60 protein-coding genes, 4 tRNA genes and 1 pseudogene (1 of these 65 only partly in view) are annotated in these 56712 nt (G+C 44.6%); 47 read left to right on the top strand and 18 right to left on the bottom strand.

The annotated features are described in order from the left end of the window. Positions 1-218 precede the first annotated feature (218 nt). A complete protein-coding gene (soj, locus tag ACW5MY_RS19575; protein WP_004392964.1) occupies positions 219-980 on the top strand; it encodes a sporulation initiation inhibitor protein Soj in 762 nt (253 codons plus the stop codon). Next, positions 973-1824: a ParB/RepB/Spo0J family partition protein gene (locus ACW5MY_RS19570; RefSeq protein WP_013354270.1), complete on the top strand. Its 852-nt coding sequence runs from the start codon at positions 973-975 to the stop codon at positions 1822-1824. The genes soj and ACW5MY_RS19570 overlap by 8 nt, the downstream gene beginning before the upstream one ends. A 29-nt stretch (positions 1825-1853) precedes the next feature. Here the strand turns inward: ACW5MY_RS19570 and yyaC are convergent, their stop codons facing one another. Both yyaC and ACW5MY_RS19560 read right to left on the bottom strand, forming a co-directional pair. Beyond that, a complete protein-coding gene (gene yyaC, locus ACW5MY_RS19565; RefSeq protein ID WP_013354269.1) occupies positions 1854-2468 on the bottom strand; it encodes a spore protease YyaC in 615 nt (204 codons plus the stop codon). Between the two features lie 219 nt (positions 2469-2687). After that, complete coding sequence (locus tag ACW5MY_RS19560; protein WP_013354268.1) at positions 2688-3098, bottom strand: GNAT family N-acetyltransferase; 411 nt, start codon at positions 3096-3098, stop codon at positions 2688-2690. A gap of 173 nt (positions 3099-3271) precedes the next feature. Here ACW5MY_RS19560 and ACW5MY_RS19555 point away from each other — a divergent pair, with 173 nt between their 5' ends. From ACW5MY_RS19555 to ACW5MY_RS19500, 12 genes and pseudogenes are all read left to right on the top strand, one after another. Next, complete coding sequence (locus tag ACW5MY_RS19555) at positions 3272-4276, top strand: YkvI family membrane protein (RefSeq protein ID WP_041481692.1); 1005 nt, start codon at positions 3272-3274, stop codon at positions 4274-4276. An 85-nt stretch (positions 4277-4361) separates the two neighbouring features. Then, a complete protein-coding gene (locus ACW5MY_RS19550; RefSeq protein WP_004392973.1) occupies positions 4362-4568 on the top strand; it encodes a DUF951 domain-containing protein in 207 nt (68 codons plus the stop codon). A gap of 46 nt (positions 4569-4614) precedes the next feature. Beyond that, positions 4615-6618, top strand: a complete 2004-nt coding sequence (locus ACW5MY_RS19545) for a molybdopterin-dependent oxidoreductase (protein ID WP_289394062.1) — start codon at positions 4615-4617, stop codon at positions 6616-6618. 126 nt (positions 6619-6744) lie between these two features. After that, positions 6745-7845, top strand: a complete 1101-nt coding sequence (ychF, locus tag ACW5MY_RS19540; protein WP_289394061.1) for a redox-regulated ATPase YchF — start codon at positions 6745-6747, stop codon at positions 7843-7845. 111 nt (positions 7846-7956) lie between these two features. Then, positions 7957-8244, top strand: coding sequence for a 30S ribosomal protein S6 (rpsF, locus tag ACW5MY_RS19535; RefSeq protein WP_013354264.1), 288 nt, complete (start codon positions 7957-7959; stop codon positions 8242-8244). A gap of 39 nt (positions 8245-8283) precedes the next feature. Next, positions 8284-8802: a single-stranded DNA-binding protein SsbA gene (gene ssbA / locus ACW5MY_RS19530; protein WP_013354263.1), complete on the top strand. Its 519-nt coding sequence runs from the start codon at positions 8284-8286 to the stop codon at positions 8800-8802. A gap of 43 nt (positions 8803-8845) precedes the next feature. Then, positions 8846-9085, top strand: a complete 240-nt coding sequence (gene rpsR / locus ACW5MY_RS19525; RefSeq protein ID WP_004392983.1) for a 30S ribosomal protein S18 — start codon at positions 8846-8848, stop codon at positions 9083-9085. Between the two features lie 188 nt (positions 9086-9273). Continuing rightward, positions 9274-9861, top strand: a pseudogene (locus ACW5MY_RS19520) (bifunctional transcriptional activator/DNA repair enzyme AdaA). Continuing rightward, entirely contained in the window at positions 9854-10381 is a 528-nt protein-coding gene (locus ACW5MY_RS19515; RefSeq protein WP_289394060.1) for a methylated-DNA--[protein]-cysteine S-methyltransferase, read from the top strand. Before ACW5MY_RS19520 ends, ACW5MY_RS19515 begins: the two are co-directional and overlap by 8 nt. A gap of 38 nt (positions 10382-10419) precedes the next feature. After that, on the top strand, positions 10420-11178 hold the full coding sequence (gene xth, locus ACW5MY_RS19510) for an exodeoxyribonuclease III (RefSeq protein ID WP_289394059.1): 759 nt from the start codon (positions 10420-10422) through the stop codon (positions 11176-11178). Between the two features lie 62 nt (positions 11179-11240). Beyond that, positions 11241-12179: a LacI family DNA-binding transcriptional regulator gene (locus ACW5MY_RS19505; RefSeq protein ID WP_289394058.1), complete on the top strand. Its 939-nt coding sequence runs from the start codon at positions 11241-11243 to the stop codon at positions 12177-12179. Positions 12180-12234: 55 nt separating this feature from the next. After that, positions 12235-12615 (top strand): VOC family protein, encoded by a 381-nt coding sequence (locus tag ACW5MY_RS19500; RefSeq protein ID WP_289394057.1) that lies wholly within the window; start codon positions 12235-12237, stop codon positions 12613-12615. A 32-nt stretch (positions 12616-12647) separates the two neighbouring features. Here ACW5MY_RS19500 and ACW5MY_RS19495 read toward each other — a convergent pair whose 3' ends face one another. Then, positions 12648-13979 carry an MFS transporter gene (locus tag ACW5MY_RS19495; RefSeq protein WP_289394056.1) on the bottom strand — a complete coding sequence of 444 codons (1332 nt, stop codon included), beginning with the start codon at positions 13977-13979 and terminating at the stop codon, positions 12648-12650. Between the two features lie 215 nt (positions 13980-14194). Here ACW5MY_RS19495 and ACW5MY_RS19490 point away from each other — a divergent pair, with 215 nt between their 5' ends. Then, positions 14195-15088, top strand: coding sequence for a CPBP family intramembrane glutamic endopeptidase (locus ACW5MY_RS19490; RefSeq protein ID WP_289394055.1), 894 nt, complete (start codon positions 14195-14197; stop codon positions 15086-15088). On the opposite strand, the gene ACW5MY_RS19485 is transcribed toward ACW5MY_RS19490, so the two are convergent. From ACW5MY_RS19485 to ACW5MY_RS19460, 6 genes are all read right to left on the bottom strand, one after another. Then, positions 15085-17154 carry a thioredoxin domain-containing protein gene (locus ACW5MY_RS19485; protein WP_289394054.1) on the bottom strand — a complete coding sequence of 690 codons (2070 nt, stop codon included), beginning with the start codon at positions 17152-17154 and terminating at the stop codon, positions 15085-15087. The two genes, ACW5MY_RS19490 and ACW5MY_RS19485, sit on opposite strands and share 4 nt — an antisense overlap. Positions 17155-17852: 698 nt before the next feature. Then, positions 17853-18200: a hypothetical protein gene (locus ACW5MY_RS19480; protein ID WP_462061919.1), complete on the bottom strand. Its 348-nt coding sequence runs from the start codon at positions 18198-18200 to the stop codon at positions 17853-17855. Positions 18201-18287: 87 nt separating this feature from the next. After that, positions 18288-18509 carry a hypothetical protein gene (locus ACW5MY_RS19475; protein WP_289394053.1) on the bottom strand — a complete coding sequence of 74 codons (222 nt, stop codon included), beginning with the start codon at positions 18507-18509 and terminating at the stop codon, positions 18288-18290. Positions 18510-19069: 560 nt separating this feature from the next. Next, complete coding sequence (locus tag ACW5MY_RS19470; protein WP_289394052.1) at positions 19070-19915, bottom strand: alpha/beta fold hydrolase; 846 nt, start codon at positions 19913-19915, stop codon at positions 19070-19072. A 92-nt stretch (positions 19916-20007) separates the two neighbouring features. Further along, positions 20008-20286 (bottom strand): ArsR/SmtB family transcription factor, encoded by a 279-nt coding sequence (locus ACW5MY_RS19465; protein ID WP_125123541.1) that lies wholly within the window; start codon positions 20284-20286, stop codon positions 20008-20010. Between the two features lie 261 nt (positions 20287-20547). Then, positions 20548-21021 carry a GNAT family N-acetyltransferase gene (locus ACW5MY_RS19460; protein ID WP_013354249.1) on the bottom strand — a complete coding sequence of 158 codons (474 nt, stop codon included), beginning with the start codon at positions 21019-21021 and terminating at the stop codon, positions 20548-20550. A gap of 120 nt (positions 21022-21141) precedes the next feature. On the opposite strand from ACW5MY_RS19460, the gene ACW5MY_RS19455 reads away from it, so the two are divergent. From ACW5MY_RS19455 to ACW5MY_RS19425, 7 genes are all read left to right on the top strand, one after another. Continuing rightward, positions 21142-21594, top strand: a complete 453-nt coding sequence (locus tag ACW5MY_RS19455; protein ID WP_013354248.1) for a MarR family winged helix-turn-helix transcriptional regulator — start codon at positions 21142-21144, stop codon at positions 21592-21594. Between the two features lie 176 nt (positions 21595-21770). Further along, positions 21771-22649: a YitT family protein gene (locus tag ACW5MY_RS19450; protein ID WP_013354247.1), complete on the top strand. Its 879-nt coding sequence runs from the start codon at positions 21771-21773 to the stop codon at positions 22647-22649. A 113-nt stretch (positions 22650-22762) separates the two neighbouring features. After that, positions 22763-23218: a MarR family winged helix-turn-helix transcriptional regulator gene (locus tag ACW5MY_RS19445; protein ID WP_289394473.1), complete on the top strand. Its 456-nt coding sequence runs from the start codon at positions 22763-22765 to the stop codon at positions 23216-23218. A 12-nt stretch (positions 23219-23230) separates the two neighbouring features. Next, positions 23231-23869 carry a nitroreductase family protein gene (locus tag ACW5MY_RS19440; RefSeq protein WP_013354245.1) on the top strand — a complete coding sequence of 213 codons (639 nt, stop codon included), beginning with the start codon at positions 23231-23233 and terminating at the stop codon, positions 23867-23869. Between the two features lie 30 nt (positions 23870-23899). Continuing rightward, entirely contained in the window at positions 23900-24268 is a 369-nt protein-coding gene (locus tag ACW5MY_RS19435) for a DUF1304 domain-containing protein (RefSeq protein WP_013354244.1), read from the top strand. Between the two features lie 374 nt (positions 24269-24642). Next, positions 24643-25863, top strand: a complete 1221-nt coding sequence (locus tag ACW5MY_RS19430) for an MFS transporter (protein ID WP_013354243.1) — start codon at positions 24643-24645, stop codon at positions 25861-25863. Positions 25864-25913: 50 nt separating this feature from the next. Next, positions 25914-26423 carry a DinB family protein gene (locus ACW5MY_RS19425; RefSeq protein ID WP_013354242.1) on the top strand — a complete coding sequence of 170 codons (510 nt, stop codon included), beginning with the start codon at positions 25914-25916 and terminating at the stop codon, positions 26421-26423. 69 nt (positions 26424-26492) lie between these two features. Here ACW5MY_RS19425 and ACW5MY_RS19420 read toward each other — a convergent pair whose 3' ends face one another. The 5 genes from ACW5MY_RS19420 to ACW5MY_RS19400 all read right to left on the bottom strand — a co-directional run bounded on the left by ACW5MY_RS19420 (position 26493) and on the right by ACW5MY_RS19400 (position 32634). Further along, positions 26493-27152, bottom strand: a complete 660-nt coding sequence (locus tag ACW5MY_RS19420; protein WP_013354241.1) for a GntR family transcriptional regulator — start codon at positions 27150-27152, stop codon at positions 26493-26495. 78 nt (positions 27153-27230) lie between these two features. Then, positions 27231-28775: a glycoside hydrolase family 32 protein gene (locus ACW5MY_RS19415; protein WP_014472414.1), complete on the bottom strand. Its 1545-nt coding sequence runs from the start codon at positions 28773-28775 to the stop codon at positions 27231-27233. A gap of 73 nt (positions 28776-28848) precedes the next feature. Further along, positions 28849-30267 (bottom strand): glycoside hydrolase family 68 protein, encoded by a 1419-nt coding sequence (locus ACW5MY_RS19410; protein WP_013354239.1) that lies wholly within the window; start codon positions 30265-30267, stop codon positions 28849-28851. A gap of 347 nt (positions 30268-30614) precedes the next feature. Further along, positions 30615-31523 carry a DMT family transporter gene (locus ACW5MY_RS19405; RefSeq protein WP_258565402.1) on the bottom strand — a complete coding sequence of 303 codons (909 nt, stop codon included), beginning with the start codon at positions 31521-31523 and terminating at the stop codon, positions 30615-30617. 181 nt (positions 31524-31704) lie between these two features. Then, positions 31705-32634, bottom strand: a complete 930-nt coding sequence (locus tag ACW5MY_RS19400) for a manganese-dependent inorganic pyrophosphatase (RefSeq protein ID WP_013354237.1) — start codon at positions 32632-32634, stop codon at positions 31705-31707. 206 nt (positions 32635-32840) lie between these two features. On the opposite strand from ACW5MY_RS19400, the gene ACW5MY_RS19395 reads away from it, so the two are divergent. Beyond that, positions 32841-33212, top strand: coding sequence for a winged helix-turn-helix transcriptional regulator (locus tag ACW5MY_RS19395; protein ID WP_013354236.1), 372 nt, complete (start codon positions 32841-32843; stop codon positions 33210-33212). Positions 33213-33248: 36 nt separating this feature from the next. On the opposite strand, the gene ACW5MY_RS19390 is transcribed toward ACW5MY_RS19395, so the two are convergent. Beyond that, positions 33249-33734, bottom strand: coding sequence for a spore coat protein (locus ACW5MY_RS19390; protein ID WP_014471311.1), 486 nt, complete (start codon positions 33732-33734; stop codon positions 33249-33251). A 133-nt stretch (positions 33735-33867) separates the two neighbouring features. Here ACW5MY_RS19390 and ACW5MY_RS19385 point away from each other — a divergent pair, with 133 nt between their 5' ends. The 10 genes from ACW5MY_RS19385 to ACW5MY_RS19340 all read left to right on the top strand — a co-directional run bounded on the left by ACW5MY_RS19385 (position 33868) and on the right by ACW5MY_RS19340 (position 43951). Continuing rightward, the gene (locus tag ACW5MY_RS19385) at positions 33868-34020 is read left to right on the top strand and encodes a hypothetical protein (RefSeq protein WP_004393059.1); all 153 of its coding nucleotides are present in this window, start codon (positions 33868-33870) and stop codon (positions 34018-34020) included. A 244-nt stretch (positions 34021-34264) separates the two neighbouring features. Continuing rightward, positions 34265-35200: a YybS family protein gene (locus ACW5MY_RS19380; protein WP_088613779.1), complete on the top strand. Its 936-nt coding sequence runs from the start codon at positions 34265-34267 to the stop codon at positions 35198-35200. A gap of 30 nt (positions 35201-35230) precedes the next feature. Continuing rightward, entirely contained in the window at positions 35231-37210 is a 1980-nt protein-coding gene (locus ACW5MY_RS19375) for a DHH family phosphoesterase (protein ID WP_193351155.1), read from the top strand. Then, positions 37207-37656, top strand: coding sequence for a 50S ribosomal protein L9 (gene rplI, locus ACW5MY_RS19370; RefSeq protein WP_013354231.1), 450 nt, complete (start codon positions 37207-37209; stop codon positions 37654-37656). Before ACW5MY_RS19375 ends, rplI begins: the two co-directional genes overlap by 4 nt. 140 nt (positions 37657-37796) lie before the next feature. Next, complete coding sequence (locus ACW5MY_RS19365; protein WP_013354230.1) at positions 37797-38384, top strand: serine/threonine-protein kinase; 588 nt, start codon at positions 37797-37799, stop codon at positions 38382-38384. 63 nt (positions 38385-38447) lie between these two features. Then, complete coding sequence (locus ACW5MY_RS19360; protein ID WP_041481689.1) at positions 38448-39098, top strand: PIG-L deacetylase family protein; 651 nt, start codon at positions 38448-38450, stop codon at positions 39096-39098. After that, positions 39095-40423: a glycosyltransferase family 4 protein gene (locus tag ACW5MY_RS19355; protein ID WP_061574034.1), complete on the top strand. Its 1329-nt coding sequence runs from the start codon at positions 39095-39097 to the stop codon at positions 40421-40423. Before ACW5MY_RS19360 ends, ACW5MY_RS19355 begins: the two co-directional genes overlap by 4 nt. Continuing rightward, on the top strand, positions 40420-41607 hold the full coding sequence (locus ACW5MY_RS19350; protein WP_013354227.1) for a carboxylate--amine ligase: 1188 nt from the start codon (positions 40420-40422) through the stop codon (positions 41605-41607). The genes ACW5MY_RS19355 and ACW5MY_RS19350 overlap by 4 nt, the downstream gene beginning before the upstream one ends. Then, positions 41600-42655, top strand: coding sequence for a phosphotransferase (locus ACW5MY_RS19345; RefSeq protein WP_289394050.1), 1056 nt, complete (start codon positions 41600-41602; stop codon positions 42653-42655). The genes ACW5MY_RS19350 and ACW5MY_RS19345 overlap by 8 nt, the downstream gene beginning before the upstream one ends. Before the next feature lie 33 nt (positions 42656-42688). After that, the gene (locus tag ACW5MY_RS19340; RefSeq protein ID WP_088030706.1) at positions 42689-43951 is read left to right on the top strand and encodes a glycosyltransferase family 4 protein; all 1263 of its coding nucleotides are present in this window, start codon (positions 42689-42691) and stop codon (positions 43949-43951) included. 304 nt (positions 43952-44255) lie between these two features. On the opposite strand, the gene ACW5MY_RS19335 is transcribed toward ACW5MY_RS19340, so the two are convergent. Further along, positions 44256-44399, bottom strand: coding sequence for a YycC family protein (locus ACW5MY_RS19335; protein ID WP_013354224.1), 144 nt, complete (start codon positions 44397-44399; stop codon positions 44256-44258). A 118-nt stretch (positions 44400-44517) separates the two neighbouring features. Here ACW5MY_RS19335 and ACW5MY_RS19330 point away from each other — a divergent pair, with 118 nt between their 5' ends. After that, positions 44518-44727 (top strand): hypothetical protein, encoded by a 210-nt coding sequence (locus ACW5MY_RS19330; protein WP_013354223.1) that lies wholly within the window; start codon positions 44518-44520, stop codon positions 44725-44727. A gap of 30 nt (positions 44728-44757) precedes the next feature. On the opposite strand, the gene ACW5MY_RS19325 is transcribed toward ACW5MY_RS19330, so the two are convergent. Next, on the bottom strand, positions 44758-44955 hold the full coding sequence (locus ACW5MY_RS19325; RefSeq protein WP_013354222.1) for a DUF2188 domain-containing protein: 198 nt from the start codon (positions 44953-44955) through the stop codon (positions 44758-44760). Positions 44956-45126: 171 nt separating this feature from the next. On the opposite strand from ACW5MY_RS19325, the gene dnaB reads away from it, so the two are divergent. The 13 genes from dnaB to ACW5MY_RS19260 all read left to right on the top strand — a co-directional run bounded on the left by dnaB (position 45127) and on the right by ACW5MY_RS19260 (position 56335). Next, positions 45127-46491 carry a replicative DNA helicase gene (gene dnaB / locus ACW5MY_RS19320; protein WP_014471300.1) on the top strand — a complete coding sequence of 455 codons (1365 nt, stop codon included), beginning with the start codon at positions 45127-45129 and terminating at the stop codon, positions 46489-46491. A 117-nt stretch (positions 46492-46608) separates the two neighbouring features. Further along, positions 46609-47022: a VOC family protein gene (locus ACW5MY_RS19315; protein ID WP_041481687.1), complete on the top strand. Its 414-nt coding sequence runs from the start codon at positions 46609-46611 to the stop codon at positions 47020-47022. Between the two features lie 238 nt (positions 47023-47260). After that, positions 47261-48553: an adenylosuccinate synthase gene (locus ACW5MY_RS19310; protein ID WP_013354219.1), complete on the top strand. Its 1293-nt coding sequence runs from the start codon at positions 47261-47263 to the stop codon at positions 48551-48553. Between the two features lie 202 nt (positions 48554-48755). After that, positions 48756-48831 (top strand) — tRNA-Lys (locus ACW5MY_RS19305). Between the two features lie 8 nt (positions 48832-48839). Continuing rightward, a tRNA-Glu gene (locus ACW5MY_RS19300) sits at positions 48840-48911 on the top strand. An 84-nt stretch (positions 48912-48995) separates the two neighbouring features. Beyond that, positions 48996-49072, top strand: a tRNA-Asp gene (locus ACW5MY_RS19295). A 36-nt stretch (positions 49073-49108) separates the two neighbouring features. Continuing rightward, positions 49109-49181: transfer RNA gene (locus tag ACW5MY_RS19290), tRNA-Phe, on the top strand. 337 nt (positions 49182-49518) lie between these two features. Continuing rightward, positions 49519-50226 (top strand): cell wall metabolism DNA-binding response regulator WalR, encoded by a 708-nt coding sequence (gene walR, locus ACW5MY_RS19285; protein WP_004393104.1) that lies wholly within the window; start codon positions 49519-49521, stop codon positions 50224-50226. A gap of 6 nt (positions 50227-50232) precedes the next feature. Beyond that, the gene (walK, locus tag ACW5MY_RS19280; protein ID WP_013354218.1) at positions 50233-52068 is read left to right on the top strand and encodes a cell wall metabolism sensor histidine kinase WalK; all 1836 of its coding nucleotides are present in this window, start codon (positions 50233-50235) and stop codon (positions 52066-52068) included. Next, positions 52058-53416: a two-component system activity regulator YycH gene (gene yycH / locus ACW5MY_RS19275; protein ID WP_289394049.1), complete on the top strand. Its 1359-nt coding sequence runs from the start codon at positions 52058-52060 to the stop codon at positions 53414-53416. Before walK ends, yycH begins: the two co-directional genes overlap by 11 nt. Beyond that, positions 53403-54242, top strand: coding sequence for a two-component system regulatory protein YycI (locus ACW5MY_RS19270; protein ID WP_289394048.1), 840 nt, complete (start codon positions 53403-53405; stop codon positions 54240-54242). The genes yycH and ACW5MY_RS19270 overlap by 14 nt, the downstream gene beginning before the upstream one ends. A 15-nt stretch (positions 54243-54257) precedes the next feature. After that, on the top strand, positions 54258-55052 hold the full coding sequence (locus ACW5MY_RS19265; RefSeq protein ID WP_013354215.1) for an MBL fold metallo-hydrolase: 795 nt from the start codon (positions 54258-54260) through the stop codon (positions 55050-55052). Positions 55053-55138: 86 nt separating this feature from the next. Further along, positions 55139-56335: a S1C family serine protease gene (locus ACW5MY_RS19260; protein ID WP_289394047.1), complete on the top strand. Its 1197-nt coding sequence runs from the start codon at positions 55139-55141 to the stop codon at positions 56333-56335. 372 nt (positions 56336-56707) lie between these two features. Here ACW5MY_RS19260 and ACW5MY_RS19255 read toward each other — a convergent pair whose 3' ends face one another. Beyond that, positions 56708-56712: the 3' end of a PepSY domain-containing protein gene (locus ACW5MY_RS19255; protein ID WP_013354213.1), read on the bottom strand. The gene runs 907 nt beyond the window's last position; the window shows 5 of its 912 coding nt (coding positions 908-912); the start codon falls outside the window, past its right edge; its stop codon occupies positions 56708-56710.

Below are 56712 nucleotides of genomic sequence, written 5' to 3'. Positions count from 1 at the left end.
ACATTATAAATGTAAAAATTTATATTTTTTCGTCGTATATTGTCTTTTCACAGTCAAAAAAGTCACTTTATCGGAGAACTTATAAGGGAAAGTGTCTTTTTCGTTTACATTTTTTTCACTTGCTGATAAACAAATTATGAAAAAAATAAAACGCTTTACTCTTTTTTTGATAAGATAGAAACAAGACAGTACATGTTCATGTGAAGGTAGGTGACATCGTGGGAAAAATCATAGCAATTACGAACCAAAAAGGCGGAGTCGGGAAGACAACGACTTCTGTTAATCTGGGGGCTTGCTTAGCTTACATAGGTAAAAGGGTTCTTCTTGTTGATATTGATCCGCAGGGCAACGCAACGAGCGGATTAGGGATTGAAAAAGCCGATGTGGATCATTGTGTGTACGATATTTTAGTAGATGACGCAGATGTAACAGAGATTATCAAACCGACTTCAGTAGAGAACTTAGATGTCATTCCAGCCACGATCCAGCTTGCGGGAGCGGAAATCGAATTGGTTCCGACGATTTCAAGAGAGGTCAGGCTGAAAAGAGCATTAGAATCAGTGAAACAAAATTACGATTACATGATTATTGATTGTCCTCCGTCTCTCGGGTTATTAACGATTAATGCGCTTACCGCGTCAGATTCAGTTGTTATCCCGGTTCAGTGCGAATATTACGCTCTTGAAGGATTGAGTCAATTATTAAATACAGTTCGGCTTGTGCAAAAACATTTAAATACAGACTTAATGATAGAAGGAGTGCTTCTGACGATGCTTGATGCCAGAACGAATCTCGGTATTCAAGTTATAGAAGAGGTGAAGAAATACTTTAGAGATAAAGTGTATCAAACCATTATCCCTCGCAATGTCCGTTTAAGTGAGGCGCCGAGTCATGGCAAGCCGATCATATTATACGATCCGCGTTCGAGAGGTGCGGAAGTATATTTAGATTTAGCAAAGGAAGTGGCAGCGAATGGCTAAAGGCGGGCTCGGAAAAGGGATTAATGCGTTGTTTAATCAAGTTGATTTGTCTGAAGAGACAGTGGAAGAGATTAAGATCAGTGATTTACGCCCCAATCCTTATCAGCCAAGAAAACAATTTGATGATGAGTCATTAGCTGAACTGAAGGAATCCATCATTCAGCATGGCATTCTTCAGCCCATTATCGTGAGAAAATCATTGAAGGGCTACGATATTGTAGCCGGCGAACGCCGTTATCGCGCCGCAAAACTTGCCGGTAAAGAGACAGTGCCGGCTATCGTGCGGGAGTTATCTGAATCGTTGATGCGGGAAATCGCCCTATTGGAGAACCTTCAGCGGGAAGATTTATCACCGCTTGAAGAAGCTCTTGCATATGATTCACTGCTGAAGCATTTGGATATTACGCAGGAACAGCTCGCTAAACGGCTCGGGAAAAGCAGACCTCATATTGCCAACCATTTAAGACTGCTGACGCTTCCTGAAAGCATCCAGAACCTCATTGTAGAAGGTACGTTATCCATGGGGCACGGCAGAACCCTGCTCGGTTTGAAAAATAAAAACAAGCTTGAACCGCTTGTGAAGAAAGTGGTTGAAGAACAGCTTAACGTCCGTCAGCTTGAGCAGCTCATTCAGCAATTAAACAGTAATGTTCCACGTGAAACAAAGAAAAAAGAACCTGTTCAAGATGTTGTGTTAAAAGAGCGGGAATCGTATTTGCAAAATTACTTCGGAACAACAGTCAATATTAAGAGACAAAAGAAAAAGGGGAAAATTGAGATTGAGTTTTTCTCAAATGAAGACCTTGAACGTATCCTTGAGCTTTTGTCTGAAAGAGAAGCGTAAAAACCATCTTTTAAAAAAAGATGGTTTTTTTATATACGTCTTGTCAGCTTATGAAACGGACTGAGCCGTTCCTGGCGGCCTTCTGTTTTATCTGTCAGCTGTAATCCCTCTGCTAAAACATTCGCCATGCTCATAACAAGATGGAGCCTCGTATTCTGCAAAACAAAATACTCCATAAACCCGCTGACATTGACGATTCCATTGATATGGACGTCACCGATCTCAGGAAGGTCTTTTTGAACACCAGCTCCGGGTTTCAGCGGCCCATCGCCGATTTGAAATGACCCTACGCTTTTAACGCGGCCTAAACAAGCGTCAACCGCAATAATAAACGGATTTTTATGTATATGGTGAATATCTTTCAGTTTGTCTTTCATATTTACGGCGTGAACGGGATCTGACAGTGTACCGTAAACGTGCAACCTGCCTAATTTCATGTTTTCTAACTTTGTTCCTACGAGCGGACCTAATGAATCTCCGGTCGATCGATCTGTACCGATACATACGGTGACTAACGGTCGGCCGGCTGCTTTACGTAAAGATGAAGCAAGGATCGCTTGTATTTGATTCGCGGCAGAAGAATCTGTATGAGACACATATTGTTTTGCCCGTTCTTGAGAAAAAAGCCCGCCTTTTCGATTCATAGGGTTCACTTCCTTGTCATGTCATACGAGTATTACACTGATGTTTTTGATGATGTATGGTTGTTTACAGTATATCCAGCACCGCCTTTTTTTATGCTTATGCAGTGATCAGCATACCGATTGTTTGAAAAGAGCGGGATAGAAAAAAGAACTTAGAGCTGTTGTTCTCTAAGTTCATGAAAGATATAAGACCGTGTGATCTTTTTCTGTAGGTGAATTCTATTGAGCGCAGAGTTTTTTGCCGGGTTCATTTGTTGAAGTAACTGAGAGATGGAGCTGTTCCGTGTCTTTCATCTTCTTTGCCTGGCTGATGGCTTTGGTCATTAACGCTTTTCCTGCGCCTGACCCCCGGTATTCGGGAGAAACATACATAGAACCGATAATCGCAATGTGTCTTAGTTTATACAGAGGCTGCTTGGATATCTTAATGATTCCTATCAGTCTGTCTTTTTCAAAAGCGCCAAGCATGATGGCATTGTCGGCTTCGATCCTGGCTTTGAATTTTTCGGGCAGCCATTCTTTCTCCTCATTATGGCTGACGGCGAAAGCGTCCGGGTGATCCTTTAAAGCTTCGAGTCTGATGTTGGAATAGGGCTGAGTATCACTTGCGGTTAAACGCCTGATGTACATGAGTTTGGGCTCCTTATAATAATTTCATAAAATAATTTTCTGATTAGTCAATTATTTTTATCATACCATATTTGTCCCGTTTGTATGAATGATTGCCGCTGTCACTCAATATAGTAGCAATATGCGGAGATTATCTGAAATTTTATGAGGTGATAAGGGTGTGGAGAGCCGGGATGAGGTGGATGCTGCTCATATTAAGCAGCCAGATTGGGGCCGGTTATGCAAGCGGGCAGGAAATATGGCAGTTTTTCGGTGTTGAAAGCGGACTGGCTATTATATTGTTTACAGTCATGTTCACCATTTCGGCTTATATAGTGTTGAAGATCAGCTATCGTGTTCAATCAACGCACTTTTTACCTGTGCTTGAGCATCTGATGGGGCCGGCTCTTGCCAAAATCTATGATGTACTTATTATGTTTTATTTGTTTTCAACGACGACGGTCATGATTGCCGGAGGCGGTGTGACGCTGCAAATGTACAAGCTGCCGTTTTGGATCGGTATTTCTCTTTTTTGCATCGTGACCGTCTTTTTATTCTTTTGGGATATAAAAGGAATATTATCTTTGAATAGTATTTTGATACCGATTCTTGTAGCCGGGCTTTTATATGCATTGATCTTTTTTCAGACAACCCATCATTACACGTGGACGATAGATTTGACCCGGCAATTTAATTGGCCGGCAAGTATTACCTTTACGTCATTAAACATCCTTTCTGTTGTGGCGGTTCTTTCTTCTGTCGGAAAGGATATGAAAGGGCTTGGGGAAGCGAAAATCGCCAGTATTGCAAGCGGGCTTATTTTTGGTGTGATTTCTTTTGTTTACAATGAAACGCTTGTGCAGCTTTCAGGCAGTCTCACACAATACGAGATTCCTCTCTTTGCCGTCCTTGAAGGCGCTCCTTACCCGTTATTTCTTTGTATGGCCGCGGTACTTTTTTTAGCAATCTATACGACAACCGTGACCGGTCTGTTCGGACTGTCCAGCCGCATGCTTGTATTTGTGAAATTGCCGAGATGGATGCTCGTCTTTCTTCTTTTAGCTGTGATGGTGCCTTTTACGACAATCGGCTTTTCAGATTTAATCGCCATTTTGTATCCCATTTACGGGCTATTAAGTCTTTATTTGCTGGTATGTCTTCTTCTTTACCCTATATTAGGAAGATGGAAAAAAGTATAATGCTCATTTTGAGTGCGGCCGTTGCTCTTATCCTGTCTTTTTTTGTACAATAAATAAAGCAGTCTATGAAGAGAGGTGAAGGGTCTTGGCGGATAAAGACTTTGGCCTGAATGATATTGTTGAAATGAAGAAACCGCACCCTTGCGGTGAAAACAGGTGGAAAATCATTCGGATGGGAATGGATATTCGGATCAAATGTACGGGGTGTTCCCACAGTGTCATGATTCCGAGAAGAGATTTTGAGAGAAAGCTGAAAAAAGTACTCGTCAAGCATGAGGAGCCTACATCATAAAGGCTGGCGCTCATGCTTTTTCATATAGAGGAGAGGAAGAGGCCTGATGAGCAAAGTGCATCAGTCAGCGTGCCCGCTGAATTGCTGGGACAGCTGCGGCTTTTTGGTGACAGTTGAAGATGGGAAGGTGACGAAAGTAGACGGAGACCCGAATCACCCTATTACAGAAGGGAAAATTTGCGGCCGGGGCAGAATGCTGGAGAAGAAAACGAATGCTCCGGAACGGCTTCGTTATCCTTTGAAAAAGATAGACGGCGAATTTGTCCGTATTTCCTGGGAACAGGCGTTGGATGAAATTGCTGAAAAAATGGCGGTGATTAAGGAAACGTTTGGCACTGCCGCTGTGCTGCACAGTCATGACTACGCAAATAACGGTCTTTTGAAGGCGCTCGACCAGCGTTTTTTCAATGGATACGGCGGTGTGACGGAGATTGCGGGAAGTATTTGCTGGGGTTCCGGAATTGAAGCGCAGCGCTGGGATTTCGGGCGCTCTTACGGGCATGGACCGCTTGATATTTATCACAGCAAGCATGTGATCGTATGGGGCAGAAATGTGTCCCGGACGAATATGCACCTCTATCATCATTTGCAGCAGGTGAAGAAAAAAGGGGCGACACTGACGGTCATCGACCCTATTTTTAATCCGACCGCAAAGCTTGCCGACCGGTATATATCCGTCAAACCCGGCATGGATGGCTGGCTTGCGGCCGGTGTTTTGAAAGTATTATGCCAAACCGGCAGAACGGATGCCGATTTCATTCAAAAGCATTCAGTTGGTTTTGAAGAAATAGAAAAGCTGCTGCGCGCGATTTCTTTTGATGAGATCATTGAGAAAACAGAAACGTCTTTAGAAGAGATTGAATATCTTGCTGATCTATATGCAGACGGTCCCGCTTCTACTTTTATGGGTCTTGGGATGCAGAGATATAAAAACGGCGGCGGGACGATACGCTGGATTGACGCTTTAGCGGCGGCGAGCGGAAATGTCGGTATTAAAGGCGGCGGCGCAAACTTTGGAAATGTGCAAGTCGGTGAAAGCTTTGCGAAAACCGAACTCACCCGTCCTGATCTGAAGAAAAACGCAAGAACGTTTTCGATGATGACTCAAGCCGAAGAAGCGTTGAATGCAGCCGACCCGCCGATTGAGATGATCATCGTGACGTGCGGCAATCCGCTGACACAAGTGCCGAATACAAAAAAAGTGAAGGAAGCGTTCGAAAAAACACCGGTTACAGTAGCTATTGATTCGATCATGACCGATACGGCAAAGCTCTGTGATTATGTGCTGCCGACGGCCGCTGTTTTCGAAGAGGAAGATATTTATTACTCCAGCATGTATCATCACTATGTGCAATATGGCAGAAAGCTTGTGGAACCGCAGGGGGAGGCGAATTCAGACCGATGGATTTGGACGGAGCTGGCAAAGCGTCTCGGATTCGGAGAGCTGTTTGATTATCGTACGGAAGATTTCTTGAAAATGGGGCTTTCTTCTTTGGAGGAAGAGGGGATCACCCTTGAGCGATTAAAGGAAAAAGGCCATATGCCGCTCCCGGTCAAACAGGTCCCGTGGGATGATTTCCAATTTTTAACCCCAAGCGGGAAATTTGAATTCATCTCGTCGTTGGCAGAAGAGAAAGGATACAGCGGTCTCCCTCAATTGGAAGTGCCGGAGGAGTCTGTTTATCACGACGGCGCGCTGGCCGAGAAATATCCGTATACGCTGCTGTCCATTCACCCGCAGCGCTCTAACCATTCACAGCACGTGCCGTTTATTGAAAAACTTCAGCAGATTCAGGTGGATCTGTCGCCTGATATCGCCGAGGAGCTTGCCCTTCAGGACGGAGATACGGCAGAGGTATACAATGACCGCGGGCGTCTGCGCGGCAGGGTGAAAATCATGAAGCAGGCTCACCCCAAGACGGTGAATATAGATGAAGGCATGTGGTCGGCATTCGGAGGCTCCGTCAACATGCTCACAAAGGATTCAAATTCCGATAATGGAATGGGAAGTACGCTTTTTGACTGTCTGGTAGCGGTTAAAAAAGGATAATCTAAGGAGAGAGAGTGCGGGAAATGCTTTTTTCTCAGCTTGTCTTTTCCTATGAACCTCCTTATAATTGCTCTAGGTTTACAATACGTTTATACGATGATGGTTTGATATAGAGGAGATGAAAGAATGGCTTTAACTGCTGGAATTGTCGGTTTGCCGAATGTCGGAAAATCGACGTTGTTTAATGCAATTACCCAGGCTGGTGCCGAATCAGCCAACTACCCGTTCTGTACAATTGACCCTAACGTGGGAATCGTGGAAGTGCCTGATGAACGTCTGCAAAAGCTGACTGAATTGGTAAACCCGAAAAAAACGGTGCCGACTGCGTTTGAATTCACTGATATCGCGGGGATCGTAAAAGGCGCATCTAAAGGTGAAGGACTCGGAAATAAGTTTCTTTCTCATATCCGTCAGGTAGATGCGATCTGCCACGTTGTACGCGCATTTGCTGATGACAATATTACGCACGTGTCAGGGAAAGTCGATCCGATTGATGATATTGAAACGATCAATCTTGAATTGATTCTTGCCGACATGGAGACAGTCGAAAAGCGCATCACGCGGGTAAGCAAGCTTGCGAAGCAAAAAGACAAAGAAGCGGTTTTTGAGTTTGACATTCTGTCTAAATTAAAAGAAGCTTTCGAACAAGAAAAGCCTGCCCGTTCCGTTGAATTTACGCAAGAACAGCAAAAGCTTGTGAAGCAGCTTCATTTGCTTACGTCAAAACCTGTGCTTTATGTGGCAAATGTGAGCGAGGACGAAGTGGCTGATCCTTCAGGAAATGAATACGTTGCGAAAATCCATGAGTACGCCGCGGGGGAAAATGCCGAGGTTATCGTCGTCTGTGCAAAAATCGAGTCTGAAATTGCTGAATTGGAAGGCGAAGAAAAGCAAATGTTCCTTGAAGAGCTCGGCATCGAAGAATCAGGTCTTGATCAGCTGATTAAAGCGTCATACTCTCTTCTCGGCCTTGCGACATACTTTACGGCGGGGGAACAGGAAGTGCGCGCTTGGACATTCAGAAAAGGCATGAAAGCTCCTGAGTGTGCGGGTATCATCCACACAGACTTTGAACGCGGCTTTATCCGCGCTGAAACGGTTGCTTATGAAGACCTTTTGGCAGGCGGCGGAATGTCCGGAGCGAAAGAAGCCGGAAAAGTGCGTCTGGAAGGTAAGGAATATGTAGTCCAAGACGGAGATGTCATTCATTTCCGATTTAATGTATAGGACACAGTTGTAAAGGGACAAGAGCTTTGGTATAATATAAACTTGTGAGTAATAGAATTATTGCTCCTTGCCCATTATAGGGCCGCTTAGACCAAAAGGAGGTGCAAACAGATGAAAAAGTACGAAGTTATGTACATTATCCGTCCGAACATTGACGAAGAGTCAAAGAAGGCAGTTATCGAGCGTTTCAACAACGTTTTGACTTCTAACGGAGCGGAGATCACTGGAACAAAAGATTGGGGTAAACGTCGTCTTGCTTACGAAATCAACGATTTCCGTGACGGTTTCTACCAAATCTTAAACGTTCAGTCTGACGCTGCAGCGGTTTCTGAATTCGACCGTTTAGCTAAGATCAGTGACGATATCATTCGCCACATCGTTGTTAAAGAAGAAGAATAAGCAATTTGAAATATATAATGTTAAAAGGTGGTCTTTCATATGCTTAACCGAGTTGTATTAGTCGGAAGACTAACAAAAGACCCAGAGCTTCGTTATACGCCAAGCGGTGCGGCTGTCGCCACGTTTACTCTAGCTGTGAATCGTACATTCACGAACCAGTCCGGAGAACGTGAAGCCGATTTCATTAATTGTGTCACTTGGAGAAAACAAGCCGAAAACGTTGCAAACTTTCTTAAAAAAGGAAGCCTTGCCGGCGTAGACGGCCGTCTTCAGACAAGAAATTATGAAAATCAGCAGGGACAGCGTGTCTTCGTGACAGAAGTCCAAGCTGAAAGTGTTCAATTTCTTGAGCCTAAAAACAGCGGCGGTTCTGGTTCAGGCGGATACAACGAAGGAAACAGCGGCGGAGGCCAATACTTTGGCGGAGGCCAAAATGATAATCCGTTCGGCGGAAATCAGAACAACCAGAGAAGAAATCAAGGGAACAGCTTTAATGATGATCCATTTGCCAACGACGGCAAGCCGATTGACATCTCGGATGATGATCTTCCGTTCTAATAGATTATCGCTATATTCATAACAAGAAAGGTGGGAAATGACAATGGCAGGAGGACGCAGAGGCGGTCGTGCGAAACGCCGTAAGGTTTGTTACTTCACTTCTAACGGCATTACGCACATCGATTACAAAGATGTAGATCTTCTTAGAAAGTTTGTTTCTGAGCGTGGTAAAATCTTACCTCGCCGTGTAACTGGAACAAACGCGAAATACCAACGTAAATTGACTATCGCGATCAAACGCGCACGTCAAATGGCTTTACTTCCATACGTAACTGGCGAGTAAGCCGAAAGAAAAGAGCAAGAGCCCGCGGGCTCTTGCTCTTTTTTTATATCACTCAATCCCCTTCCGAAATGTTCCACATGAAACATAGAAATGCTTCTGGGTCTTATCTTTGTTATCTTGCTCCTCTATTCAAATAAGCGTACTTATGTAATGGATTTGTTTATACTGAGAAACAGGGGGTGGCTGAGATGAAAACGGAAAGAAATATCCTGACAGATGAAAAGTGGAATGCAATCATTTACAATGATGCTTCCTATGATGGGACATTTTATTATGCCGTAAAAACGACGGGGATTTTCTGCCGGCCTTCTTGTAAGTCGAGAGTTCCGAATAAGGAAAACGTGCTGGTATTTGATACAGCTGATGCAGCGCTGGAGAGAAATTTTCGTCCTTGTAAAAGGTGCCGTCCCAACGGTCTGCGTCTTCCTGATGAAGAATGGATTGCGCAAATCACCGAGTATATTGACAGCCACTATCACTAATCACTGACTCTGAGCGTACTGGCCGATATGTGTCACGGCAGCCCCTATCATTTGCAGCGGACATTTAAAAAAATCAGTGGGCTGTCTCCCATTGAGTATATTCAGATAAAAAGACTGACGAAGGCGGCGCACCTTTTACTCCATACTGATAAGACAGTTATGGAGATCGCTCTGACTGTCGGAATTCCAAACACAGCACATTTCGCGACTCTTTTTAAAAAGAGAACGGGAAGTTCGCCTACAGCATACAGAAAAACTGCCGGAAAGGGACGGGGAGAGGTTCACTATGAGTAAAGAAAAGATGATCTATTGGACACTCTTCACACGGAATGAGTGGAGCCTGTATACAGCCGCCACTTCTAAGGGGCTTTGCTTTATAGGTTCGAATCATGGAAACTTTGAAGAGCTTGAGCGATGGGCAGGAAAAGCAATGCCTCAACACCGCTTGGCGCGTGATGATGAAAAACTGGCGCCTTACACGGCAGAGCTGTCCGAGTACATCGAAAACGGCAGATCAGCATTTTCAGTGCCGCTGGATCTTTACGGAACACAATTTCAGCTGGCTGTATGGAAAGCGCTGATGGACATACCGTACGGTGAGACATACTCTTATTCGGATATTGCAGAAATGATTCAGAAACCGGCAGCCGTAAGAGCCGTGGGCGCCGCAATCGGGGCAAATCCGGTGTTGATTACGGTTCCATGTCATCGTGTCATCGGGAAAAACGGCAAACTGACTGGTTTCAGAGGCGGTTTAGAAATGAAAAAGCAGCTGCTGGCACTAGAGGGCAGAAACATTGAGACACTGAAGTAAGATTGTTAATACCGGCTGAGCCGGGCGGGAGGGAACATATGAAACTGATTTCTTGGAATGTAAACGGCTTGCGTGCCGTGATGAAAAAAATAGATATCAATACTTACCTGCAGGAAACGAAAGCCGATATTCTTTGTCTGCAAGAAACAAAAGTACAGGACGGACAAGTATCATTGCAGCATGAAGGATACCATGACTATTGGAACTATGCAGTGAAAAAAGGCTACTCAGGCACGGCTGTTTTTTCGAAAGTAAAGCCGCTGCAAGTGTCTTATGGATTGGGAATTGACGACCATGATCAAGAAGGACGGGTGATCACGCTTGAGTGTGAGAATGTGTTCGTCGTCAACTGTTACACGCCAAATGCCAAACGCGGGTTAGAGCGAATTGATTACCGTCTTCAGTGGAAAGCGGATTTTAAGGATTATCTGCAAAAGCTTGATCAGAAGAAGCCCGTGATATTATGCGGCGATTTGAATGTTGCGCACAGGGAGATAGACTTGAAGAATCCAAAAGCCAACCGAAAGAACGCAGGTTTCTCGGATCAGGAGCGGGCAGCGTTCAGTGTACTGCTGAATGCCGGATTTACCGACTCATTCCGCTATTTATATCCCGATCAGGAAGGCGCGTATTCCTGGTGGTCTTACAGGACGAATGCACGCGAGAAAAATATCGGCTGGCGGCTTGATTATGTTATTGTTTCAGACAGGCTGAAGCAGCGGATCACCCAGGCGGCCATTTGTGCTGATATCATGGGTTCGGACCATTGCCCTGTTGAAATGACACTGGATTTATGATGAGATAGCAGTAAGAGAAATTCACTCTTGCTGCTTTTTTATTACCGAAAATGGAGGAGCACATGGCAAATATAAAAGAGATTGCGAAACTGGCGAATGTGTCGGTGGCTACCGTATCACGCGTGCTAAACAACCATCCGTACGTATCTGAGGAGAAAAGGCGTCTTGTGAACCAAGTGATGAAGGAGCTGGATTATACGCCTAATCGAACCGCCATTGATCTGATTCGCGGAAAGACCAATACGATCGGCGTGATATTGCCGTACAGTGATCATCCCTGCTTTGACAAAATTGTAAACGGTATCACGAAGGAAGCGTTTGCCCATGATTACGTGACAACTCTTCTCCCCACCAACTATGACCCCGATATAGAGATTACATATTTCGAACTGTTGAAAATGAAAAAGATTGACGGACTGATTGTCACCTCCCGCGCGAATGAATGGGAAACAGCCGTGCCTTACCTTGAATACGGCCCCATTGTCGCCTGTGAATATACACAGCACCAAGCGATTCCCTGCGCTTATAATGACAGACAGGCGGCATACAGAGAGAGCTTTTTGTATTTGAAAAACCGCGGGCATCGAGACGTTGCTTTTACATGTGTGCGGGAAGCGGCAAAAAGCCCAAGTACGACCGATAAGGTAAACGCCTATAAAGCAGTTTTCGGTTCTTTTGATGAAACTCGCATTCTGATCGGATGCCACAATATGGACGACGGAAAGCGTGCTGGTGAGCACTTCCGGGGTTTCAGCAAGCCGCCGACGGCTATTTATGCGCACAGTGATGACGTGGCTGCCGGCTTGTTCCAGTTTGCGAAAGAACAGAAATGGGACGTGGAGATCATCGGCGAGGGAAATGTGAGCGTCAGCCGGGCATTGAATATTCCTTCCTTGGAACTTCATTTGGAACGGGTCGGAAAGGAAGCGTTTTTGCTGTTTTTGAACGGAGAAACCGCTAAAAAACAAATTATGCATCAATTTCAGCGGAAAAAGACTTGAGCTGAAATGGATTTCATGCCTTATAAATAGATTGAGAAAAAAAGGAGGCGGCCATATGAAAATTGAACATGCGGCGATATGGGTGAAAGATTTAGAACGAATGAGAGAGTTTTATGAGAAATACTTTGGCGCAAAAGCCAATGACCTTTATCATAATGAGAAAAAGGATTTCAAATCGTATTTTCTTTCATTTGACTCCGGATGCCGGCTGGAAATTATGAAAAAAGGCGGCATTGAGGAAACGCCGTCACAGAATATGACCGGGTGGGCGCATCTCGCATTTTCTACAGGCAGCAAGGAGCGGGTGAATGAACTGACGGAGACGTTTAAAAATGACGGATTTCAGGTTGTAAGCGGCCCGCGCGTGACGGGTGACGGATATTATGAGAGCGTGATAGAGGATTGGGAAGGCAATTTGATAGAAATCACAGTGTAACAGTGCGGAGTGAGTCCGCACTGTTTTATTGTTTAAATTTGCTGTGCATTTGTTTTCGGGCCGAAGAGGATTAACAGAACGGAACATAGAAGCCAGCAGCCGCCGATAAACAAAAAGACGCTGATGTAGCCGAGCTTTACGGCAATAAATCCGACGAGCAAAGAGCCGAATATGTTGGAAAAACGGCCGAGCCCGTACGCCAGCCCGCTCCCTGCCGAGCGATATTCCGTAGGATACGGCTCCGATGTGTATGCGTATAGATTTGAGGTGAATATCCGTTCTGTGACGTTGACGACAAATCCAAACACAATAATCATGACGGGAATAAACGTCATGCCGTACAGCAGACCGGCGACTGCAGTCAGAAAAGCGCTTGCGGCCAGAATCCATTTCCTTTGGAACCTTTCGGATATCATGGATCCGAGCAATGCGCCAAGCGGGGCCCCGACAGAGTGCAGCACATTGTACCACAGTGTTTTTTCCATGGTGATGCCGTGGCTTTTAAGCAGGCTTGGCACCCATGAAGCAAAGCCGTAAAAGCCAAAGGTTTCAAGGATCCATACCGCAGAAAGGATGATGGTGATTTTTAGATTCCTGCCCTGAAAAAGCCCTAAGTAGCCGGCGTGCTTCACGGCATGTACTTCTGCTGCTTCTTTCGGTGCGGGGAGCGGGCCTTTTTCTTTTTCTACACGGATTTCAAGCCGATTCATAATGGTGTTTGCCTGGTCATAATCACCGCGATTTTCGTGCCAGCGCGGGGATTCCTCAAGCCGGCGGATAAAAAAGAAATAAATGAGACCGGCCGCGCCCCATACAAAGACGAGCCGCCATCCCCATGAGCCTAAAGGAATGACAAAAGCGGATACGACGTTTGTGACGGGAACGCCGATCATTCCGATCATGGCGCAAAAGGAGATATATTTTCCCCGTACGGAGGATGGAAAGAACTCCGCCAAGTAGCTGTTCGTCACAATCATGGCGGCTGCGACGCCGAGCCCTGTCAAAAATCTGAAAATCATTAAGGAAGGAATGTCCCATGCCAGCGCATTCAGAAAAGATGAGATCGAAAAGATAAGGACAAAACAATTCAGCGCTTTTTTCCTGCCGATCCGATCGGACAGCCTTCCGCCGAGGGAGGCGCCTAAAAACATGCCCAAGAAGGATGCAGCCGTAATGTCAGCAATGGTGGACAGCTCTACACCCCAATGCTCAATCAGCGCCGGAGCCACATTACTGAGCGTAAACAGATCAGCGAGATCGAAAAAATAGATGATTCCGAGAGCGGTTAATACTTGATAGTGCACACGTGAAATGGGGAGACGGTCTAAACGGTTCGCTACATTTGAGAATGTCTGATGTTTCATAAAAAACCCCCTGACTTGGCAATTGTAATCAGAAAACACTGTAAATTAATCTGACAAATACATTATAAAGGTCTTTTTTTGGCAAAAACAGAGTGTAAATAACCAGAGCCGAAGGAAACGGCATAGCGCTTTCTTCTTAAAAATATATGAAATTTCCTATATCTGTTTCTGTTTCTATTGTAAAATGTTGAAGGAAAGGAAGCTGATGCATAAATATGAATACTTTTGTACGGCCCGCCGAGGGAAAAAATAGTGTATGGAGATATCTTCTTTCTCTGCTGGTCATAGTGGGTTTGTTCTTATTCGGAAGCATATTGACCGTATTTTATATGCTTCTCATATCCGAGTTCAATCCGTCATTGACGATAAACTGGGATGAGTTGGCATTAGGTGACCCGCTGGCGGATATTTATTTACAGCATATCGTCTACTTCATAGCGATTCCGGGCATTTGGATAGCGGTTCGTTTCATTATGAAACGGCGGTTTTTATCCATTATCACACCGAATCAGTCGCTGAACTGGAAGAGGATTTTCTTTGGATTCGGCACTTATATTTTGCTGATGTTTATTGCGGGGCTGGTTGATTTTTTAATCCACCCGGATCGATTCTCGCTTCAGGAATTCCATGCTTCGCGCTTTTTGCTGCTGTTAGCGGCGGCCGTCTTTTTGGTGCCGATTCAAACCTCTGCGGAGGAATTTCTCTTTCGGGGTTTTCTGCTTCAGTTCGCCGGAAAATTGACGGCAAACGCGGTGGTTCTGACTGCCATCATCGGCGGATTATTCGGCGTCCTTCACTTCGGAAATCCGGAGATGGAAAATGGGGCTCTCTGGGCTGGAATCGGATATGTCACCATTGGTGTGATCTGGACCTTTATCACGATTAAAACGGGCAGTCTGGAGCTGTCCCTGGGCGGCCACGCTGCCAATAATATGTTTTTATTTATCTTTCTCACCGAGGATCATTCGGTTTATGGCGCCATTCCATCGATATTTTCATCAGCCGGCGGCTATGAAATATATGATTGCATATCGAGTCTGGTGATCAATATGATCTTCGCATGGCTCGCATTCCGTTTTGTTAAAAAAGAAAAGCAGCAGGCCGCCTAGGCTCTGCTGCTGATTTGTAATACATTCATCGCTTCATCAATATCCGTGGTGGGTCTGCGGCAGGTGAAATTCTCACAAATGTAAACCGTCGTTTTTCCGTCAATCATTTCATAACCCGCGGCAAAATCAGAAATGCCTGCAAGCTCTTCCGGATGTTCCGCGGCGAGAATTGTATAGGCGGGAGTGAAATGCTCCTGAAGCGCTTCAATGAACCGCTTTCTGTCCGGGTCATCTTTGCTTCCGAAAACGACGATTTCTTTTTGAGGCATTATGTGCGCCAGTACGCTTTGCATGAAGAAAGCGCTGCTGCTCGGATAGGCCTCTATTTCCCGTTTAAAAACGGAAAACATGGCTTCGGCTTTTTCAATCAGCGATACATCACCCGTCAGGCGGCCGAGACGAAGCAGCTGAACGGCTGCCGCGCTGTTTCCGGAAGGGACGGCACCGTCGTAGACTTCTTTTTCTCTCACAAGAAGGGTCTCGGCATCATTCCCGGTAAAGAAAAATCCTCCGTGCTGTTCATCCCAGAACAGATCCAGCATGCTTGTACATAACGTTTTCGCTTTCTTCAAATAAGACGGGTTAAAACCTGCTTCATACAGTTCAAGGTAAGCCCAGATGAGAAAAGCGTAGTCATCGATAAACCCTTTGTTTTTAACTTCGCCCTCACGATAGCGGACCATGACGCGCCCGTCCGGTATGAGATGCCGTTCGAGAAAACGGATCGCTGTTTCCGCCATGCCGAGAAAGTCCGGCTCATGAAATACCTTTGCGGCTTTTGCCAGTCCGGCAATCATGAGCGCGTTCCATGAGGTCAGCACCTTGTCATCTGTGTGCGGATAGCTTCTGTTTTCCCGCGCTTCCAGCAATTTTATTCGTGCGCCTTCAAGGCGTTCGGTCAGCTCATGTTCAGTAAGTCCGGTCTCTTCAAGGATGGCCTCACGCCGCGTGAAAATGAGGTTCGGAATGTTTTCTCCTTCGAAATTGCCCTGTTCTGTGATGTTATACACCTTGCAATAAAGTGAGCCGAGTTCGTCACCGAGCAGATTCATGATTTCTTTTTTAGACCATATGTAATATTTCCCCTCGCGGCCTTCTGTATCGGCGTCTAATGCTGAGAAAAAGCTGCCGTCCTCATGCATCATTTCCCGCTGAATAAACGTTACGATCTGCGTCGCAATCTGTTTGTAGCGCTCATTGTTCGTGACTTGATAGGCTTCTGTATAAGCGCTGAGGAGAAGGGCGTTGTCATACAGCATTTTCTCAAAATGCGGGACGAGCCATTCATTATCAGTCGAGTATCGGGCAAATCCGAACCCGATGTGGTCAAAAATACCGCCGTTCGCCATGCCGTCGAGTGTCTTGGTTACGCCGGCCAATGCCTGTTCCTTGCCCGTATAGCTGTAGTAGCGAAGCAGAAACAGGAGCATATGCGGCATTGGAAATTTCGGAGCCTGGCCGAACCCGCCGTACACCGTATCAAACCCGCCTGCCAGCTGGCGATACGTGTCATGTACCGCTTGTTCGCCAAGCATGCCCTCGGTCGGATGAACTTTGACTTCAAGATGAGCGGCGGCGTTTTCCGCGATATCCTCGACATGCTGCCGATCATTCGCAAACGTTTCGGACAGATGTTCAAGCACATCGATAAAACCCGGGCGGTTAAATTTGCTCGTCTTCGGAAAATACGTCCCCGCATAAAACGGCTTCTGATCAGGTGTGACGAACACATTCAGCGGCCACCCGCCCTGCCCCGTCATCAGCTGGCAGATTCTCATATACACGGAATCGACATCAGGCCGCTCCTCACGATCAACCTTGATGGCTATAAATTTATCATTTAAAATACCGGCGATCTCTTCGTCCTCAAAGGACTCGTGAGCCATTACGTGACACCAGTGACAAGTCGAATAGCCGATGCTGATAAGAACCGGCTTGTTTTCGCGTTTTGCTTTTTCAAAGGCTTCTTCTCCCCATGGGAACCAGTCCACTGGGTTATGGGCGTGTTGGAGTAAGTAAGGTGACTTCTCTGTGATTAAGCTGTTGGGTTTATTGTTAGCGGGCATGGGATCACCTTTTTTCGTTTTTTTATTTACATTTAGGTTATCACACTAATTATAAATAAATACAAAACTTAGCCGATTTACTTGAAAGAGAGGGAAGGAAACATAGTATAATGTTTAATTATGTTAGGATTCCATATGAAGTTTTAATATCTAAGTTGAATTCATGGTATTTAACCATAAAGAAAAAAAAGACTGAAGAAGCTCAAAACAAGAAGTCAGAAATGAACCCTTTTAGAAGAAGTCGAAATGAAGCAAGATGTCCTTCCTCCTATATTATCAACTTTTAGATTTTAGACACGAACTAATGTTAATTTTTATTTGAGATCAAAAGACGTTGAAGAAGTTAAGAATACCTACGAAATTTTGAAAGAAAAGAAGGCAGTTTATCAAAAATGATTGAGTATTATTTCTTTTTTTATGGGAATGTACGAAATCAGAAGTAAAGAACTTTAGCTGAAACTAAATTATCAGAGATTGAAGGTGAGATTGAATGTGGAGAATCCGAATTATTGATCTAATAGGCGTGGCACTAATAACATGTTACTGAATGTAAAAAAATCCATTGTCGGGAAAACAGCATACCCCTTCAGAAATCTGCTGTTTTCTTATCACAATCTCAAGATCGCCAGATAAATACAATTTGCAAAAAGACAAATCAAAACTAAACTTAAATATTTATTTTTTATCTAACGTACTTACTATTCTTGAGATAAATAATTAAAATCCGTTTCTTTAAGTTTAGGGAGTTTTTTGTCTATTTTTAAAGTGGACAATAACTCTTGAACATACTCTCGAATTGCAAGCATGTCAAATGGAAAATCGAAATCAAACTCCTCTTTAACAGTTAAAGTGTCCATTACATATGAACAATTATATTTCATACCTAAAAGGTCATCATTAAAACTTAGTACATCTTGATATGACAATTCAGATAACTCAAAATGGGAAATTAGAAATATTTTTACATTATTACCTTCTTCAGAATCTAGCGATCTTTCATCAATGAATAACAAAAAAGCAGTTCTGTCATCATCGTTTAATTCCACTTGAAAGAATTCAAAATCTCTTAATCTCAATAAACGTTTAAATCTCGTGTTTAAAGTTCTCATATTCCTTTATCTCCGTTTCTTAATTTAAGCTACTAATGCAATGGCTAATGCCGCAGCTAACACAATAAGAGGTGTAGGATCAATTACCATCTGCCACCAGCTTTTTTTATGTACTTGTTTTCGAGCTTCAGAAAGTTGATTTTCTTTTTTCTTATACTTTTTCCATTGAGAAGTACTCTTTAATTTCTTGACTGCTGATTTAGGTGCTTTTGATAAGTGACTTCCATCATGGCTTGTTCCATCCATATTTTCACTGGCAATTTCTTTTTTTCCATTGTATACATGTACATGCCATTTACCAGTCTTTTTATCATGAGGCTCATCAAATCTAGCTTTATAACCTTTCCCTAAATTTACTCATTCTCCACCGCAGCGTGTGCTGACTGGCTCATTGAAGTTGAGAAAACAGCAAAGCTAAATACAATCGTCATCATAATAACTAATGACTTACTGAAAACTTTTAATAATGCAAACATCTCCTTAATCATGTAATCACTCAAAGTTATACAAAAAGAAAGATGTATTTTATTAATCATTGAGGAAATTAAGTTAAATTTAAGGTGATATTACCCAATAATACAGGTATTATTACACTATAAGAACAAATCATGACATCAATGACAAGTCGAATAGCCGATGCTGACCAGCATCGGCTCAAACAAATATTGATTATCGGATATTAAATATTAGCTTATTCAGATTATATCGGGAGAATAATTCTAATCAATCTTTTCAAGATTATTCTCCCTGGTTTGCTGTTAATGAAGACGTCATACTATATACAAGCAGTGAAACTTATTTAAAGTCTATGCATCAAGAAAAAGCTTCGCATGTTCGGCAAATAGGTGAGGATATTGAAACAAGTGTCCGTGTCCAGAATCCGGATAAATGATGAGTTGGGCGTTAGGGAGATGTTGTGAAAGAATATAACTGTTCTCGGTTGGAACCATAACGTCGTCAATACCGTTTGTTACGAGTACGGGGTGCGTGATATTGTTTAACCATTTATATGATTGATCTGATCCTTGTTTAGCCCATTCTGCTATTGCCTCACTTTGTGCTTTAAGCACTTGCAAAGAACTATTAAATTTTTTCTGGCCAAAAATACGTTTTAATGATGCAATTCCACGTGCACGGCTAGTTTCTGTTGGACGATAAAATAGGAACAAGAATTGTTCGATGGCGGAATCAGCATCTTCTATATTGCCCGTGCTGGCCTCACGTACATCATTTCTGGATCTTAATCCGGTTCCTGATCGAGGAGCGGTTCCAGCCAATATAACTCGGCGAATTAAATCAGGATGCTGCATGACTAACTCTTGAGCTACAAAGCCGCCAAGGGAAAAGCCCAAAATATCGACCTGTTTCAAACCTAGTGCGTTAATGAAGGATGCAGCATCCTTAGCCATTTGAGCTACAGTAGAAGGCGTTTCACCACTTGATTCACCGATACCGGTATTGTCAAAAATGATAACAGGTCTATCTGCAGCCAACCTCCCCATAAGCTCTGGGTCCCAATTTTCCATTGTTCCTCTGAAGTGGACTAAACAAACAAGAGGGGTTCCTGTCTCTTTTCCAAATTTTCTATAAGCAAAATGAACTCCGTTTGCCTCTACGAACTCTGACTTTTCTGGTATGAAGAATGTTGACATTTTTAAAACTCCCTTCAAATTAACGTTTATGTAAGTGTATTCTCGGTATTTCTATAAATACTGAAATAATGGATGTGAAGAATTTTCCCACTTTATTTATTGAGTAAAGTGGGGGCATATTGCTCTAGGACTTGGCGATTTAAACGATAGTAACGAAACGTTCCTTCTTTTCGAACGGATAGAAGTTCACAATCCAGCAACGGTTTTAAATGGTATGTTAATGTTGATTGGGAAGTGATATTTAAACGAGTGCCCATATCTAAGCAAGCCATCTCTGAATGTTCGGTGAGCATCTTCACAATCTTTAAACGTGTTGATTCGCCGAGCGCTTTGTATATTTTAACAGCTGATTCGTGTGTCAGTTTAATCATCCCCTTTCATCATATTTGATTATATTTCAGTATTTCTTGAAATACCGTATTTCAAGTATTTGTATTTGTCAAGGCATAACCGTTTCAAGTAAAGTTTTATACTCGGGTGAAGCCCGCTTTAAATTGTTTCTGGGTAAGAAAAAAAGCCCCTGTATAAGGCTTTCGTTATTTTATAGATAGGCCTCTTCTCCCCATGGGAACCAGTCCTCAGGGTTGTGGGCTGCTGGAGCGTCTTCTTTCTGATTCGTTTTTTTTAAAAGATCAAAAAAGAAGGGATCCGGATGTTTCACTGTCATTAGGCGAAGCCAACTCTTTTGTCATTAAGACATGCGGGATGCCGTCTTCCATAAATTCCGGTGAACTTGTCTGATAGCCCAGTTTGTGATAAAAGCCTTCCGCATGTGTTTGTCCATGCAGTTTACATTGAGTGATGCCTTTTTCTTTCACGATGTTTTCTAATTCGCGTATCATCACTTTGCCTAATCCGTATTTGCGGTAAGGCTTCAGGATGCAGATTCGTTCGAGCTTACCTGTATGGTTTACGATGCGGACGCGTCCTGTGCCGACAGGCTGATTTTCATGAAAAACCAAGATATGGCGGCACTGTTCCTGAAGCGTATCGAACTGATCAAATTCATCAGATTCAGGTACTTGCTGTTCCTCGATGAATACCGTTTTTCTAATATCAAAAGCTGTTTGTAAATCAATTTCCGTTGTGATTCTTTTTATCTTCATGATCAATCAATCCTTTTCACATATTAGTCTGGACTGCACGGCTTGCTTGTGGTCTTATAGAAGTAACGATAAAACATTTTTATTGCAAATGCAATAAAAATACGAAGGGTTTGAAAAGATATGACTGATATTTTGCGGGAAATCGGCATGATCGCACGGGCATTGGATTCCATCAGCAATATTGAATTTAAAGAATTAGACTTAACCAAAGGGCAGTACCTCTATCTTGTGCGAATATGTGAAAACCCGGGGATAATACAAGAAAAATTGGCGGAAATGATTAAAGTTGACCGAACAACAGCGGCGAGAGCGATAAAGAAACTGGAAATACAAGGGTTTATTGAAAAGCATCCTGATGATCAAAATAAAAAAATAAAAAAACTGTTCCCGACTGAGAAAGGGAGAAAGGTTTACCCGTTATTGCAAAGAGAAGGAGAGCACTCTGCGGAAGTAGCCTTGTCCGGCTTTACGCCTGAAGAAAAAGAAACCATTTTCAGCCTCCTTCAGCGGGTGAGAAAAAATATAGAACATGATTGGGAATATGTGAAGAAGGGAAACAAAAGAGAATATTAATGGATGTTAATTCCTTTTACTGTTTTTGAATGATAATGGTCATAAATGGATACGTTATCTGTAAAATCACCTTTTTTGGTTCCTGCTTCAAAATCGGCTGACAGGCTTGTTTTTTAACGAAAAGTATCAATTATGGTATATTTAAATAAGACAAAATAATTGAAGCGGGGAATGAGATGAGTACAATCGAAAAACAAAAACGTAAGAAATCCAGAGCAAAATCTATCGTACGGGCTATTATGGTCATTATCGGCGGAATTATAGCGGCTTACGGGCTGGAAACCGTATTGATTCCGAATAGCGTATCTGACGGCGGGGTGACCGGACTCAGCATTGTCGGTTCACAGCTGTTTCATCTGCCTCTTGGGATCTTAATTGCGGCTATCAACATACCGTTTGTCTGGTTAGGATATAAGCAAATCGGGAAAAACTTTGCGTTTCTATCAATTATCGGTATTGCTTCACTTGCCGCGGGCACGGTTTTTTTCCACCACACTCCGGCAATCATTGAGGGAGACACCCTATTAATCACCGTTGTCGGCGGGATTATTCTTGGTTTGGGAATGGGATTGGCATTGCGTAACGGCGGCGCTTTAGATGGAATTGATATGCTGGCCGTGCTGCTGTCACGGAAATTGCCATTCGGCACGAGCGACCTCATTTTATTTTTAAACATTTTTGTGTTTATTTTCGTTTCATTTGTGTTCGGGCTGCAAGGCGCTTTGCTTTCCGTCATTGCTTACTACATTGCGTCTAAGGTTATTCATGTGGTTGAAGAAGGTTTAAGCGGTTCTAAAACATTTCAGATTATCACCAACGAGCCTGCATTAATGGTAGAGACAATTCGTGAGGAATTGGGCCGCAGCGCTACTTACAAAGAAGCATACGGCGGTTTTTCCCATGAAAAATTCAAAGAAATTACATGTGTCATCAACCGTTTGGAAGAAACCAAACTGAAGGAAATTATTAATGACATTGATAAGCAAGCCTTTGTGACGGTCTATGATGTGGCTGAAGTAAAAGGCAGTAATTTCAGAAAAGTTCATAATCATTAAGAGCTGCCGTTAACCGGCAGCTTTTTTTAAAAAAAGGAGAAAAAACTTGCAAAAAAAGAATGATGGATGTATATTGTTGATGTATCAAACATTGACTAGTCAATTAATTTTGCATAAGAAAGTGGGGATGGGTTTTGACAACATGTTGTTCACAGGAAGGCGAGATTTTATATCAGCTTCAATCACTGCATAAAGTGATCGGAGCAAAATTTGAAGCGTGCACCGGAATCAGCCAATCCCGCCTTGAGCTTCTCGCCGTGCTCTTTCACGTTGATGAGATCAGCCAAAGCGATCTTCAGAAAAAGGTGAATATTGATGGCGCAGCCGTTACAAGACACTTGAGACAGCTTGAAGCCAAAGAAATGGTCACAAGAAGACGGAAGCCCGAGGACAACCGAATCATACTTGTCAGGCTTACTGAACAGGGGCGGGAGAGAATTGAGACTTCCAAAAAAGAGAAGGAGCGTTTCATAAAGGAAATGCTTGCCGGCGTCAGCGCGGAAGAACGCAGTATGTTAAAGAACGTATTATCACAGATGCAGAAAAATATAGAGAATATGAAAGCATAGGAGTGTTTACACATGAAAACAGAACTGAAAACAAATGATTTTATGGACATTATGAAAGGCCGCCGTTCTATTCGGAATTATGATCCGGCCGTAAAAATCAGCAAAGAAGAAATGACTCAGATCCTGGAAGAAGCAACGACAGCGCCGTCTTCAGTCAACGCGCAGCCGTGGCGCTTTCTCGTAATTGACAGCCCGGAAGGAAAAGAAAAACTCGCACCGCTTGCAAGCTTTAACCAAACACAAGTCAGCACATCTTCTGCGGTTATCGCGGTTTTTGCAGATATGAAGAATGATGAATATTTAGAAGAAATTTATTCAAAAGCAGTCGAACTGGGCTATATGCCGCAGGAAGTAAAAGACAGACAAATTGCTGCTTTGACGGCACATTTTGAAAAACTGCCGGAGCAAGTGAACCGTGAAACCATTCTGATTGACGGAGGTCTCGTTTCCATGCAGCTGATGCTTACGGCCCGCGCGCACGGCTATGACACAAACCCGATCGGCGGCTACGACAAAGAAAAGATCGCCGACGTTTTCGGACTGGAAAAAGACCGTTATGTACCGGTTATGCTTTTGTCAATCGGAAAAGCGGCGGACGAAGGATATGCTTCCTACCGTCTCCCTATCGAAACGATCGCACAATGGAAATAATTTTGAAGTAAAGCTGAGAGGAGAGAGACAGTGGACATTATTGCAGCTGTTTTAGTCGGAATCGTAGCCTTAGAACATGTATTTATCATGATACTTGAAATGTTTTTTATCAATTCGAAGGCTGCCAAGCGGTCTTTCAATTTGCCGAAGCATTTAGAAGGTGATCGGAATGTAGCGGTCATGTTTGCAAATCAAGGTCTGTATAATGGATTTCTGGCTGCCGGCCTCATTTGGGGGCTGATCCTCGGAGCTGATCCGGTTGGTCATATGATTCAAATGTTTTTCGTCATTTGTGTGGTCATAGCGGCCATTTTCGGAGGCTTTACTTCAAACAAATCAATTATCGTAAAACAAGGACTTCCGGCTGTTTTAGCGCTTATTTTTCTTTTATTGGCGTAAGCAGACGGAGTGAGGGCTTCCGGGAAGGAAGCCCTTTTTATCATTCTTTATTGGAGGAACGTATCTCCATTTACAAACATTGGAACTGTGGAGTGGTGAGCGGATTTGGTTTCTCCGTTTTGCCTTATATTACGGTGAAAAATGGAAGGTTCCCTTGGACGGGGCCTTTGTGTCGCTGGTTCTTGAGATGATTTTGGGGTTAATTTTAAAGCCGATGCGCGTAAGCATCGGCTTGTTTTTGCGGCAGGGAATCTCTCTGCTCATAAAAGCTTAATAGATGGAGCGGACTCCATGTCAATCTGTGTTTTTATAAGATTGCTGGTCAGCGGTTATGGTATGATTTACATAATCAGGGAGCGGGGGTTTTGCAGAGGATGAATATGAGGAGAGCGTATTATTCTATTTTATACAGCCAGACCGCTGTCAACTTGGGGTTCTCCCTTTATACGATGGCTGTCATCTTGTTTTTGTTTACAAAAACCGGTTCGACGGCGATGGCCTCTCTTATGACGTTCGTCAGCATTGTATTTCGCGTATTGGGCAGCGCCGTTTTGCCGCTGGTTACCGGCCGGTTCACGCTTCGGTCTTTGCTGATCGGTTCTCAATTGATACAGGTGATACTGTTAGTCTGTTTGTTTTATGTCATCCAAACCGGTTCATCCGCTTTCTTTTTTCTGCTGTTTTGTCTGATCGGAGGGATTTCTTTTTGCAACGGATGGTTCGCTCCGGTAAAAAGCGCGCTGATCGGAGAAATCATTCCCCCTGATCAAAGGGTAAAAGCGAACGGCTTATTATCTGCGGCTGATCAGACCGTTCAGTTTGCGGGCTGGTCTTTGGGCGGCGTCATCATCGCGTTTTTGGGAGAAAGCTATACGATTATCATCACTGTCATGTTACTGGTTTCTTCGGTTTTGGGCATCATTCTGTTTCTTCAAGTGCACATGTGCGCTCCGCCGGAAGCAGTCAGGAGACGTTCACTTTTTGCAAGTGCGGCAAGCGGCTGGGCGTATTTATTTCGGCAAAAACAGCTGAGAATCCTCATTGTGATGGATGTGATCGAATCGTGGGCGGGCATGATATGGATCGGGTCTGTGTCCTTAACGTATGTGCATGATGTACTTCATAAAGGAGAAGCGTGGTGGGGATACGTGAACGGAGTCTATTATGCCGGGACGATGCTGGGCGGATTGATCATATATAGGTTATCCGGTAAGTTTGAGCGCAACCTCATTCCGTTTATGCTGACGGGAGCCCTGGCATATGGAATGTTCACTTTTATTTATGGACTGATCAGCAGCGCCGTTCTGGCCCTCTTTCTGGTGCTGTGCATGGGGCCCGCTTGTGTATTAAGAGATCTGACACAGGAAACATTTCTTCAAAACATCACGACCGAACAGACACGAGTCAATATATTAGCGGCGAGATCAGCTTTAGTTCAGTTTATCTTTATGTTTTCCATTATCGGAACGGGGGTTATCTCGGATGTATTCGGCGTGCGGTTTATTTATGTCGGCGCGGGTCTTCTTTTATTATTTTCGGTTATTATCGGATTTTCGCAGCTGCAAATGAAGAAAACGGTACAAAGCCGTATGTAGCGTGGTATAATTAAGAACGTACGTTCTATATCGAGAGAGGAGAGGGTTTTGTGGGACATCCGGCACTGCAATTGTATGATTATCATCTTTGGGCAAATCAGCAAATATTCACCCGGCTTAAAGAGCTTCCGGAGGATGTGTACCGTAAGGAGATTCAAAGTGTCTTTCCATCGATAGCCGATGTATTGACTCATGTGTATTTGTCGGATAAGGGATGGTTTGATGTGTTCTCCGGAGAGCGTCTGGAGGATACGCTGAAATCAGCTGATCAGCAAAAAGAGGAGATCTTGTCTAAAGAGATAGAAGAGCTGGAAGATATGTTTTTGGAATTATCAGACCGATATCAACTATTTTTGCAAAAAGAAGAAAATATCAGCCTTCCCCTTGAAATAGAGCATCCATCAGGTGACATTATGAAAACCGCGGCGGCCGATATGGTTCTCCATGTTGTGAACCACGGAACGTATCATCGCGGGAATATAACAGCCATGCTCAGACAGATGGGGTATGCTTCTGTGCCGACGGATTACGGTATTTATTTATATATAAACAAAAAGTAAACAAGACAGCCAGCGCGGCTGTCTTGTGAAAAAATCCAAATCATATGATTTGGATTTTTCGTTTCGCTATTACATGTTTTGCAGGCGTTCTAAACTGTATTTCCAATTTGCCTCAAGCGCTGCTAGGGCAGCGCCGTCATCCTGCTGTTCTAATGCGTGAATGATATCAGAGTGTTCGTTATATGATCTGTTTAACGCGTCGTTCTCACTGAAATAGCGGATTTCCATTCTCTGAATTTTTACTTTCAGGCTGACAAGCAATTTGTGAAGCTCAACGTTGTCCGCAAGCAGAATGATGCGATGATGAAATGCATTATCCGCTTCCAGAATGGCCATTTTATCGCCGTCTTTCATCGTTTGAAGCAGATCCTCATTAAGCTGTTTTAATTCCTGAATCACTGCAGCGTCCATATGAGGGAGGGCTTGCTGCATTGCGAGTTTTTCAAGCGTCCAGACAATGGAATATAAGTTTTCCGCTTCTTTTACCTCAATCGGAGCGACAAGCGTCCATCTGTTTGCCTTTGTTATTACCAAGCCGTCATCTTCCAATCGCAATAACGCTTCTCGTATCGGGGTGCGGCTGATTCCTAATGTTTCTGACAGTTCCTTGTCCTTTAACTTTGTTTCCGGTTTGAGCTTGCCCGTTATGATCCAGTTTCTGAGCGTGTGATACACTTCGTCCCGCATGATGGTTCTTTTCAGCACAGGTTCTTTGTTTTGATTATCCAATGGAACACCTCATGAATCGTAATATACATATCTGCATTTTAACACAGTCCGGACGCTGATAAGAAATGAAGAGGGAGCCTAAGGATGAATCGAACCGAGATGCTTCATCTCAATATGCTGAAAGTCAGCGGTACCGCCTTCAGAAAAGAGGGTAATGCCCTGATCTTCGGCTTTTGGGAACACTTCATTGGTCAGGACGGTTTTTCCGTCGTCTGCAAATACTTCAATACTTGTTTTATCCACGAGAATTTTCAGGTGGACGCGGCCCTTGTTGCCGTCGAATGGCGCTTTGCTTTCGGCGTATGTTCCGGTTTTATCAGGCTGGTCTGTAAACGATCTGTTTACATAGGCATAGCCGTCTTCTGTTGAAATACCGACATCAATATGCCGCTTTTGGTCTGCTGATTCTCTGAGTCTGACGCCTGCATTTTTGATATCAGACCAAGCGATATCCATATCAAGCTGATACGTATCACCCTTGATCGGCAGTGTCTCAGAACCGTTCACCTGTTTGTCTTCAATGCTGTCAGTTGAAGAGGTTAATTGGTTCAATGCTTCAACCGGCTCTGACATCAGGCTGTATGTGCCGCCGTCCTGCTGCTGAAGGCGGATTTCACGAACGATAGAATCCGTGCCGTTAAAGCCGTTCTTTATTGTCGGTGTTTCATCCGGATAATCCCAATTGTTCATCCATGCCAGCGCATAGCGTTTTGTCAGCGGATCTTTGCTGTTGCCGTCTTCAAATGTGACGCCGCCGTACCAGTCAAAGCCGTAATCGAGCCATTGCGGTTCTGCTTGATCGGCAGTAAATTCTTTCCCGTCAAAGTTTCCGGTCCAATAAGCGTACGTATTCGGTTTGCCCTGAGGTTTGCCGTTTGCGCTTGCGCCGAGAATCCACTTGGTCGTTCCGTCATCTGCACGCATCATATAAAGGTCGGGGCATTCGACGAGGCCGATCTCCTGCGTGATAAAACCGCCCGTGTATTGCCAATTTTTTAAATCGGGTGATTCATAAAAACCGATTTTTTCGCCTTCGGCCATGGCCATCACCCATTTGTCATCCTGCTCATCCCAGATCACTTTCGGGTCCCGGAAATCCTTAGTGCCAGGGTTTTTCATAACGGGCTGATCACTATAGGATGTAAATGTTTTTCCTTTATCCGTGCTGTACCATAAATATTGTTCCTGTGCTTGTGTTTTGGCAGTCGGCTGTGTTGTTACGGCGACCAGTGCGTTTTCGCCGAAGCCTGCCGTGTTGTGCTTATCAATGACGACAGAACCGGACCATATATCGCCGTTTTGGTTGGTGTATTTCGGAATAGCCGTGCCTTCATCCGTCCAGTGCACCAAGTCCTCTGATACGGCGTGCCGCCATTCTGTGCCGTTGCCGTTCGGATAGTCCCGATTATAAAGATAGTAGTAATGATATTTCCCCTCGAAAAAAATCGGTTTTTGAGGGTCGTTTTTCCATTTGTCCGGGGTCGTAAAATGATACGCCGCCCGGTAATCCGTCTTATGCGCCGTGTTTGTTTCAGAGGAATTGTGGTTTTTGTCCGGCAGTAATCCGACAAACAGGAACGCACCCAGAAAGATCAATATTGCAATGGGCCATTTTCGTGCCATAGTTGAATTCACCATCTTGTTGAGAAATAAAAGAAAATGCCAATGAAGTATCGGCATTTTCTTTTTGCTGTTATTAGTTGACTGTCAGCTGTCCTTGCTCCAGGATGCTGTTTTTGACAACGGATGTTTTATTGCCTTTGATGTTCATTAAGAAGCTTGGCGCAAATGTTGCCTTTTTATCCTCGAAGAAGCCTCTGTTTGTCATGTAGCTTGTGATCACGACATTGTTGCCTTTGGCTTGCGGCACTGCGAAGTGAGAGTAAGTGAATGTCACATCGTTTGGATCAAGACCCATTTGCAGCACAAGCCCTGTTTTGTTCAGCGGCTTGTAAGGGCCGGTTAAAGAGTTTGATACATAACCAAGCATGTAAATATCGTTTGAGTTAATACCATCGATCGTCATTTTTGAACCGCGTGAATCAGTGAACAAGTACCATTTGCCGTTCATTTTGAAAACATTCGCGCGCTCGATTTCATCAGTTACCGTGTTTGAAGTGATCAGCGGCTTCATTACTTTTTTCAATGTGTAATCATTATTTAACTCTATGATACCGAGGGCGCCGTTCGCTAACTCAGCATCGCGTTTTTTAGCGCTCTGCTGAAGCTTCTGGCTTTCTTTACGGAAGAAGTTCGTGCCGCCGCCGTAGTACGCTTTGTTAAATAAAGATTCTTCGCCTTGGTATCCGTTTTCTGTTCCCGTGTTGGCTTCGAATACAAGGTATTTATGGCCTTTGTCTTCAACGTAGTGAGGGTCTCTCAGCGTATGGTTGTCGCCGGATGTATAATTGCCTTCATCGATAAACTGCTGAACGTTCTGATATGTTTTTCCGTCTCCGTCAAAAATCGTTTTGTGATCTTCCACTCCGTTGATTTTGAGTGTGTCATCAGATTTTGACACATTTACCTGCGCTGTTGTCAGGCTTTGTTTGCCGTAATGTTTACCGGAATAGTCAGTGTAGAATAAACGGATTTTTCCGTCAGATGTAAAGGTTGCAGAACCGGACCATTCTTGCGTCTGATCTTTCAGGATCGGATCGTTGGCGTCGAACTTATCGCTGTCTTTAAAGACACGGCCCGCGTTTTTCCAGCTGTCGATTGAGTTGTCGCCGACCTTTTGATAAAACATGTAGATTGATGTGTCATCAGCGTCTTTCGGGCTTCCCGCAAGAGCAAACACAACGTGATAGCCGTTGTATTCAGCTACTGTTCCGTCAGCGTTTTGCAGCGGCCAGCTGTCCCACACATCAAGTCCTTTTGCAGACTCAATATTTTTAATCGTTGATTGATCGAATTGAGGCACTTGGTATTTTTCGTTTTGCTGCTGTTTAGGGATCTGCAGCATATCATGGCGTGTAATATGAGAGACGCCGTACGTTTCTTTGTATGCTTTTTGGTTATTTTCTTTCGCGAAGGCTTGAGTCGCTCCTCCTGCCAGAAGTGCAGTCGTAAAAGTCAGAACTGTGGCTTGTTTTACAATTTTTTTGATGTTCATGTTCATGTCTCCTTCTGTATGTACTGTTTTTTGCGATCTGCCCTTTCGATCCTCCCGAATTCATGGATGGCAGGTTTGTTACAGAAAAAAAGACCCAAAATATGTAAGGGATGACGCCAAAGAATACACTTTGCCCTTAACACATTTTAGGTCTTGCCTGCTTTATCAGTAACAATCCTGCGTGATTTACTTTTCGACCTCATTCTATTAGACTCTGATTCTATTGACAACTGGTCTATTTTCCTCTTTTGAATGATAGTAAAACGAAAAAAGGCCTTTTAATTTATGGGTAATTGAGACTAAAGGGTGCTTCAGGCCTAGGGAAAAACCTCTCTAAAAAAGAGAGGTTATTTTTTCTTGATAGATAATAAAGCGATGGTGGCTAAAATCAGTAAAGTACCCAGCCATTCTGATATTCCGAAGGGAACATGCAGCCAGATCACCGCTAAAAAAGCTGCTGACAGCGGCTCTGCACAGGCGAGGAGGCTGGTTTCAGAGGCACTCAGATATTTCAGGCTTTCCAAATAGCAATAAAAAGCGATGAGCGTTCCGAAAATGATGATAAACACGATCGCGGCATATGCGGACAACGACCATTGGCCTTCAAACTTCCAAGGCGGCTGAATCAGGCTGAGAACGGCTCCGCCGATCAGCATGCCCCATCCGACAATAATGGCGGAGCCCCATTTCTTCAAAAGCCGATGCGGCTGGAGGGTGTAAAACGCCAGCGCAAATGCCGAGCTGATGCCCCAAAAAACAGCCAGACCGGATATAGACAGGCTGCCGACATTCCCGTGCGTGACCAAAATAAATGTGCCTGCAACCGCTAATAAGACAGCCATCAGTTCTTTTCCTGAAGGAATTCTCTTTGCGCGGATCGCTAAAAAGCAAGTAATAATGGCCGGCCCTAAATATTGGAGAACGGTAGCGGTGGCCGCGTTGCCGTACTCAATTGCCGCAAAATAGGTGTATTGAACGCCTAACATTCCGAAAATCCCGAATAAGAGAAGAGGAATTCTGTCCTGCTTGTCTTTCCAAACGGCCCATATGCGCCCTTTTTCTTTTCGGTACGCAATCCCGAGCAGAAGTACGCCTGACAGAAGCAGGCGCACTGAAGTCAGCCATTCTGTATTAAAATGGCGGTGCTGAAACAGATACTGGGCAACCGTCCCTGAGACACCCCATAAGATAGCACCTGTAAGCACAAGCCAAATTCCTGTTGTTCGTGAATAAGAAAGAGAAGCGTGTTTTTCCAGCGTATAAACCCCCGATTCTGTTGTTGTTGCGCTGATTTACAATAATTAGAAAATGCGCGCTTTGTGTGTGATATATTATATACCACATATCAAAATGCGTCAAAGTGATTTGTCAGGGTATACGCTTACAAAATCGCGATGCTATAAAAAAACACCCCGGCAGGTGTCCGGGGTGTTTTGGTTATTCTGCAATCGCATCTGTTAAAACAGGAACGACTTGTTTCTTTCTGGATACAACGCCTCTCAAAAGAGCCGTGTTGTTTTCTAACGTGACGTCGAACGCTTTCTCCACTTTTGGCGCTTGATCACCGATGGCAAGCGCTAGAGAATCGTTTTCCAAAATGTCCGTAATTACAAGAAGGAACAGATCAAGGTTTTTCTCAGCAATTACTTTTGAAAGAGCCGCTTCTAATTCCGGCTGACGCTTTTTGACATCTTCAATATCAACTGTGTTAACTTGGGCGATTTCGACTTTTTTGCTGCCGAGTGTGAACTCTTTCGCATCAAGAGAAATCAGCTCTTCCACAGTTTTCTTGCTTAAGTCCGCGCCTGCTTTCAGCATGTTTAAGCCGTACTCTTCCGCATCTACGCCGGCAATTTCAGCAAGCTCTTTTGCCGCCGCGATATCTTGCTCTGTGCAAGTCGGAGATTTAAATAACAGAGAGTCAGAAATAATTGCTGACAGCATGAGGCCCGCAATTTCTTTCTCGATTTTCACGTTATTTTCTTTGTACATTTTGTTTAAGATTGTAGCCGTACAGCCGACTGGCTCAGCACGGTAGTAAAGAGGTTCCGCTGTTTCGAAGTTAGCGATACGGTGGTGGTCGATCACTTCAAGAACCTGAACGTCTTCGATATCCTTAATGCTTTGCTGGCGTTCATTGTGGTCAACAAGGATGACGCCGTTTACTTCGTTTGCGGCTGTTTCCACGAAACGCGGGCTTTCCTGCTTGAAATAATCAAGCGCGTATTGTGTTTCGCCGTTGACTTGTCCGAGACGGACAGGCTCAGCGTTGAAGCCGAGTTTATTTTTTAGATCAGCATAGGCAATGGCAGAGCAAATGGTATCTGTGTCTGGGTTTTGATGTCCGAAAATAAGAATTTTTTCCATAATAACTCCTTGTCCTTTTTTGTAGTGTAAACAATCTTTTTATAGTTTAACACGTCTTGCGGAGGGTGTAATCTTCAAAACCTTAAAAATTGATGTGAAAAAGAAGCGTTTTTGTTGAGAGGGAGAGATGATTGCGAGTAAAATACTGGGTAAGTCAGATGCTAATCAGCATATAGTATCAAAAAAGGTACTATGGAGGATGAAAAATGAACATATATCCGAATAAAGAAGGTTGTCCGGTTGAGCTGACGCTTTCCGTTATCGGCGGAAAGTGGAAGGGCATTTTGTTTTATCATATGATCGGCGGAAAAAAGCGGTTTAATGAATTTCGGCGCATTTGTCCCAGCATTACGCAGCGTATGCTGACGCTTCAGCTTCGTGAGCTTGAGGCGGACGGCATCGTGCATCGCGAGGTGTATCAGCAGGTGCCTCCAAAGGTGGAGTATTCACTGACCGAATTCGGCAGGTCGCTTGAACCGATCGTGCTGCAGATGAAGGAATGGGGAGATGCCAACCGGGAGTTTCTTGAGACATACCGGGAAAAAACGTCTCCTCGAGATCAGTCCGTTCAAAAATAAGAAGCAGCAAAGGATGACATTCCTTGCTGCTTTTTTTTATTTCATCGCGATGGCCTTTCTGGCGTTGCGAACGTCGTTTTTCAGTAATTCACTCAGGTTATGAGCCGGATAATGACCGTGTTCTTCCATATACTCAAAGACCATTTGATGCCACTTGATGGCCGCGTTTAAGTGCTTGACGAAGACGGTCCTTAATTGAGGTGTGGCCGTCTCTGTAATGGCTCCAGCGTAATTGCGCACGGACGTTTTGGCCATGCTCAGCAGGCCGCCGCTGTAAAAGGAGGAATCAGCGCGCTCTTCTGTTTCATCTTCACGAAAGCCGGGTGCTTCAGGGAAGAAAGGAAGCAGCTCACGCAGATTTTGTTCCAGCGAATGGATGGAAAATCTGTAAAGCTGTTTTAGTCTGGCATCGCTGACTTCCCGTTCTGTTCTTTTTAATTTCACAAGTCCGTTTGCCTGGAAAGCGACTAACTCGTGCAATTCTAACGTTTCATGCCATGCTAATGTTCTCCGCTCAGTCATGTTGTAAGAATCTCCTTTATCCTTCATTTTCACTATCAGCATATGCCCCGGTTCCGATGTTGTTCCTGATGTTTTGAAGTTTCCAGAAAGGGAAAATCAATGTAAAGGAAATACGAAACAGAGGTGAAACTATATGTGGGACATGATAAAGAACTTCTTCCTTTTCAGCAGCGGTGTTTTACAGGCAACCACTCTCTTACTTATCGTTATCGTCTTGTTATATGTACGAAAAACCAAAAAGAAAAACAGAGATACTTCTGGTTTCATGGATGATCAGGATCACTGATACAACGGGCATTCTTTCACGGGGATGTCCGTTTATCTGTTTCAATGTTTCACATGGAACATTGCGGCTGCCCGCGCTCATTTTACTTACGATTTTGACTTATGTTAAAATATATACGTGTATTTTGGAGAGTTTATGGAAAATTCAGGTCTTGAATGAGACATTGCGGCGTCAAAAGAGCAGTCGTCTAAGCTGCTCTTTTCTATTCGTATGTTCAGAATGATACAAGGTTTGAGGTGAGTAAGTGAAAAATACAAGGGCTCTAATAGAAGGCGCCATTTTGATCAGTATTTTTGCAATCATTTCCCTTTTGGTCGTGTACCTCCCTTTACTGGGGGCGGTTCTTCTCTTTGCTTTGCCGCTGCCGATCATTCTTTATACCATTAGGCACGGTCTGAAGCCGGGGATATGGATGGGTCTTGCCAGCCTTCCTGTCAGTTTTATTGTGAGTTCGTTTGCCGGGCTTACAGGCGCTTTTACGGCGGTCTGTACGGGAATCGCTATGGGATATTACTTTAAAAAGAAACAGCCCGGTTATGCGGTTGCATCCGGCGCTTTGGCGTATGTGCTGTGCGGCGTCGTTTTTTTTGTAGTCAGCATCGTGTTTCTTAATATGAATGTGGTTGATAACACCATGTCCCAGCTTCGGGAGTCGCTGTCTGTGGCAGATGCCATGTCAAAGCAGCTGGGTTACGGAGATCAGTTCGGGAAGCAGATGAAACTGATGGAAAATCAGCTGAGCACGCTTCAATATCTTTTTCCGGCCGCGCTCGTATTGATCGGTGTTGTTTTTGCTTTCATCAGTTATGCGATGGCAAGGCCGCTTTTAAGGCGATTCTACCCCGATCTTCCGAAGATGAAGCCTTTTAGAGAGCTCAAACTCCCGCAAAGCGTTGTCATTCTGTACTTTATTGTGACGATATTAGGGTTTCTGCATTTGGAAAAAGGGCATATGCTGTATTCGGTTTCATTGAATGGGGGATTTATTCTCAGCTTGCTGATTTGTATTCAAGGATTAGCGTTTATTTTTTTCTACTGTCATGAGATGGAGATGCCAAAAGCCGTTCCTGTATTAGCGATTGTGCTGGGTGTGCTTTTTCCGTTCATCCTGTCCGTGTATCTCCTCTTAGGCATCATTGACATAGGCTTTAACATAAGAAATAAGGTGACGCGAAATTGAGTGTGACTTACAGGTGGGGAGTTGATAGAAATGCCTAGTTTTTATGAAAAACCGTTGTTTCGGTATCCCATCTATGCATTGATTGCATTATCAATCATCATAATCCTCATCAGCATCTGCTTTAACTGGGTGATAGGAGCCGTCGGCGTTGTGCTGCTCGCCGTGATCTTGTTTTTCATTAAGCGTGCGGATTCTCTGATCAGAAGAGAAATTGACGATTATATCTCCACGTTATCGTATAGATTGAAAAAAGTAGGCGAAGAGGCATTAATGGAAATGCCTATCGGGATTATGCTGTTTAATGATCAATATTACATTGAGTGGGCGAATCCGTTTTTGTCTTCCTGCTTTAATGAAAGCACGCTCGTCGGGCGCTCGCTGTATGACACATGTGAGGCCGTCGTGCCGCTGATCAAGCAGGAGGTCGATTCGGAAACGATCACCTTGAATGAGCGGAAATTTAAAGTGGTGATTAAAAGAGATGAGCGCTTGCTTTATTTCTTTGATGTGACAGAACAGATTCAGATTGAAAAGCAGTACGAAAATGAGAGAACCGTGCTGGCATATGTCTTTTTAGATAATTACGATGATGTCACACAGGGGCTGGATGACCAAACGAGAAGCACGATGAACAGCCAGGTCACCTCATTATTAAATGCATGGGCGCAGGAGTACGGCATTTTCCTGAAGCGGACGTCCTCGGAGCGGTTTATCGCAGTGTTAAATGAACACATATTAACGGAGCTTGAAAACGCGAAGTTTTCGATTTTGGATGAAATCCGTGAAAAAACATCCGTTCACACTGTATCTTTGACCCTCAGCATCGGCATCGGCGCATCGGTTTCTTCCTTGAAGGAGCTTGGAGATCTGGCGCAGTCCAGTCTCGATCTGGCTCTCGGCCGCGGAGGCGACCAAGTGGCGATCAAAATGCCGAACGGCAAGGTGAAATTTTACGGCGGCAAAACGAATCCGATGGAGAAGCGCACAAGGGTGCGTGCACGGGTGATTTCCCACGCGCTCAAGGAAATTGTATCAGAAAGCAGCAATGTCATTATCATGGGGCATAAATTTCCTGACATGGACGCAGTCGGAGCCGCAATCGGAATATTGAAGGTGGCGCAAGCCAACGGCAAGGAAGGCTACATCGTCATTGATCCGAACCAGATCGGATCAAGTGTTCAGCGCCTGATTGAAGAAATTAAAAAATACGAAGAGCTGTGGTCGCGGTTTATCACGCCGGAAGAGGCGATGGAAATTTCAAATGATGACACGCTGCTTGTCGTCGTGGATACACATAAACCGTCCTTTGTGATGGAAGAGCGTCTCGTGAACAAAATCGAGCACATCGTTGTGATTGACCACCACCGAAGAGGCGAGGAATTTATTAAAGATCCGCTGCTCGTTTATATGGAGCCATACGCTTCATCCACCGCGGAACTCGTGACGGAGCTGCTTGAGTACCAGCCGAAGCGGCTCAAAATCAATATGATTGAAGCGACGGCCTTGTTAGCTGGTATAATAGTGGATACGAAGAGCTTTTCCCTTCGCACGGGCTCGCGGACGTTCGACGCCGCTTCTTATTTAAGAGCGAAAGGCGCAGATACGGTTCTGGTGCAGAAAGTCCTCAAAGAATCGGTCGGTTCTTATATCAAGCGGGCGAAGCTGATCCAGCATACATCTCTATATAAAGAAAATATCGCGATTGCTTCTCTACCTGAGAACGAAGAGGAGTACTTTGACCAGGTGCTGATTGCGCAGGCGGCCGATTCCCTCTTATCGATGAGTGAAGTGGAAGCTTCATTTGCCGTAGCCAGACGGGATGAACATACGGTGTGCATCAGTGCGAGATCGCTTGGCGAGGTCAATGTGCAGATTATTATGGAGGCGCTGGACGGCGGAGGGCATTTAACCAATGCGGCGACCCAGTTATCGGGCATTTCTGTTTCCGAAGCGCTTGTCCGGCTGAAGGAAGCCATTGATGAATATTTTGAGGGAGGCGTTCAGAGATGAAGGTTATTTTCTTACAAGATGTAAAAGGTAAAGGAAAAAAAGGGGAAATGAAAAACGTAGCAGACGGTTATGCACATAACTTTCTCATTAAAAAAGGTCTCGCTGTCGAAGCAAATGCGACAAACGTGAGCGCATTGAAAGGACAGAAAGAAAAAGAGAAAAAAGAAGCGATTGCTGAGCTTGAAAGAGCGAAAGACTTAAAAGAAACGCTTGAACAGCTGACTGTTGAGCTGAGTGCCAAATCCGGTGAAGGCGGCCGCCTATTCGGATCTGTCACAAGCAAACAGATTGCAGAAGCGCTGCAAAAAACGCATAAAATTAAAGTGGATAAACGGAAACTGGAGCTTCAAGACGGTATCCGTACACTGGGATATACAAATGTGCCTGTAAAGCTGCATCCTGAGGTTCAGGCCGTGCTGAAGGTTCACGTAAAAGAAGAAGCGTAATATCAAATGAAAAACCCGCCGATCCGGCGGGTTTTTTTTATGTCATCAGAGGCGCATCGCAAGAAAATGATAAGAATGTTTCATATCCGAAGGTTATCAAATTGCATATTATATTACATCATAACGAAGGATGTGTCGGTATGAAGCGATTTTTTTCTGAAAACTTCTTTCAAAACTCTGAGAATAAAAAGGTGCTGGAGGACTATCCGCTGATCGGCAAGGGAAAAGACGGGGAAGTCTACCTCTTAACACCTAACCAATGTATAAAATATTTTTTTGAAGAAGAGACATGCAAGAAGGAATTGGCCGCTTTTCAGATCGGACAAGTTTCACCGGTGATTCCAAGACTGCATGAATACGGAGATCATTATATTGTGATGGAATATGTCCAAGGCACCTCCCTTGCCAGCCATATCAAAACAGAAAAATCTCTATCCGCAGAACTGACAGCTGCTGTTTTAAATATGCTGGATGAATTAAAGGATCTCGGTTTTACCAGATGGGATGCCGAAATCAGGCACATTCTGATCAACGAAGACGGTGAACTTAAAGTCATCGACCATAAAAGAGCCTTTTCTTCCGATGCCCGAGTGCCCGTAAAACTGTTAAAAGGGCTGGAAAAATACGGCTTGGCGGCTGAGTTTTTGACCACCGTGAAAAAATTAGATCCGTCACGTTACCTGGAATGGCAGCTGCACATGCAAGTTTCTGAAAATCCGCACATGTAAGTTTCCTTTTTTTGGGGTCGTCATATGATACTTGTAACATTTGTTTGGTGGAGTGTGGAAAAAATGGAAGAATACATTATGGTCATCGGTGCTCATCCTGATGATGAACTATTGGGGTCAGCAGGCACCATAAAACGGCTGATCAATGAAGGATATAAAGTGATTTCCATTATTACGGCATTAGGCAGAAAAGAAGAAGCGCATCACATTAAGCAATTACGGGCGAATCAAGAGCTCGGAATTGAGAAAGTCATCTTTTTAGAGCATACGAATTTAGAACTTGAATGTATCCCTCTTCATAAGCTTGTCAAAGAATTAGAACAGCTCATTCGCGTCTATCAGCCTGATAAAATCTTTACTCATCATTACGGTGATATCAATATGGACCACCAGAGAACATTCCAAGCAGTTTTGACAGCCGCCAGACCTCTTCCGAATCAAAAGCCTATTGAACTGCTTACGTTTGAAACGCTGTCTTCAAGCGAGTGGGAGAGGAATACGGCTGATAAACTCTTCAAGCCCAATTACTTCGTTGATATCACAGAGACGATGGACGACAAACTTGCGGCGCTTCACCACTATGACGTAGAAATGAGGGATTTTCCTCATCCCCGTTCATATGAAGGCGTTAAACATTTAGGAAGAGTCAGAGGGATGACAGCGGGCGTAGAATACGCCGAGGCATTTGAAGTCGTACGGAGGATCTGGAAATGAACGAGATGTTTACCATCCCATATCCATATATGGTCCAGACGCTTGATCAGTACTACGGGGTCAAAACACGCCCGCAAAAAAAGACAGCAATCAAGACCCAGATGAAACAGTCACATCGTATTCCGCGAGTATACAGGAAGAAAAAGAAGTTATCCATCCTGATTGCCACATTTTGGGACTACCCGCACACCGGCGGTTTATCCAACTATATTAAAACACTTAGTGAGGGACTGAAAAGGAGAGGCCATAAGGTGGATATCATATCCCCCAATCAGTTTCCTTCCGCAAAAGTAAAAAAACTGCGGACGGCTGTTGTTCCGTTATTAAAAGATTTCTTTAGAGACAGATACGGGGATTATAACGATCATATTTTGAGAAATAATCGGCTGATGTTCATATATGAGCAAATGCTTCAAAAGATGAATCTGGGAAAATATGATGTGTTTCATGCTCAGGATTTATTTACAGCCAATATATTAGGCAGATTCAACCGCATCTATAAAAAACCTTTATTGTTTACACCGCATGGCATGTTTACTTTCAACAGACTTAAATTTCACATATTTAAAAAAGGCTCGGTAGAAGAGGCTTATTACAAAAAACTAGAGATGAAAGCCATTGAATACTCAGATCGCCTGATTATTATCAGCGATACGTTTCGCAGCCCGCTGATGAAGCTTGGAGCCGTACAGGAAGACATGACAACGGTGGTCACAGGAATCGATTACGATGCAAAAACAGGCTTGAAAAAGAAAACGCCGTTACCGAAAAATAAAATCATCATCTCATGTATTGCGAGATTAGGCCCGAGAAAAGGGCATAATCATTTGCTGGACGCACTTTCTCGAATTCCGGCTAATGTACTTGATCATGTAGAAGTGCTGATCGTGGGCGACGGAGAGAGAAGGAGCGCTCTGGAGGAACAGGCTCGAAAACTGAAACTATCAATGGTCTCCTTTTTAGGAAAAAGAGATGATGTTCCCGCTATTTTGGAAGGGACGGACATATTCGTACTGCCGACCATTAATGATAGTCTGCCCATTTCTATTATTGAAGCGATGTTCAGCGGCTCGGCCATCATCGCGACCGATTGCGGCGGCATCCCGGATCTGATCCGCCATAACAAAACGGGGCTTATTGTCGAGCCGGGCAATGCAAAGGATCTTGCCCGGGCATTAGCGTTTTTTATCTCTAACAAACCTGCGCGGCAGAGAGCTGCTTTAAATGCAAAGGCCTACGCAGAGAAATATTTAAGCAGTGAGACGATGATAAAAAATATCGAATCCATTTATCAAAATACCATCAAACTCGGAGGGAAATCATGAAACATGAACATGCGGCCGTTGTACTTGATTTCAGTGCAAACGGGATCGGGATGATTCGAAGCCTGGCCCGAAGAGGAATAGATGTTTACGCGTTTGACACGGAGGGACCTTATCGTATCGGAAAATCAAGATTAGCAGATTGCGGGATATGTCCCAGTCCTTTAACACAAGAGGAAGAACTTCTGTCATTTCTGACTGATTTCGGGAAGCGATTTCAAGCAAAACCGGTTCTGTACGCAGGATCTGATGATTATGCGGGATTTATATCTAAATTCCGCAAAACATTAGCCGGTTTTTTTTTATTTTTGCTTCCGAGCCACTCTCTGTTAGAAACGGTTTTAGATAAAAGCAAAGCATATGAACTGGCGTTGAAGCATAACATCCCCTGCCCGAAAACCTTTTTTCCGAACAATCAGGATGAATTGGAAGAGGCCATCGCCAATATTGAGTTTCCGTGTATTTTAAAACCGGTGTCCGGCCATGAATACAGGAAAAAAGTAAACAAGAAAGCAATTGTGATGAAGGATGCGGCACAATTGCGCAAGGAGTTCAGCTCCTACAGAGAAAATGGAAAACTGCTCGTGCAGGAAATCATTCCCGGAGACAATCATTGTTTTTATAAAGTCGCCACTTTTTATGATGACCAAATGAAATTAATGGGCTTATTTTCTCTGCAAAAAAACCATCAATTCCCTGCTGATTTTGGCGCGGGAGCTCATGTCGTGAGCAAACGGATTCCTGAATTAATTGAGAAGACCCTGCCGTTTTTTGAAGCGATTCAGCTGAAAGGAGTAGGCATGGCGGAATTTAAAAAGGACCCCCGTGACAATGTTTACAAATTCATAGAAATTAATCCGCGCTTTTGGCTCAGCCATAGTCTGACAGAACCGGCAGGCGTTCATTTTGTTTACATGTACTATCAGTATTTGACCGGACAGCATGTGAAGCCTCAGCTCGAGCAAAAAGAGGGAATCAATTGGATTTATGAGGTGCGTTACTTCTTAACGTTTTTGAAGAAACGAAAAAGAGGAGAAATGACGTTCCGGGATTTCTGGAAAGGGTGTAAAGGAAAAAAGGAGTATGCTCTTTTTGCTTGGAATGACCCAATGCCGTTTATCAGAAACACTTGGTCCCATCTCAAAAACAGCTGGAAACGGAAGCGGAAGGAAGATCAGCATGTCTGAAAAGGATATTTTGTATGAAGCATTTCAGAAACTGAGAATTGACGAAAAACTGTCGCATTCATTTGGCGAAAAGGCGGCTGTGAACCCGGATGACATCACATGCCTGAAAACAACAGACAGAAGCGCCATTTATAAACTGCTTGTGAAAAAGAAATCCGGCACCGTCCCGCTGATTTTGAAGGTGTATAAATCCTCCCGTGACAAAAACAAGGCCGAGATTAATATGTACAGTAAAGCCCGTGCCGTCTTAGGGGATTTGATGCCGGACATATATCTTATAGAAGAAAACGGCCGGGAAACGTGGATATTTATGGAGTTTGTCAGCCAGATCAGGGGACAGCTTACATTTCATCCTAAGCATTTTCGGTATATTATTCCGTCTGTTGCTGAACTGCACAGCCGCACCTTTGAAAACAAGAAAATTTCTGACGGGAAATGGCGGTCATGGCTGCCGGTATATGAATCGGAAACCATGAGGAAGGGGCGTAAAAAGCAGATCAAAAAGACAGCGGAATTACTGGATCGGGCCCTCAAAGATGATCGAACAAAGGATATCGTAAAGCCTCATTACCGGCAAATCGCAAACCTGCTGGAGCGAAAAGGGCCGGATTTTTTCCCTGAATTGATGCAAAACGGCTCAGCCATTACACATGGCGACCTTCATATGCAGAATATTTGCACCCACGATGCGTCCGGCCATGAACCGTGGGATATTCAATTCATCGATTGGGAATCAGCAAAATCCGCGCCGGTTTGGTTTGATATGACGGTGCTGGTTGAAATTCTGCTTGGCTTCAGAAAAGATTGGAGCCCGCACGCGGAAGACATTCGGACGTATTGCGTAAAAGTGTATACGAAAGAAATGAAAAAGCGGGGCATTCATTTTCAGACCCCACCTATGACGCTTTATAAAATGTCTTATTTGCAGAGGACACTTGAGAAAGGGCTTCATACCCAATTGCGGAGAATCTTCGACAATCGGGGAGGAGAGCTGCTCCCGTATCATGTAGACAAAGTGTCACAATGGGGGCGGGAATTAGGTTTATAGGTTTGAGAGGGGGGAGCGGATTTGAGAGAAGAGATGGTGCCTCTTGCCTTGTTGCGCGTCATGGATCAATTTTACGGAATCGAACCTCAAAGTGAGCAAGGGATGCTGCGTTCATTTTGTTCGGAAGGAAAAAGCTCCCCCAAAAGAAAGAAGCCATTGCGCATTTTGTACGCAACCTTTCTCCGTTACCCGAATGTCGGAGGATTGGCGAGTTATATCACGTCCGTTAAGACAGGTTTTGAGCGCATCGGTCATCATGCGGATGTCATCTCGCCGCTCCAAATGCCGCCTTCATTTTTTCAGGAAGATATCCCGCGGGCCGCTGATGAAGTCAGAGCGTTTCTTCTCGGCAGATACGGCGCCGCAAACGAAAAGCTTGTGAAGAATCTCAGCTATTTACATGTCTTTCAAAGATTTTTGAAGGAAAAAGATTTAGAACAATATGATCTGTTTCACGCGCAGGATTTATTTGCGGTATTTTTGCTGGGATACCTTAATCGAACATATCGGCGTCCTCTTTTCTTCACGCCTCACGGACATTTTACGAAAAGCCGGATGAAGTTTCATAAAATCCAAAAGGGTTCAATTGAGGAGGCATACTTCACTGAAATAGAAAAACAGGGCATTCGGGCTTCGGATAAAATCATTACCATCAGTGACTCCTTTCACGCGCCTTTACTGGAGTACGGCGCGAAGGAAACACAGCTGACGACTGTTTATACCGGCATTCACGTCCAGGATGCACCCAAGCCGAAACGTACTGAAAAGCTCGTGATTGTGTGTGTTTCACGTCTGACCGAGCGAAAAGGGCATGGTGTGCTGCTGGATGCCCTCGCGCAAATTCGGCAGCATTTATCGGGAGCCGAAATTTGGATAATCGGAGACGGGAAAATGCGGGGGTTTCTGGAAGAGAAGAGACGGAAATTGGGTCTTTCAAATGTGTTCTTCCTCGGAAAACGACGTGATGTGCCGGATCTTTTGGCTGAATCGTCTATTTTTGTGCTGCCCACATTGAATGATAATTTCCCCATAGCGGTCATCGAAGCTATGTTTTCCGGTAAAGCCATTATCACCTCTGAATGCGGAGGAATTCCTGAAATGATCCGGCATGAGAAAACAGGGCTTATCTGTCAGCCCGGCAATAGCCGCGAGCTTGCTGCTGCCCTCGTGTCATTGATTACGGATCAGTCTCTCAGAGAACGGCTCGGAAAAGAAGCAAAATCTTATGCCAGTCAGCATCTGCGTCAGGACATCATGGTTTCAAAAATAGACAGTATTTATCAATCATTTTTATAAAAGGTTCCATATTATAGGCGCAGGCATGACAGGTGTTTCAAGAGCAGATAAAAGGCCGGCGTTCGATATCCGGCCTCTTTTCCGGTGCTGCAGTATTGGTCAGCTGAGATTTTTGGTACCGTTCTTTTTAATCGAAGAGACAAGCTTTTGCCTGAATTGTTTCCGGATAATAAGAAGCCCTTCACTTTTCCCTCAGCGTATATGAATAAACGATAACGAATGTTTCACCGGAATTTTCTCTATAAAAAAAGAGGCGGAAAGCCATCGCTTCCGCCTCCCGCACATATATATGAGAGAGCAGCCTTTATTTGTGTTCGTTCTCTTTTTGGACTTCAGCTAATTTGGCAAGCAGAATGTGCTGAGGCATGTGCATGATTCTCTCAAACGGCATGTTCAGTGATTCTGCAAGCTTTTGTGCCGTTTCGGCGGAAATTTGCAGCGGTTTCATGTTATCACTCCTTCCGTTTCTTTATTGTACTAAAATCAAAAATCGATCGTAAGAGGATATGACAAAGAAATGGAGGTTTGAAAAGCCGGGCGTTATAACAGAATGGGGGAGGTTTTTTATGCAATCGCCATTAATGTTATTACAGATGAAGCTGGCTGATTATCAGAAAAAAGCCGCAGAACTGCGGACAATTGACGAATTTATCTTGCTGAAACAGACCTTGCAGGAAATGATGAAAGTATTTGCCGCCTGTGAAGAATGGGATCTGTATCAAAAAACGGCCGATCTCATGGCGCAGACAGTGCTGCGTATTCGCTTCATTGAATGAGAAAAGCCCTCGCACGGGCGAAGGCTTTTCTTAAAAGGAACGTTCCTCTTCAATGTTTTTATGCTGATCATAAATGACAAGCTTAGCCGGGCTGTTCTCTTTCGCCATCTGCTCCGCTTTTTCGATCGCCGCGTCCTTTGATGTACAAAGAGCCGTCGGCGCCACATTTTCTGCCTTCACAAACCATCCGTCCGCATCAACACTTGGTGTTACTGCATATGTTTTCATCTTTTTTCCCCTCCTGGTATCGATTTATTTATGTGTTTCCCGGCATTCGGAACGGTGAAACACATATCCATAGTCTGACAAATACAGGGAAAGCGATATTTTTCTATTCTTTTTCATGAGAAATGGTAAAATGGAGTTTGGATATTTTTTAAGGAGAGGACGGTGCTTAGCATGACAGACCTTCTGAATGATCGGCTGCCGCCGCAAAACATAGAAGCTGAGCAGGCCGTGTTAGGTGCTGTTTTTTTACAGCCGTCTGCGTTGACACTGGCTTCTGAAGTGTTGATTCCGGATGATTTCTACAGAATGTCACATCAAAAAATTTATAATGCCATGCTCGTGCTCGGAGATCGCGGCGAACCGGTTGATTTGATCACGGTAACGTCAGAGCTTGCGAATACCGACCTGTTAGAAGAGGTGGGGGGCGTCTCGTACCTGACGGACATCGCGAATTCCGTTCCGACAGCGGCTAATATAGAATATTACGCGAAAATCGTTGAGGAAAAATCGATTCTCCGCCGTTTAATCAGAACGGCGACCACGATCGCCCAAGACGGGTATACACGCGAAGATGAAGTTGAAGATTTATTAAGCGATGCGGAAAAAACGATTATGGAGGTCGCGCAGCGAAAAAATTCGGGCGCCTTCCAAAATATTAAAGACGTGCTCGTGCAAACATACGACAACATTGAGCAGCTTCACAACCGGAAAGGCGATATTACCGGGATTCCGACTGGTTTTATCGAGCTTGACCGGATGACGGCGGGCTTTCAGCGGAATGATTTGATCATTGTCGCAGCCCGTCCGTCCGTGGGGAAAACGGCGTTTGCCTTAAATATTGCGCAAAACGTGGCCACCAAAACGGATGAGAGCGTCGCGATATTCAGTCTGGAGATGGGTGCTGAGCAGCTTGTCATGCGTATGCTCTGCGCCGAAGGGAATATTAACGCCCAAAATCTCAGAACGGGAAATCTGACGGAAGAGGATTGGGGTAAGCTGACGATGGCGATGGGAAGCCTGTCAAACAGCGGTATCTTTATAGATGACACCCCCGGCATCCGTGTCAGCGAAATCCGTTCAAAATGCCGCAGACTGAAGCAGGAGAACGGCTTGGGCATGATTTTAATTGACTACTTGCAGCTCATTCAAGGAAGCGGCCGTTCAAGCGACAACCGCCAGCAAGAGGTATCGGAAATTTCACGGGCGCTAAAAGCGCTGGCACGGGAGCTTGAAGTTCCGGTCATCGCTCTGTCTCAGCTCTCCCGGGGTGTTGAGCAGCGGCAGGATAAACGTCCGATGATGTCAGATATCCGTGAGTCAGGAAGTATTGAGCAGGATGCCGACATCGTCGCCTTCCTGTATCGTGATGATTACTATGATAAAGAATCCGAAAACAAAAACATCATCGAAATCATTATTGCCAAACAGCGTAACGGCCCGGTGGGAACCGTTTCATTGGCTTTTGTGAAAGAATACAATAAGTTCGTAAACCTGGAAAGGCGCTTTGATGACGGCGGTGTTCCGGCAGGTGCGTAAAGCCTCAAGCGATGTCTTGAGGCTTTTTTTCATCCGAAAGAACGAGAGAATGACAACCGTTCGGCAGACGAAAAAAGGAAAGCGCTTTTATATAATGACATCAAGGGAGGAATGATGATGACAATTGAATTTCCGCAATTTCAAGCGGCGCAAATCCGGATCGCCCGGCCGACCGGACAGCTCAAAGAAATCATCAGGTTTTATGAAGAAGGCCTCGGACTGAAAAGGGTCGGCAGCTTTTCCGGCCATGAGGGCTACAGTGGCGTCATGTTCGGCCTGCCCCATACCCAATATCACTTAGAATTCACTGAAGAAACCGGCGCATCCCAGCCGGCGCCCGTTCCGCACGGCGACAGCCTGCTTGTCTTCTACATCCCGGATCAGCAGGAGCTCATCCGCATCAGCACGAAATTAAAGCAGATGGGATATGAAGAGAAAGAACCCGAAAACCCGTATTGGGGAGAAAAAGGCGTGACCATCGAAGATCCTGACGGCTGGCGGATCGTCTTGATGAATACAAGCGGAATATAAGCGGCTGTCCGAGGAACCCGGATTACGGGTTCTTTTTCTTGTTAAAGCGTGAAAGTTTCGTGAGTAATAGATAACAAATGAAAGAGAAAACGCTTTTAATTGAGATTAAGGCGAACAAATATAGAATGATAAGATTTTAATGTTCGGATTTAGGATTGACTTTCTGCATCGGCACTGATACACTTAATTTGTTTGAATGAGATATCGTTTTGAAAGGTTAACGGAGGTGCACGGATATATGTCTTCAGTAGTCGTAGTAGGTACGCAGTGGGGCGATGAAGGAAAAGGTAAAATTACAGATTTCCTGTCAGAAAATGCAGAAGTGATCGCACGTTATCAAGGCGGAAACAATGCAGGACATACCATCAAGTTTGATGGAGTCACGTACAAGCTTCATTTAATCCCGTCAGGAATTTTTTATAAAGAAAAAGCGTGTGTCATCGGGAACGGAATGGTTGTTGATCCGAAAGCGCTCGTAACGGAGCTTGCGTATCTTCATGAACGCAATGTGAGCACGGATAACTTGAAAATCAGCAACAGAGCTCATGTGATTCTCCCGTACCATCTGAAACTGGATGAGGTAGAGGAAGAACGCAAAGGGGCCAACAAGATCGGCACAACGAAAAAAGGAATCGGACCTGCTTATATGGACAAAGCGGCACGGATCGGCATCCGGATCGCAGACCTGTTAGATCGAGACGTGTTTGCAGAAAAGCTTGAACGGAACCTAGAAGAGAAAAACCGTCTGCTTGAAAAAATGTATGAAACGGAAGGCTTCAAAATTGAAGATATTCTGGATGAGTATTATGAATACGGCCAGCAGATTAAAAAGTATGTATGCGATACATCCGTCGTCCTGAATGACGCGCTGGATGAAGGCCGCCGTGTCTTATTTGAAGGCGCTCAAGGGGTCATGCTTGATATCGACCAAGGAACATACCCGTTTGTTACTTCATCCAACCCGGTCGCCGGAGGGGTGACGATCGGTTCAGGCGTAGGCCCGACAAAAATCCAGCACGTCGTTGGTGTATCTAAAGCGTACACAACCCGTGTCGGTGACGGTCCTTTCCCAACTGAGCTGAAAGATGAAATCGGAGATCAAATCCGTGAAGTCGGACGCGAATACGGCACAACGACAGGCCGCCCGCGCCGTGTCGGCTGGTTTGACAGCGTTGTTGTCCGCCATGCCCGCCGCGTCAGCGGAATCACAGATCTTTCTCTGAACTCAATCGATGTGCTGACAGGCATTGAGACCTTGAAAATCTGTGTCGCTTACCGCTACAAAGGTGAAGTGATTGAAGAATTCCCGGCAAGTCTGAAAGCTCTTGCAGAGTGTGAACCGGTGTATGAAGAAATGCCTGGCTGGACGGAAGATATCACAGGCGCAAAAACATTAAGCGATCTTCCTGAAAATGCGCGCCACTATTTGGAACGCGTGTCTCAGCTGACAGGTATTCCGCTTTCTATTTTCTCTGTCGGTCCTGACCGTTCACAAACGAACGTCATCCGCAGTGTATACCGCGCTAACTAAGGGTTTGCAGCAGACAAGCCTCCGTGACCGGAGGCTTGTTTTTTCATGTGGGAAAAAAATAATAGTTTTTTTTCAAAAAAGTAGTTGCCACTTTCGAATGTTCTATGATATTATAAATCTCGTTGTTACGGAACAGCTTCAATAGAGTACTGCAAGAAAGCTTTTGTCTGAATGCTCTATGATACATAATCCGACACATCAAGAGCCATTAGCTCAGTTGGTAGAGCATCTGACTTTTAATCAGAGGGTCGAAGGTTCGAGTCCTTCATGGCTCACCACTTTTTATGGCCCGTTGGTCAAGCGGTTAAGACACCGCCCTTTCACGGCGGTAACACGGGTTCGAATCCCGTACGGGTCATTGATTTACTTTAGCGTTATTGCTAACTCCTTATTTGTCCTCGGAGGGCCGCCACGATACGGTTCTCCGGACAAATTACTGTAAGGTCCGGTAGTTCAGTTGGTTAGAATGCCTGCCTGTCACGCAGGAGGTCGCGGGTTCGAGTCCCGTCCGGACCGCCATTTTACTTTACTTTATAGTATAGAAAAGAAACATCTGGCTCGGTAGCTCAGTTGGTAGAGCAACGGACTGAAAATCCGTGTGTCGGCGGTTCGATTCCGTCCCGAGCCACTTACCCAAACGCATCTGCAATAGTAGGTGCGTTTTTTTCTTTGTTATAAAAAAAGGGAGAGCCGGCTTTTCAGCCGGCCCAGAAGAAGACGTCAAACAGTAGACGGCGTTTTTTTTCGTGAGGTTTCAAAAAAATATTATTTTTTAAAAGAAAATAAAAAACATGACAAAAGGATGGCAGTTCAATACGTTTTTGCGCTGTTCTCTTTAATTTTTTTATCTTTTGACCTGAAACCGTTATAATAGACGGGGAATGTTTTTCACGTTCCGAATTGTGATTATCATAAAACATCAATAGATAAAATGAAGTCATTCTGGCAGGAGGAAAATCAAGATGATGGATAAGAAAATCCTTGTAGTCGATGATGAAAAACCGATTGCAGATATATTAGAGTTTAATTTAAGAAAAGAAGGCTATGACGTGCACTGTGCGTACGACGGAAATGAAGCCGTGGAAATGGTGGAGGAGCTTCAGCCTGATTTAATTCTATTAGATATTATGCTTCCGAATAAAGACGGAGTTGAAGTGTGCCGGGAAGTCCGGAAAAAATATGATATGCCGATTATTATGCTGACGGCTAAAGACTCTGAGATTGACAAGGTCATCGGACTTGAAATCGGAGCGGATGACTATGTCACTAAGCCTTTCAGCACGCGTGAGCTTCTGGCCCGCGTCAAAGCGAATCTGCGCCGCCAGCTTACGGTTGCGCCGGCTGAGGAAGAATCAGCTTCAAATGACATTCATATCGGGTCTCTTGTCATCTTCCCTGACGCATATGTCGTATCAAAAAGAGAAGAAACGATCGAGCTGACCCATCGTGAATTTGAATTGCTGCATTACTTGGCCAAACATATCGGACAGGTCATGACGCGTGAGCATTTGTTGCAGACGGTGTGGGGCTATGACTATTTCGGTGACGTGAGAACGGTGGATGTAACAGTGCGCCGCCTCCGTGAGAAAATCGAGGATAATCCGAGCCATCCGAACTGGATCGTCACAAGACGGGGCGTCGGTTATTACTTGAGAAACCCTGAACAGGACTAACCGGCGATGAATAAGGTTGGTTTTTTTCGGTCGATTCAGTTTAAGATTACGCTGATCTATGTGCTTCTCATCATCATTGCCATGCAGATTATCGGCGTGTACTTTGTGAAACAGGTGGAGAATTCTCTCCTCAAGTCCTATGAACTATCGTTAAATCAGCGGATTGACAACCTTTCCTATTATATTGAGCAGGAATATAAAGGGGACAATGACAGGACCGTCATTAAGGATGACGTCAAACGCATTTTGAATGATTTTACGAAAAATAATGAAATACGGGAAATTACTTTTGTTGATAAAAGCTATGAGGTCATCGGTTCTTCGAGGCCTTATGGCGAGGAAATAGCGGGAAAACAGACGACTGACCCGATTTTCAAACGGATTTTCTCTACAAAACAGGCCTATTCAAAAAAATATTATGATCCTAAAAGTAAAAACAGAGTGCTGATTTCGGCAAAACCGGTCGTCACGGAGAATCAGGAAGTTGTCGGCGCGATTTATGTGGTGGCCAGTATGGAAGATACCTTTAACCAGATGAAAACCGTCAACTCGATTCTTGCTTCCGGAACGGGCTTGGCCCTTGTTCTGACGGCTCTTCTCGGTATATTTCTCGCCCGAACCATTACCCATCCGCTGTCGGATATGCGTAAGCAGGCGATGGAACTGGCAAAAGGGAATTTCTCCAGAAAGGTTCGAAAATACGGGCACGATGAAATCGGTCAGCTCGCAACGACCTTTAACCATCTGACGAGAGAGCTTGAAGATGCCCAAGCCATGACGGAAGGGGAGAGAAGGAAGCTTTCTTCCGTTATCGCGTATATGACGGACGGAGTCATCGCGACGAATCGCAACGGGGCTATTATTCTTTTAAACAGCCCTGCGCTTGAGCTATTGAATGTTTCACGTGAAACGGCTTTAGAGATGCCGATTACGTCTTTATTGGGCATAAAAGAGAACTTTACTTTTGAGGATTTAGTAGAACAGCAGGATTCCATGCTGCTGGAGATCGATCGTGACGATGAAACGACTGTACTGCGGGTGAATTTTTCCGTTATTCAGAGAGAGCACGGAAAAATTGATGGTTTAATCGCGGTTCTTTATGATGTCACCGAACAGGAAAAACTCGATCGGGAGCGCAGAGAATTTGTTGCCAATGTGTCTCATGAGCTGAGAACACCGCTGACGACAATGCGAAGCTATTTAGAGGCGCTTGCAGAAGGCGCGTGGGAAAATAAAGAGATCGCTCCGCGTTTCTTAATGGTGACCCAAAATGAAACTGAGCGCATGATCAGATTGGTGAATGATCTGCTTCAGCTTTCTAAATTCGACAGCAAAGATTATCAGTTTAATCGAGAGTGGATTCATATGATCCGCTTTATGTCTCTGATTATTGACCGTTTTGAAATGACAAAGGAACAGCATGTCGAATTTATCCGCGAGCTGCCGGACAGAAATCTGTACGTGGAGATTGATCAGGATAAAGTGACGCAGGTTCTCGATAATATCATTTCTAACGCATTGAAGTACTCACCGGAAGGCGGACATGTCACCTTCTCAGTCGATGTGAATGAGAAAGAAGAGCTGCTCTACATCAGTGTAAAAGATGAAGGTATCGGCATTCCGAAAAAAGATGTGGAAAAAGTCTTTGACCGTTTCTACAGAGTGGATAAAGCGCGCACGAGAAAACTCGGCGGCACCGGGCTCGGCCTTGCGATTGCAAAAGAGATGGTTCAGGCGCACGGCGGTGACATCTGGGCCGACAGTGTAGAAGGCAAAGGAACGAAGATTACATTTACTCTTCCATATAAAGAAGAGCAAGAGGATGATTGGGATGAGGCGTGAAAATATAAAAACAGTCATACTGTCGGTGCTAGTCGTCATTAGTCTTGTTTTAACATGGGGAATTTGGACGTTCCAGCCCAATTTTTCAGAAGGCACGGCCTCAACCAAATCGACTGTCCGGGAAAAGCATAAAATTGATAAAACGAGCCAAAAAATGTCGCAAACGGTAAAACCCCGGGATATGTTTATTCATACAAACGGCTCTCATTATAAAGTGGATGATGAGACGCTCTTTAATGACCTGTGGTCGGATTTGCCGCAATGGGAAGTAAAAGGGATGAAAGATATTTCCGATCAATACGACAAGCTCGGTTTTAAAAATTGGCTTTACGGCAGAAACGGAAATTCGGCAAAGCTCGATCTGCAATTCAATGACACCATTCCGATTGATTTCTTCCAATCGATGTTTAAATGGTCGAATCAGTCAATGGAATACAGCTCATTTGACCATATTGTCATTCCGTTTAATGAGAATAAAGCGAATAAGAAGATTTACATGGTCTCATACAGCAAACAGCTGATTCTGGAAGTGACTGTGGAATCGGCGAATTACCGCAACCTGATGAATGAGCTGTACAGCAAAAAATCGAGTATGCCGTTATACCACCTCTATTCGGTCGGAAAAAGCAAAGAATTTCTCATGCCGAATTCGCGGTTTAATATGAAGGAAAAAGAATTTATTACTGAAACCATTAAGACGAATCTGTTTAAGCAGACGCTCTTTAATGATCCGAGCACGGTCAGAGAGGATCCGAATTACAATCGGAATGTGCTGACTGACGGAATCAGCCGTCTGGAAATCAATTCGACGCAGCGGCAGATTCAATTCCAGCACCGGAACCTGGCGCAAAGCGCTTCTTATCAAACGGGAGAGCTGATTAAGAAAAGCTATAAATATTTAGAGGATACGGGGAGCTGGACGGATCATTATCAATTTTTCAATGTGAGTGATAACCAGCAGCTGAGTTTCTACATGTTTAAAGATCAAATGCCTGTCATCAACAGCACGTCTAAGCCTTTCGGAGCCGGGCCTGTTATGACCCTGCAATGGGCCAATGACGAGGTTCTCAGCTATAAGCGGCCGAACTATGTTCTCGGGCCGAATCCGATTAAAACAAAAGACGTAAAAATGATGAGCGGCAGTGAGGTTGTGTCGCTGCTGGAGCAGCAGGATAAATACGATGTGAACAAAATCGACCAGATCTTCCTGTCCTATCAAATGGTATATTCGTCAACGAATGATCTTGTTGAGCTGGAACCCGTCTGGAGTATGAAAATCAACGGGAAAATCGTTCCGATTACGAAAGATCTGCTGGGGAAGGAGGAGGACGATAATGGAGTGGAATAAGACAAAAACGATCTTCATCATTGCCTTCCTCATCCTTGATATTTTTCTCGGCTATCAGTTTTTTGAAAAACGTTCAAGCAGCGAATACGAAGTGATTAAAAATTCAAATGTGGAAAAAGACATGGAGATGGATCATATCACATTCGGGAACCTGTCTTCTGATTCTGAGACGGGCTACAGGCTGACGGCGGGCCAAAAGGTATTTACCGCGGAAGATATTGAAGCCTTGAAGGATCAGAAGCCGTTAATGGAGATGCCGACGGATGATCACAAGGTCACGACGCTGAGAATGAAGTTTTCCGATCCGGTCGGTTTATCGAAGCAAAAGCCGCAGGATGATGCGGAATCGCTCGTCAGCTCCAAAATAACCGGCGGAGAAAAATATAAACTGTGGAAAGTCGATAAGGATAAAAAACAGATCATTTTTTACCAGACGTATGACGGACAGTTTATTTATCAGGATTTTGACTCGACCTCTGACGCGATCGGACAGGTCATTCTGCATCTGAACGATAAAAATCAGGTCGTATCTTACGAGCAGACCATGCTGGAGTCATTCAAGCGAATCCAGACGGAAAGCCTGATTCCAGAGCTGGATGCGGTCGAATTATTGTATTCTCAAAATTACTTAAAAGCGAATTGCGCCGTCAAAAGCGTCAAGTTCGGCTATATCGCCCAATACCCGCTGACAAGTACGCAGGTGCTGGCGCCGGTATGGAGAATTACAATTGAAGATAAGTCAAAAGGGCCTAAGAAAAAGACACAGCAGACGTACACTGTGAATGCATTAGAAAGCACAGTCATTGATAACAATCAAAATAAATAATGGAGTGAGACACAAATGGGCTTGCAATTTAGCGTGCTTGCGAGCGGGAGTACCGGAAACGCGTTTTATCTGGAGACAGAGGAGCACTCCTTTCTGGTGGATGCCGGCCTGAGCGGAAAAGCGATGGACGGGCTGATGGAGCAAATCGGCCGTAAGATAGACGACGTGGACGGCATCTTTGTCACTCATGAGCACAGCGACCATATTAAAGGGCTCGGCGTCATTGCGAGAAAGTACGGTCTTCCGGTATACGCCAATGAAAAGACGTGGAAAGCGATGGAGAATCAGATCGGCAAGCTGGACACCGGACAAAAGTTTTTGTTCCCGATGGAAAGCGTGAAATCCTTCGGCGGGCTTGATGTTGAGTCATTCGGCGTCTCTCATGACGCGGCCGAGCCGATGTTCTATGTTTTCCACTACCAAGGCAGAAAGCTCGCGCTGATGACGGACACCGGTTATGTGAGCGACAGAATGAAGGGCATTATCCGTTCGGCCAATGTGTTTGTGTTTGAAAGCAACCATGACGTCGGCATGCTGCAAATGGGCAGATACCCATGGAGCATTAAACGGCGGATTTTAAGCGATGTCGGCCACGTCTCAAATGAAGACGCGGCGCTCGCCATGACTGATGTCATCGGCGACGGCACATCACGCATCTACTTGGCGCATCTGAGCCAAGACAACAATATGAAGGAACTGGCGAGAATGTCCGTGCAGCAGACATTGGCTGCAAAAGGATTTGTCGCGGGGGAAACGTTTCAATTATTTGATACCGATCCGAAAATCCCGACGCCTCTGTGCGCCGTGTAATTTTTCCAAATGAATCATGATTATTAATCCGCGATCTAACCCACACTATAAGCAAATTAAGTTCTCTTGAAAGGATTTGAGATAGGGTGGATTATAATCGCGATGATGAACAGTACGCCCCCGAGCAGCCCCGCCGCAGCAAGAGAGGATACTTCCTTTCAAGTCTGATCGGTGTCATCGTCGGGGCCGCGCTCATGGGTTTACTGCTGCCGTACTGGACAGGCGGAGACCATGGAGAAAGCAGCAAAAGCGCCAATCAGCGCATCGGCAGCGAACAGGTGAAAACAGTCAACGTAAATATCAATGATGCTGTCACGAATTTGGTCAGCCGTGTATCGGATTCGGTAGTCGGCGTTCTCAATATCCAAAAGACCGATATTTGGGGAGAGGGCGGCGAAGCGGGAAGCGGGTCCGGCGTCATTTACAAAAAGAACGGAAACACTTCTTATATCGTAACCAATCACCATGTCATTGAAGGTGCGACTGAAATTGAGATCAGCCTGAAAGATGACTCGCGCGTGCCTGCCGAGCTGATCGGGAGCGACCGTCTGATGGATCTTGCCGTGTTGAAGGTGAAGACTGATAAAATCAAATCGGTCGCCCAATTCGGCAATTCTGATCAAGTGAAAGTTGGCGAGCCGGTCATTGCGATCGGAAACCCGCTCGGACTTGAATTTGCGGGATCGGTGACACAAGGGATCATTTCAGGAACGGAAAGGGCGGTTCCCGTTGACTCAAACGGCGACGGACAGCCTGATTGGAATGCGGAAGTGCTGCAGACCGACGCCGCGATTAATCCCGGCAACAGCGGCGGCGCTTTGATGGATATATCGGGCAAGGTGGTCGGCATCAACTCAATGAAGATTGCTGAATCCGCCGTTGAAGGAATCGGCCTGTCCATCCCGTCAAAGCTTGTCATTCCCGTTATTCAGGATTTAGAAAAATACGGAGAAGTCAGACGGCCTTTCCTCGGTATTGAGATGAAATCTTTAACGGATATTGCGAGCTACCATTGGAGCCAGACGCTCAAACTTCCGAAGGGTGTTAAAACCGGAGCGGTCATTATGGGTGTCGACGCGTTTTCACCGGCTGGAAAAGCAGGCTTGAAAAAGCTCGACGTGATCACCGGATTCGACGGACATAAGGTCAATGACATTGTCGATCTCCGTGAGCGTCTGTATCGCAAAAAGATCGGCGACCGTGTCAAGATCACGTTCTACCGTTCAGGAAAGAAAAAAACAGCGGAAGTCAAACTGACAGAAGCGGATCGATTGCAGAAATAAAAAAGCAGCCCGGAAATCCGGGCTGTTTTTTATTGATTTATTTGTTAATATTATGAATAAAAGGGGGTGAAAAAACATGAAAACAGCTGATGTGATCATTGTATTGAATGAAATTGAAGGTGAATGTGAAGGAAGAATTATATTAGAATGCAGAATTTAAATCCTATCCTCAAACGTCCTTTTCCAGGGCGCTTTTTTTATGCCATTTTTCAGCAGCTCACAAAAAAGAACTGAACGCGGGTCACAGCACGTTCAGTTGAAAATGGGTATATTTAGAAAAGGCAGACATGAACTTAGAACCTTTTGTGATTGAAACGACTGGTGTTGCAAAATTGAAGCGGCAGATGAAACTGCCGGCAGCTTATTTTTTTGTTATT

The sequence above is a fragment of the Bacillus sp. Bwzl_19 genome (assembly GCF_054900515.1).
This window is presented reverse-complemented; position numbering and strand designations above follow the sequence as displayed.

Bases quoted from the DNA above. Each gene is read 5' to 3' on its own strand.
- ACW5MY_RS19570 (WP_013354270.1), top strand. From the start codon at position 973: ATGGCTAAAGGCGGGCTCGGAAAAGGGATTAATGCGTTGTTTAATCAA.
- yyaC (WP_013354269.1), bottom strand. From the start codon at position 2,468: ATGAATCGAAAAGGCGGGCTTTTTTCTCAAGAACGGGCAAAACAATAT.
- ACW5MY_RS19560 (WP_013354268.1), bottom strand. From the start codon at position 3,098: ATGTACATCAGGCGTTTAACCGCAAGTGATACTCAGCCCTATTCCAAC.
- ACW5MY_RS19555 (WP_041481692.1), top strand. From the start codon at position 3,272: ATGAGGTGGATGCTGCTCATATTAAGCAGCCAGATTGGGGCCGGTTAT.
- ACW5MY_RS19545 (WP_289394062.1), top strand. From the start codon at position 4,615: ATGAGCAAAGTGCATCAGTCAGCGTGCCCGCTGAATTGCTGGGACAGC.
- ychF (WP_289394061.1), top strand. From the start codon at position 6,745: ATGGCTTTAACTGCTGGAATTGTCGGTTTGCCGAATGTCGGAAAATCG.
- rpsF (WP_013354264.1), top strand. From the start codon at position 7,957: ATGAAAAAGTACGAAGTTATGTACATTATCCGTCCGAACATTGACGAA.
- ssbA (WP_013354263.1), top strand. From the start codon at position 8,284: ATGCTTAACCGAGTTGTATTAGTCGGAAGACTAACAAAAGACCCAGAG.
- rpsR (WP_004392983.1), top strand. From the start codon at position 8,846: ATGGCAGGAGGACGCAGAGGCGGTCGTGCGAAACGCCGTAAGGTTTGT.
- ACW5MY_RS19515 (WP_289394060.1), top strand. From the start codon at position 9,854: ATGAGTAAAGAAAAGATGATCTATTGGACACTCTTCACACGGAATGAG.
- xth (WP_289394059.1), top strand. From the start codon at position 10,420: ATGAAACTGATTTCTTGGAATGTAAACGGCTTGCGTGCCGTGATGAAA.
- ACW5MY_RS19505 (WP_289394058.1), top strand. From the start codon at position 11,241: ATGGCAAATATAAAAGAGATTGCGAAACTGGCGAATGTGTCGGTGGCT.
- ACW5MY_RS19500 (WP_289394057.1), top strand. From the start codon at position 12,235: ATGAAAATTGAACATGCGGCGATATGGGTGAAAGATTTAGAACGAATG.
- ACW5MY_RS19495 (WP_289394056.1), bottom strand. From the start codon at position 13,979: ATGAAACATCAGACATTCTCAAATGTAGCGAACCGTTTAGACCGTCTC.
- ACW5MY_RS19490 (WP_289394055.1), top strand. From the start codon at position 14,195: ATGAATACTTTTGTACGGCCCGCCGAGGGAAAAAATAGTGTATGGAGA.
- ACW5MY_RS19485 (WP_289394054.1), bottom strand. From the start codon at position 17,154: ATGCCCGCTAACAATAAACCCAACAGCTTAATCACAGAGAAGTCACCT.
- ACW5MY_RS19475 (WP_289394053.1), bottom strand. From the start codon at position 18,509: ATGGATGGAACAAGCCATGATGGAAGTCACTTATCAAAAGCACCTAAA.
- ACW5MY_RS19470 (WP_289394052.1), bottom strand. From the start codon at position 19,915: ATGTCAACATTCTTCATACCAGAAAAGTCAGAGTTCGTAGAGGCAAAC.
- ACW5MY_RS19465 (WP_125123541.1), bottom strand. From the start codon at position 20,286: ATGATTAAACTGACACACGAATCAGCTGTTAAAATATACAAAGCGCTC.
- ACW5MY_RS19460 (WP_013354249.1), bottom strand. From the start codon at position 21,021: ATGAAGATAAAAAGAATCACAACGGAAATTGATTTACAAACAGCTTTT.
- ACW5MY_RS19455 (WP_013354248.1), top strand. From the start codon at position 21,142: ATGACTGATATTTTGCGGGAAATCGGCATGATCGCACGGGCATTGGAT.
- ACW5MY_RS19450 (WP_013354247.1), top strand. From the start codon at position 21,771: ATGAGTACAATCGAAAAACAAAAACGTAAGAAATCCAGAGCAAAATCT.
- ACW5MY_RS19440 (WP_013354245.1), top strand. From the start codon at position 23,231: ATGAAAACAGAACTGAAAACAAATGATTTTATGGACATTATGAAAGGC.
- ACW5MY_RS19430 (WP_013354243.1), top strand. From the start codon at position 24,643: ATGAATATGAGGAGAGCGTATTATTCTATTTTATACAGCCAGACCGCT.
- ACW5MY_RS19415 (WP_014472414.1), bottom strand. From the start codon at position 28,775: ATGGCACGAAAATGGCCCATTGCAATATTGATCTTTCTGGGTGCGTTC.
- ACW5MY_RS19410 (WP_013354239.1), bottom strand. From the start codon at position 30,267: ATGAACATCAAAAAAATTGTAAAACAAGCCACAGTTCTGACTTTTACG.
- ACW5MY_RS19400 (WP_013354237.1), bottom strand. From the start codon at position 32,634: ATGGAAAAAATTCTTATTTTCGGACATCAAAACCCAGACACAGATACC.
- ACW5MY_RS19395 (WP_013354236.1), top strand. From the start codon at position 32,841: ATGAACATATATCCGAATAAAGAAGGTTGTCCGGTTGAGCTGACGCTT.
- ACW5MY_RS19390 (WP_014471311.1), bottom strand. From the start codon at position 33,734: ATGACTGAGCGGAGAACATTAGCATGGCATGAAACGTTAGAATTGCAC.
- ACW5MY_RS19385 (WP_004393059.1), top strand. From the start codon at position 33,868: ATGTGGGACATGATAAAGAACTTCTTCCTTTTCAGCAGCGGTGTTTTA.
- ACW5MY_RS19375 (WP_193351155.1), top strand. From the start codon at position 35,231: ATGCCTAGTTTTTATGAAAAACCGTTGTTTCGGTATCCCATCTATGCA.
- rplI (WP_013354231.1), top strand. From the start codon at position 37,207: ATGAAGGTTATTTTCTTACAAGATGTAAAAGGTAAAGGAAAAAAAGGG.
- ACW5MY_RS19365 (WP_013354230.1), top strand. From the start codon at position 37,797: ATGAAGCGATTTTTTTCTGAAAACTTCTTTCAAAACTCTGAGAATAAA.
- ACW5MY_RS19360 (WP_041481689.1), top strand. From the start codon at position 38,448: ATGGAAGAATACATTATGGTCATCGGTGCTCATCCTGATGATGAACTA.
- ACW5MY_RS19355 (WP_061574034.1), top strand. From the start codon at position 39,095: ATGAACGAGATGTTTACCATCCCATATCCATATATGGTCCAGACGCTT.
- ACW5MY_RS19350 (WP_013354227.1), top strand. From the start codon at position 40,420: ATGAAACATGAACATGCGGCCGTTGTACTTGATTTCAGTGCAAACGGG.
- ACW5MY_RS19345 (WP_289394050.1), top strand. From the start codon at position 41,600: ATGTCTGAAAAGGATATTTTGTATGAAGCATTTCAGAAACTGAGAATT.
- ACW5MY_RS19340 (WP_088030706.1), top strand. From the start codon at position 42,689: ATGGTGCCTCTTGCCTTGTTGCGCGTCATGGATCAATTTTACGGAATC.
- ACW5MY_RS19335 (WP_013354224.1), bottom strand. From the start codon at position 44,399: ATGAAACCGCTGCAAATTTCCGCCGAAACGGCACAAAAGCTTGCAGAA.
- ACW5MY_RS19330 (WP_013354223.1), top strand. From the start codon at position 44,518: ATGCAATCGCCATTAATGTTATTACAGATGAAGCTGGCTGATTATCAG.
- ACW5MY_RS19325 (WP_013354222.1), bottom strand. From the start codon at position 44,955: ATGAAAACATATGCAGTAACACCAAGTGTTGATGCGGACGGATGGTTT.
- dnaB (WP_014471300.1), top strand. From the start codon at position 45,127: ATGACAGACCTTCTGAATGATCGGCTGCCGCCGCAAAACATAGAAGCT.
- ACW5MY_RS19315 (WP_041481687.1), top strand. From the start codon at position 46,609: ATGACAATTGAATTTCCGCAATTTCAAGCGGCGCAAATCCGGATCGCC.
- ACW5MY_RS19310 (WP_013354219.1), top strand. From the start codon at position 47,261: ATGTCTTCAGTAGTCGTAGTAGGTACGCAGTGGGGCGATGAAGGAAAA.
- walR (WP_004393104.1), top strand. From the start codon at position 49,519: ATGGATAAGAAAATCCTTGTAGTCGATGATGAAAAACCGATTGCAGAT.
- walK (WP_013354218.1), top strand. From the start codon at position 50,233: ATGAATAAGGTTGGTTTTTTTCGGTCGATTCAGTTTAAGATTACGCTG.
- yycH (WP_289394049.1), top strand. From the start codon at position 52,058: ATGAGGCGTGAAAATATAAAAACAGTCATACTGTCGGTGCTAGTCGTC.
- ACW5MY_RS19270 (WP_289394048.1), top strand. From the start codon at position 53,403: ATGGAGTGGAATAAGACAAAAACGATCTTCATCATTGCCTTCCTCATC.
- ACW5MY_RS19265 (WP_013354215.1), top strand. From the start codon at position 54,258: ATGGGCTTGCAATTTAGCGTGCTTGCGAGCGGGAGTACCGGAAACGCG.